Source organism: Streptomyces sp. NPDC102437, assembly GCF_044765565.1.
Lineage (GTDB): Bacteria > Actinomycetota > Actinomycetes > Streptomycetales > Streptomycetaceae > Streptomyces.
The window spans coordinates 56,506-113,352 of record NZ_JBIWKI010000024.1 but is presented as its reverse complement, the minus strand read 5'-3'; the positions used below and the strand labels follow the sequence as shown (position 1 = coordinate 113,352).

General features: G+C 71.8%; 45 protein-coding genes and 2 pseudogenes (2 of these 47 cut by a window edge). 21 read left to right on the top strand and 26 right to left on the bottom strand.

Annotated elements, in window-relative coordinates; all coding sequences use genetic code 11:
* From ACIRJP_RS27710 to ACIRJP_RS27700, 3 genes are all read right to left on the bottom strand, one after another.
* A protein-coding gene (locus ACIRJP_RS27710) for a TetR/AcrR family transcriptional regulator (protein WP_266736152.1) crosses the window boundary here: on the bottom strand, positions 1-540 show its 5' portion. Its footprint begins 84 nt before the window's first position; only the first 540 of its 624 coding nucleotides appear in the window; its start codon is at positions 538-540; the stop codon falls past the left edge of the window.
* 81 nt (positions 541-621) lie between these two features.
* Complete coding sequence (locus tag ACIRJP_RS27705; RefSeq protein WP_266736154.1) at positions 622-912, bottom strand: YiaA/YiaB family inner membrane protein; 291 nt, start codon at positions 910-912, stop codon at positions 622-624.
* Positions 913-1,003: 91 nt separating this feature from the next.
* Complete coding sequence (locus ACIRJP_RS27700; RefSeq protein WP_404179524.1) at positions 1,004-2,155, bottom strand: acyl-CoA dehydrogenase family protein; 1,152 nt, start codon at positions 2,153-2,155, stop codon at positions 1,004-1,006.
* 65 nt (positions 2,156-2,220) lie between these two features.
* Here ACIRJP_RS27700 and ACIRJP_RS27695 point away from each other — a divergent pair, with 65 nt between their 5' ends.
* From ACIRJP_RS27695 to ACIRJP_RS27685, 3 genes are read left to right on the top strand one after another with little or no spacing between them, the layout of a single operon-like run.
* Entirely contained in the window at positions 2,221-2,895 is a 675-nt protein-coding gene (locus tag ACIRJP_RS27695; protein ID WP_404179521.1) for a TetR/AcrR family transcriptional regulator, read from the top strand.
* A gap of 15 nt (positions 2,896-2,910) precedes the next feature.
* The gene (locus ACIRJP_RS27690) at positions 2,911-3,633 is read left to right on the top strand and encodes an ArsR/SmtB family transcription factor (RefSeq protein WP_404179518.1); all 723 of its coding nucleotides are present in this window, start codon (positions 2,911-2,913) and stop codon (positions 3,631-3,633) included.
* 33 nt (positions 3,634-3,666) lie between these two features.
* Positions 3,667-4,644, top strand: a complete 978-nt coding sequence (locus ACIRJP_RS27685; RefSeq protein ID WP_404179515.1) for a DMT family transporter — start codon at positions 3,667-3,669, stop codon at positions 4,642-4,644.
* Between the two features lie 208 nt (positions 4,645-4,852).
* Here ACIRJP_RS27685 and ACIRJP_RS27680 read toward each other — a convergent pair whose 3' ends face one another.
* From ACIRJP_RS27680 to ACIRJP_RS27640, 9 genes and pseudogenes are all read right to left on the bottom strand, one after another.
* Positions 4,853-5,935 (bottom strand): Zn-dependent alcohol dehydrogenase, encoded by a 1,083-nt coding sequence (locus ACIRJP_RS27680; protein WP_404179512.1) that lies wholly within the window; start codon positions 5,933-5,935, stop codon positions 4,853-4,855.
* Positions 5,936-5,995: 60 nt separating this feature from the next.
* Positions 5,996-7,384, bottom strand: a complete 1,389-nt coding sequence (locus tag ACIRJP_RS27675) for an aldehyde dehydrogenase family protein (RefSeq protein ID WP_404179509.1) — start codon at positions 7,382-7,384, stop codon at positions 5,996-5,998.
* An 85-nt stretch (positions 7,385-7,469) separates the two neighbouring features.
* The gene (locus ACIRJP_RS27670) at positions 7,470-9,371 is read right to left on the bottom strand and encodes an ABC transporter ATP-binding protein (RefSeq protein ID WP_404179506.1); all 1,902 of its coding nucleotides are present in this window, start codon (positions 9,369-9,371) and stop codon (positions 7,470-7,472) included.
* A gap of 126 nt (positions 9,372-9,497) precedes the next feature.
* Positions 9,498-10,828: pseudogene (locus ACIRJP_RS27665) on the bottom strand (MFS transporter).
* Positions 10,825-12,282: a CitMHS family transporter gene (locus ACIRJP_RS27660; protein ID WP_404179503.1), complete on the bottom strand. Its 1,458-nt coding sequence runs from the start codon at positions 12,280-12,282 to the stop codon at positions 10,825-10,827. The pseudogene ACIRJP_RS27665 and the gene ACIRJP_RS27660 overlap by 4 nt, the downstream one beginning before the upstream one ends.
* A 405-nt stretch (positions 12,283-12,687) precedes the next feature.
* On the bottom strand, positions 12,688-13,308 hold the full coding sequence (locus ACIRJP_RS27655; RefSeq protein ID WP_404179500.1) for a TetR family transcriptional regulator: 621 nt from the start codon (positions 13,306-13,308) through the stop codon (positions 12,688-12,690).
* 143 nt (positions 13,309-13,451) lie between these two features.
* The gene (locus ACIRJP_RS27650) at positions 13,452-14,735 is read right to left on the bottom strand and encodes a hypothetical protein (RefSeq protein WP_404179497.1); all 1,284 of its coding nucleotides are present in this window, start codon (positions 14,733-14,735) and stop codon (positions 13,452-13,454) included.
* On the bottom strand, positions 14,732-15,535 hold the full coding sequence (locus tag ACIRJP_RS27645; RefSeq protein WP_404179560.1) for a cupredoxin domain-containing protein: 804 nt from the start codon (positions 15,533-15,535) through the stop codon (positions 14,732-14,734). Before ACIRJP_RS27645 ends, ACIRJP_RS27650 begins: the two co-directional genes overlap by 4 nt.
* A gap of 107 nt (positions 15,536-15,642) precedes the next feature.
* Positions 15,643-17,805 carry a right-handed parallel beta-helix repeat-containing protein gene (locus tag ACIRJP_RS27640; RefSeq protein WP_404179494.1) on the bottom strand — a complete coding sequence of 721 codons (2,163 nt, stop codon included), beginning with the start codon at positions 17,803-17,805 and terminating at the stop codon, positions 15,643-15,645.
* A gap of 155 nt (positions 17,806-17,960) precedes the next feature.
* Between ACIRJP_RS27640 and hmgA the strand changes: the two genes are divergently transcribed.
* The 3 genes and pseudogenes from hmgA to ACIRJP_RS27625 all read left to right on the top strand — a co-directional run bounded on the left by hmgA (position 17,961) and on the right by ACIRJP_RS27625 (position 21,436).
* Complete coding sequence (hmgA, locus tag ACIRJP_RS27635; protein ID WP_404179491.1) at positions 17,961-19,289, top strand: homogentisate 1,2-dioxygenase; 1,329 nt, start codon at positions 17,961-17,963, stop codon at positions 19,287-19,289.
* Between the two features lie 48 nt (positions 19,290-19,337).
* Positions 19,338-20,114 (top strand): GntR family transcriptional regulator, encoded by a 777-nt coding sequence (locus ACIRJP_RS27630; RefSeq protein ID WP_404179488.1) that lies wholly within the window; start codon positions 19,338-19,340, stop codon positions 20,112-20,114.
* A gap of 90 nt (positions 20,115-20,204) precedes the next feature.
* Positions 20,205-21,436, top strand: a pseudogene (locus tag ACIRJP_RS27625) (type ISP restriction/modification enzyme).
* Positions 21,437-21,458: 22 nt separating this feature from the next.
* On the opposite strand, the gene ACIRJP_RS27620 reads toward ACIRJP_RS27625, so the two are convergent.
* Entirely contained in the window at positions 21,459-22,166 is a 708-nt protein-coding gene (locus tag ACIRJP_RS27620) for a TetR/AcrR family transcriptional regulator (RefSeq protein WP_404179485.1), read from the bottom strand.
* Between the two features lie 64 nt (positions 22,167-22,230).
* On the opposite strand from ACIRJP_RS27620, the gene ACIRJP_RS27615 reads away from it, so the two are divergent.
* A complete protein-coding gene (locus tag ACIRJP_RS27615) occupies positions 22,231-23,208 on the top strand; it encodes an ATP-binding cassette domain-containing protein (RefSeq protein WP_404179482.1) in 978 nt (325 codons plus the stop codon).
* Positions 23,209-23,279: 71 nt separating this feature from the next.
* Positions 23,280-24,032, top strand: coding sequence for an ABC transporter permease (locus ACIRJP_RS27610; RefSeq protein WP_404179557.1), 753 nt, complete (start codon positions 23,280-23,282; stop codon positions 24,030-24,032).
* A 16-nt stretch (positions 24,033-24,048) separates the two neighbouring features.
* Here the strand turns inward: ACIRJP_RS27610 and ACIRJP_RS27605 are convergent, their stop codons facing one another.
* The 3 genes from ACIRJP_RS27605 to ACIRJP_RS27595 all read right to left on the bottom strand — a co-directional run bounded on the left by ACIRJP_RS27605 (position 24,049) and on the right by ACIRJP_RS27595 (position 26,262).
* A complete protein-coding gene (locus ACIRJP_RS27605) occupies positions 24,049-24,657 on the bottom strand; it encodes a TetR/AcrR family transcriptional regulator (protein WP_404179479.1) in 609 nt (202 codons plus the stop codon).
* 240 nt (positions 24,658-24,897) lie between these two features.
* A complete protein-coding gene (locus ACIRJP_RS27600; RefSeq protein WP_404179476.1) occupies positions 24,898-25,161 on the bottom strand; it encodes a hypothetical protein in 264 nt (87 codons plus the stop codon).
* A gap of 300 nt (positions 25,162-25,461) precedes the next feature.
* Positions 25,462-26,262, bottom strand: coding sequence for an SGNH/GDSL hydrolase family protein (locus tag ACIRJP_RS27595; RefSeq protein ID WP_404179473.1), 801 nt, complete (start codon positions 26,260-26,262; stop codon positions 25,462-25,464).
* 227 nt (positions 26,263-26,489) lie between these two features.
* Here ACIRJP_RS27595 and ACIRJP_RS27590 point away from each other — a divergent pair, with 227 nt between their 5' ends.
* On the top strand, positions 26,490-27,584 hold the full coding sequence (locus ACIRJP_RS27590; RefSeq protein WP_404179470.1) for a DUF5925 domain-containing protein: 1,095 nt from the start codon (positions 26,490-26,492) through the stop codon (positions 27,582-27,584).
* Positions 27,585-27,594: 10 nt separating this feature from the next.
* On the opposite strand, the gene ACIRJP_RS27585 is transcribed toward ACIRJP_RS27590, so the two are convergent.
* A complete protein-coding gene (locus ACIRJP_RS27585; RefSeq protein ID WP_404179467.1) occupies positions 27,595-27,972 on the bottom strand; it encodes a GntR family transcriptional regulator in 378 nt (125 codons plus the stop codon).
* 80 nt (positions 27,973-28,052) lie between these two features.
* Between ACIRJP_RS27585 and ACIRJP_RS27580 the strand changes: the two genes are divergently transcribed.
* Both ACIRJP_RS27580 and ACIRJP_RS27575 read left to right on the top strand, forming a co-directional pair.
* Positions 28,053-28,973, top strand: coding sequence for a GNAT family N-acetyltransferase (locus ACIRJP_RS27580; protein ID WP_404179464.1), 921 nt, complete (start codon positions 28,053-28,055; stop codon positions 28,971-28,973).
* Complete coding sequence (locus tag ACIRJP_RS27575) at positions 28,954-29,448, top strand: DUF402 domain-containing protein (RefSeq protein WP_358940951.1); 495 nt, start codon at positions 28,954-28,956, stop codon at positions 29,446-29,448. Before ACIRJP_RS27580 ends, ACIRJP_RS27575 begins: the two co-directional genes overlap by 20 nt.
* A gap of 96 nt (positions 29,449-29,544) precedes the next feature.
* Here the strand turns inward: ACIRJP_RS27575 and ACIRJP_RS27570 are convergent, their stop codons facing one another.
* Complete coding sequence (locus ACIRJP_RS27570; protein ID WP_404179461.1) at positions 29,545-30,258, bottom strand: TetR/AcrR family transcriptional regulator; 714 nt, start codon at positions 30,256-30,258, stop codon at positions 29,545-29,547.
* 170 nt (positions 30,259-30,428) lie between these two features.
* On the opposite strand from ACIRJP_RS27570, the gene ACIRJP_RS27565 reads away from it, so the two are divergent.
* The 3 genes from ACIRJP_RS27565 to ACIRJP_RS27555 all read left to right on the top strand — a co-directional run bounded on the left by ACIRJP_RS27565 (position 30,429) and on the right by ACIRJP_RS27555 (position 33,760).
* On the top strand, positions 30,429-31,880 hold the full coding sequence (locus ACIRJP_RS27565; protein ID WP_404179555.1) for an APC family permease: 1,452 nt from the start codon (positions 30,429-30,431) through the stop codon (positions 31,878-31,880).
* Positions 31,867-32,253: an amidohydrolase family protein gene (locus ACIRJP_RS27560; RefSeq protein WP_404179458.1), complete on the top strand. Its 387-nt coding sequence runs from the start codon at positions 31,867-31,869 to the stop codon at positions 32,251-32,253. The genes ACIRJP_RS27565 and ACIRJP_RS27560 overlap by 14 nt, the downstream gene beginning before the upstream one ends.
* A 79-nt stretch (positions 32,254-32,332) precedes the next feature.
* Complete coding sequence (locus ACIRJP_RS27555; protein WP_404179455.1) at positions 32,333-33,760, top strand: amidase; 1,428 nt, start codon at positions 32,333-32,335, stop codon at positions 33,758-33,760.
* Positions 33,761-33,794: 34 nt separating this feature from the next.
* Here ACIRJP_RS27555 and ACIRJP_RS27550 read toward each other — a convergent pair whose 3' ends face one another.
* From ACIRJP_RS27550 to ACIRJP_RS27535, 4 genes are all read right to left on the bottom strand, one after another.
* Positions 33,795-35,342, bottom strand: a complete 1,548-nt coding sequence (locus tag ACIRJP_RS27550) for a methyltransferase domain-containing protein (protein WP_404179452.1) — start codon at positions 35,340-35,342, stop codon at positions 33,795-33,797.
* A gap of 129 nt (positions 35,343-35,471) precedes the next feature.
* Entirely contained in the window at positions 35,472-36,365 is an 894-nt protein-coding gene (locus ACIRJP_RS27545; protein WP_404179449.1) for an esterase/lipase family protein, read from the bottom strand.
* Positions 36,366-36,548: 183 nt separating this feature from the next.
* Positions 36,549-37,556, bottom strand: coding sequence for a DNA polymerase thumb domain-containing protein (locus ACIRJP_RS27540; protein WP_404179446.1), 1,008 nt, complete (start codon positions 37,554-37,556; stop codon positions 36,549-36,551).
* The gene (locus ACIRJP_RS27535) at positions 37,553-41,035 is read right to left on the bottom strand and encodes a DNA polymerase III subunit alpha (RefSeq protein WP_404179443.1); all 3,483 of its coding nucleotides are present in this window, start codon (positions 41,033-41,035) and stop codon (positions 37,553-37,555) included. Before ACIRJP_RS27535 ends, ACIRJP_RS27540 begins: the two co-directional genes overlap by 4 nt.
* Positions 41,036-41,223: 188 nt before the next feature.
* Here ACIRJP_RS27535 and ACIRJP_RS27530 point away from each other — a divergent pair, with 188 nt between their 5' ends.
* The 7 genes from ACIRJP_RS27530 (at position 41,224) to ACIRJP_RS27500 (ending at position 48,908) form a co-directional block, all read left to right on the top strand.
* Positions 41,224-42,261, top strand: a complete 1,038-nt coding sequence (locus tag ACIRJP_RS27530; protein WP_404179440.1) for a DUF3533 domain-containing protein — start codon at positions 41,224-41,226, stop codon at positions 42,259-42,261.
* Positions 42,262-42,455: 194 nt separating this feature from the next.
* Positions 42,456-43,862, top strand: coding sequence for a hypothetical protein (locus ACIRJP_RS27525; protein ID WP_404179437.1), 1,407 nt, complete (start codon positions 42,456-42,458; stop codon positions 43,860-43,862).
* A 120-nt stretch (positions 43,863-43,982) separates the two neighbouring features.
* On the top strand, positions 43,983-45,257 hold the full coding sequence (locus ACIRJP_RS27520) for an AAA family ATPase (RefSeq protein WP_404179434.1): 1,275 nt from the start codon (positions 43,983-43,985) through the stop codon (positions 45,255-45,257).
* Positions 45,254-46,498: a VWA-like domain-containing protein gene (locus ACIRJP_RS27515; RefSeq protein WP_404179431.1), complete on the top strand. Its 1,245-nt coding sequence runs from the start codon at positions 45,254-45,256 to the stop codon at positions 46,496-46,498. Before ACIRJP_RS27520 ends, ACIRJP_RS27515 begins: the two co-directional genes overlap by 4 nt.
* Before the next feature lie 112 nt (positions 46,499-46,610).
* Complete coding sequence (locus ACIRJP_RS27510) at positions 46,611-47,123, top strand: hypothetical protein (RefSeq protein WP_404179428.1); 513 nt, start codon at positions 46,611-46,613, stop codon at positions 47,121-47,123.
* A gap of 111 nt (positions 47,124-47,234) precedes the next feature.
* Complete coding sequence (locus ACIRJP_RS27505; protein ID WP_404179425.1) at positions 47,235-47,732, top strand: phospholipase; 498 nt, start codon at positions 47,235-47,237, stop codon at positions 47,730-47,732.
* 300 nt (positions 47,733-48,032) lie between these two features.
* On the top strand, positions 48,033-48,908 hold the full coding sequence (locus ACIRJP_RS27500; protein WP_404179422.1) for an alpha/beta fold hydrolase: 876 nt from the start codon (positions 48,033-48,035) through the stop codon (positions 48,906-48,908).
* A gap of 54 nt (positions 48,909-48,962) precedes the next feature.
* Here ACIRJP_RS27500 and fxsT read toward each other — a convergent pair whose 3' ends face one another.
* The 4 genes from fxsT to fxsA form a co-directional block, all read right to left on the bottom strand.
* Positions 48,963-52,892, bottom strand: a complete 3,930-nt coding sequence (gene fxsT, locus ACIRJP_RS27495; protein WP_404179419.1) for an FxSxx-COOH system tetratricopeptide repeat protein — start codon at positions 52,890-52,892, stop codon at positions 48,963-48,965.
* A complete protein-coding gene (gene fsxC / locus ACIRJP_RS27490) occupies positions 52,876-54,237 on the bottom strand; it encodes an FxsC protein (protein WP_404179417.1) in 1,362 nt (453 codons plus the stop codon). The genes fxsT and fsxC overlap by 17 nt, the downstream gene beginning before the upstream one ends.
* A 204-nt stretch (positions 54,238-54,441) precedes the next feature.
* Positions 54,442-56,688 (bottom strand): radical SAM/SPASM protein FxsBH, inactivated beta-hydroxylase extension form, encoded by a 2,247-nt coding sequence (fxsBH, locus tag ACIRJP_RS27485; protein ID WP_404179414.1) that lies wholly within the window; start codon positions 56,686-56,688, stop codon positions 54,442-54,444.
* A gap of 67 nt (positions 56,689-56,755) precedes the next feature.
* Positions 56,756-56,847, bottom strand: the 3' portion of a protein-coding gene (fxsA, locus tag ACIRJP_RS27480) for an FxSxx-COOH cyclophane-containing RiPP peptide (protein ID WP_404179411.1). The gene runs 76 nt beyond the window's last position; 92 of the gene's 168 nt are visible here — the last part of the coding sequence; its start codon lies off the right edge, out of view; its stop codon occupies positions 56,756-56,758.

The following is a 56,847-nucleotide window of genomic DNA, read 5'->3' as shown; positions in this document are numbered from 1 at the left end:
GAACCAGCGCGCCACGTCGATGCAGAGCGAGAGCACGGCGAGCGTGGTGCCCGGCACGTCGGGGACGTCGAACTCCCCCGCCTGCACGCCCTCACCGATGATCCGGCGCACCACCGCGTCGCTCCTGCGCCGCAGTTCGACGATCTCGGTGCGGTGCTCCTCGCCGAGGGCGTCGAGTTCGTACTGGACCACGCGGGCGGTGGTGTGCCGCTCGGCGTGCCAGCGAACGAAGGACCGTACGGCCTCGGCCAGCCGCTCGGCCGCCGTGCCCCCACTGTCGGCGGCCGCCTCCAGGACGAACAGGGCGCGGTCGTGGCCGATCCGGCTGATCCGGTGGAGCAGTTCTTCCTTCGTCTTGTAGTGGATGTAGAGCGCGGCGGGACTCATCCCCGCCCGGCCCGCGATGTCGCGGGTGGTGGTGGCGTGGTACCCGCGCTCGGCGAAGGCGTCGACGGCGGCGACGAGCAGCCGCCTGGCCGCCTCGGGCGTCACCTCGGCCCACGGCGCGCTGTCGCCGTCGGTCTCCTCCGCCGTGCTCATCGTCACTCGCCCCTCTCATCAGCAGGACGAACACCATACCCCGAACCTGAGCAAGCGCTTAGGGTCCGTCCGGCGGGATCGTCAGAGCTTCTGGAAGGGGTCGTGCTCGGCGAGGATCTTCTCCAGCCGGGCCTGGTCGACCCGGCTTGCGATCCGGCCCTCTTCCTGGCGGTCACGGATGACCTTGGCCAGGGTGAAGCAGGAGGTGACGAGGTAGAGGACGCCGATCGCGAGGAAGCCGCGCACCCAGGCGTCGGCGTCCAGGAAGTAGATGCCGAGGGCCACCGCGCCCATCGCCACCCCGAAGGAGGCGACGGCCTGGCCGTAGAAGGCCGCGGTGCCCTGCTGCTTGACCTGTGCTGTCTCACTCATGACGCCCAGCATCGGCCGACGTGGCGTGCGCCACATCCGCTCGGATACTCAGCCGGGTACTCAGACGTCCGTTCGAGCGGCGGCGCGGGCGTCAGAAGGCGGAGACCCCGGTGAGTGCGCGGCCGATGATCAGCTTCTGGATCTGACTGGTGCCCTCGTACAGCGTCATCACCCGGGCGTCGCGCAGCAGCTTGCCGACCGGGTACTCGTCGATGTAGCCGTAGCCGCCGAAGACCTGGAGCGCGTTGTTGGCGGCGCGGACGGCGGCCTCGGAGGCGAAGAGCTTCGCCTTGGATGCGGCGGTGGCGAAGTCCTCCCCGCGGTCGATGAGGTCCGCCACCCGCCAGGTCAGCAGCCGGGCGGCGTCGACGTCCACGGAGATGTCGCTGATGAGCTCCTGGACGAGCTGGTAGCTCGCGATGGACTTGCCGAACTGCTCGCGCTCGCCCGCGTAGCCCACGGCCGCGTCGAGGGCGGCCTGTGCGATGCCGACACAGCCGGCCGCGACCGACATCCGCCCCTTGGCCAGGGCGGACATGGCGATGGAGAAGCCCTTGCCCTGCGGCCCCATGAGTGCCGAGGCGGGCACCCGGACGTCCTCCAGGACCAGCTCCGCGGTGGCCTGGCCGCGCAGGCCGAGCTTGCCGTGGACGGTGCGGCGACTGAGGCCGGGGGTGTCGGTGGGGACCAGGAAGGCGGATATGCCCTTGTGGCCGGGGGTGTCGTTGGTGCGGGCGAAGAGCAGCACGACATCTGCCCAGGTGCCGTTGGTGATGAACATCTTGCTGCCGTTGATGACGTAGTCCGCACCGTCCCGGAGGGCCTTCGTCGTCAGGTTCCCGGCGTCGGAACCGGTGCCGGGCTCGGTGAGGCCGAAGCAGCCGATCGCCTCGCCCGCGGTGAGCCTCGGCAGCCAGTGCCGCTTCTGCTCCTCGTCGCCCCAGGCGGCGATGGTCTTGGTGACGAGGCCGAGGGAGACGGAGACGATGCCGCGGACCGAGGAATCGCCGCGCCCGAGCTCCTCGGTGACCAGGCAGTAGGCGAGGTGGTCGCCGCCGGAGCCGCCGTACTCCTCCGGGACGGTCAGCCCGAGGAAGCCGACGGAGCCCAGCTTCTTCACGATCGACTTGTCGACGTTCTCGGCGCGGTCCCACGCCACGACGTGCGGGGCGACCTCACGGGCGACGAAGTCCTTGGCGAGCTGCCGGGCAGCTTCCTGCTCCTCGCCGAGCTCCAGGTTCATCCTTCGACTCCCACACTTTAATTAGCACTGCTAGTTTTCTGCTTGCAGGCCCTACTATGTGCCGCATGGCCCGACCGCGCAAGCCCCTCCTCAGCAGAGACCGCATCGTCGAGACGGCGAGCGCACTCGTGGACTCCGAGGGGCTCGACGCCGTCTCCACCCGTCGGCTCGCGGCCGAACTCGGGGTCAGCGGACCCTCGCTCTACAACCACTTCCGCAACAAGGACGAGATCCTGGACGCGGTCGCGGACGCCGTGTCCGCGCAGGTCGACCTGTCGATGTTCGACGAGTCGGACACCCGCGACTGGCGCGCCGCCCTGCACGACTGGGCCGTCTCCTACCGCGCGGCGCTCACCGAGCACCCGCACATCGTTCCGGTGCTGGCCCGGGGGCCGGGCCGCAGGCCGGCCGGACTCCGGGTCGCCGACGCGGTGTTCGGCGCGATGGTCAGGGCCGGCTGGCCGCCCGCCCAGGCCACGTACATCGGGGCCCTGATGCGCTACTTCATCACCGGCTCGGCACTGGGCTCCTTCGCCCGCGGCTTCGTCGACGACGAGACGGCGTACGACCCCGCCGACTACCCGCACCTCGGCCAGGCCCATCTGCTGGCCGAGCGGGGCCGGAAGGTCGACGAGGGGGCCTTCGAGACCGGGCTGCGGGCCCTGGTCGACGGCCTCTCGGCCCAGTACGAACTGCTGGCCCCGGGCGGAACGGTTCGGCCGGCACCGAAGCGTCCCTGACGCATCCTGGTTCCCATGGCACGCATGGCACACCCCGATCCGGCAGCGCCCCGGCTCGCCGCCCTGGCCGCACTCCTCGCCGACGAGACCCGCGCGGCTTTCTGCCTGGCCCTGCTCGACGGCCGCGCCTGGACCGCCGGCGAGCTGGCCCGGTACGCGTCCGTGGCACCGTCGACCGCCAGCGAACACCTCGGCAAGCTCGTCGCGGGCGGGCTGCTGGCCGAAGAGCGGCAGGGCCGCCACCGCTACCTGCGGCTGGCCGACGAACGGATCGCGCACCTCGTCGAGGACCTGGCAGCCCATGTCGTCCCAGGCTCCGCGCCCGCGCGGCCGCGCACCCTGGGTGCGGCCGGCGCGGACAGCGCGATGGCCCGCGGCCGCACCTGCTACGACCACCTCGCGGGCCGGATCGGCATCGCGATCGCCGACGCCATGACCGTACGGGGACTGCTGGCCCAGGACACCGGCTTCGCGCTCACCGGCGAGGGCCTGCTCTGGTTCGACGAGCTGGGCATCGGCCTGGAGACGGGTTCGCGGCGTCCCCTCGTACGGAGCTGTCTGGACTGGACGGAGCGCAGGCCGCATCTGGCCGGCGTGGCGGGCGCCGCGCTGTGCCGCCATGCGCTGGATGCCGGGTGGTGCGTACGGATCGGTTCCGGGCGTGCGGTGAAGGCCACTCCGGCCGGGGAACAGGCGCTGTACGAACACCTCGGCGTCGAGCCGGAAACAATTCGGTAGGGGCCGAACGGTCGCGGCCTTACCGTCAGAGCCATGACAACACCCCCGGCCCCCTCCGCCGCCCCGCACCGCGATTGGCGGGCCACCGCCGCGGCCTGCACCACCGTGCTGCTCTGGGCCTCCGCCTTCGTCTCCATCCGCAGCGCCGGCGAGGCCTACTCGCCCGGTGCGCTGGCCCTCGGCCGGCTGCTGGCCGGCTCGCTGGCGCTCGGCGTGCTCCTGGTGGTGCGGCGCGAGGGGCTGCCTTCGCGGGCCGCCTGGCCGGGGATCATCTGGTCCGGGCTGCTCTGGTTCGGGCTGTACATGGTGGTGCTCAACTGGGGCGAGCAGCAGGTCGACGCGGGCACGGCCGCGATGGTGGTGAACATCGGCCCGCTGCTGATCGCACTGCTCGGTGCCCGGATGCTGGGCGAGGGGCTGCCCGGCAGGCTGCTGGCGGGCATGGCCGTGTCGTTCGCGGGCGCCGCGGTGGTGGGGCTCTCGATGTCGGGGGACGGCGGTGCGTCGGTGCTCGGCGTGGCACTGTGTCTGCTGGCCGCCGTGGCGTACGCGACCGGGGTGGTGCGCCAGAAGCCCGCGCTGCGGCACGGCTCCGCGCTGCAGATCACCGCCTTCGGCTGCCTGGTCGGCACCGTCGCCTGCCTGCCGTTCTCCGGTGCGCTGATCTCCGACGCCACCGACGCACCGCTGTCCGCCACCCTGAACATGGTCTATCTGGGTCTCTTCCCGACCGCGCTGGCCTTCACCACCTGGGCCTACGCGCTCGCCCGGACCACGGCGGGACGGATGGGCGCCACGACGTACGCGGTGCCGGCGCTGGTGGTGCTGATGTCGTGGCTGGTACTGGACGAGGTGCCCGCGCCGCTCACCGTCGGCGGCGGGCTGCTCTGCCTGGCCGGGGTGGCGGTCTCCCGTATGCGTCCGCAGACCGGCCTGACGCGAAAAGATCCCGCACCGCCGGTGGAGGGACGCCGACATGACGCGGAACACCGGGAAGCCGACCGGCGCTGAGCGGACGGAGTCAGCGGAACGCGAAGAAGCAGGGCGCGAAGAAGCGGCAGAGCGGGGACCGGGAAGCCATGCCGGCCGCACTCACCGAGGCGGCCCGGTACGGCGGCTCCGGGCTCGAAGGCTTCCGGGTGGCCGACAGCGGCGACGACGATCCGGTCCTGGTGACGCCCGAGGGCCGGGCCCGGGACGCCTGGCGGGAGAACTACTATCAGAAGACCACCAGGGCCCGGCCGCCCTTGCCCGCGATCATGTTGTCGAACGCCGCCGGGATGCCGTCGAGGGTGATGCGCTCGGTCACCAGGGCGCTCAGGTCGAGGCGGCCCTCCCGGACGTGGGCGGCGAGGACGGGAAGGTCCCGTGCGGGGTCGGAGTTGCCGTAGACGCAGCCGGAGAGGGTGCGGCCCCAGTGGAAGAGCTCCAGGGCGTTGAAGGTGACCTGCTGGTCCTTGCCGCCGATGCCGACGACCGTGGTCCGGCCGCCGCGCCGGGTCGACTCCCAGGCGGTACGGATGGTGGCGGCGCGGCCCACGCACTCGATGGCGGCGTCCACCCCCTGCTTGCCGGTGAGGGCCCGGATCTCACGCGCGGTGTTCTCCGAGGCCACCACGTAGTCGGTGGCGCCGGCCCGGCGGGCCAGCTCCTCCTTCCGCGGGGAGATGTCGACCGCGACGATGCGCGAGGCGCCGGCGATGCGGGCGGCCTGGAGCGCGGCCAGCCCCACACCCCCGGCGCCGAACACCGCGACCGTCTCGCCCTCGCGCAGCTTCGCCGAGTGGTGCACGGCGCCGTATCCGGTGAGGACCGCGCAGCCCAGCAGGGCCGCGTCGGTGAGCGGGATGCCGTCCGGCAGGGGCAGGACGCAGCCGGCGGGAACGACCGTCTCCTCGGCGAACGCGGCGACGTTGAGACCGGGGTGCAGTTCGCTGCCGTCGTCCGCTCGCCTGGCGTGCACGGCGCCCGCACCGTTCAGGGCGTTCGCGCAGAGCCAGACCTCGCCCAGCGCACAGGCGTGACAGCTTCCGCAGGAAGGTGCCCAGTTGAGGACGACGCCGTCGCCGGGTGCCACGTGGCCGACGCCTTCGCCGACCGCGACGACGGTGCCCGCGCCCTCGTGGCCGAGGACGGCGGGGACGGGCACCCGCATGGTGCCGTTGGACAGCGAGAGGTCGGAGTGGCAGACCCCGGCTGCGGCGAGGGCGACCCTCACCTGACCGGGGCCGGGCTCCGGGAGTTCGATGCCGGTGATCTCCAGGGGAGCTGAGACGGCGGGCAGTACGGCGGCGCGGACCACGGACAGGCTCCTTGACGGTGGACGACGGAGGAACGGGGCGGGGCGGGGCGACCGGATCGGTCAGAACTGGAGGGACTTGGTCTGGAGGTACTCAGTGAGCCCGTGGGAGCCGAGTTCGCGGCCGACGCCGGACTGCTTGTAGCCGCCGAACGGGGCGAGCGGGTTGAACCGGCCGCCGTTGATGTCCACCTGCCCGGTGTCCATCCGGCGGGCGAACGCCACCGCCTCGGCCTCGTCGCCCGCCCAGACCGCGCCCGCGAGGCCGTACACGGTGCCGTTGGCGATGCGCAGGGCGTCGTCCTCGTCCTCGTAGCGGATGAGCGAGACGACGGGGCCGAAGATCTCCTCCTGGGCGATGGTCATCTCCGGGGTGACGTCGGCGAACACGGTCGGGCTGACGAAGTAGCCCTGTTCGCGCGGGACTTCGGGCCCGCCCGCGACGAGGCGGGCACCCTCCGCCACCCCCTTCTCGATGTAGCCGCGCACCCGTGCGTGCTGCTTGGCGTTCACGAGGGGGCCGATGCGGTCGCCGTACTTGGCGGCGGCCTCCGCGGCGAGCGCGACCGCCTCGTCGTACTGGGAGGTGTGCACCAGCATCCGGGTCCAGGCACTGCATGTCTGGCCGGAGTTGCCCATGACGTTGGCGACGCCCACGGCGACGGCCCTGGCGAGGTCGGCGCTCGGCAGGATGACGTTGGCGGACTTGCCGCCGAGTTCGAGGGCGACGCGCTTGACGGCCGCGCCCGCCGTGGCGCCGATCTGCTTGCCGACGGCGGTGGAACCGGTGAAGGAGACCAGGTCGACGCCGTCGTGTTCGGCCAACGCCTGTCCGGCGACCGGGCCGAGGCCGGTGACCAGGTTGAACACTCCTGCGGGGACGCCCGCTTCATGAACCGCCTCGGCGAAGAGCTGGGCGGTCAGCGGGGTGTCCTCCGCGGGCTTGAGGACGACCGTGCAGCCCGCCGCGAGCGCGGGGGCGACCTTGGCGACGATCTGGTGCAGCGGGTAGTTCCACGGGGTGATCGCGCCGACGACACCGACCGGCTCGGCGTACACGGTGGAGTTGCCGACCTTCTCCTCGAAGGCGTACGAGGCGGCGAGCTCGGCGTACGAGCCGGCCACCAGGACCGGCACGCCCGCGTGCACCGCCTGCGAGAAGGGCAGCGGCGCGCCGAGCTCGGCGGTCACGGTCGCGGCGATCTCGTCCTTGCGGGCGACGAGCACGTCGCGCAGGGCGGCGATCCGCGCGGCCCGCTCGGCGGGCGCGGTGGCCGCCCAGGCGGGGAGCGCGGCACGGGCGGCCCGTACCGCGGCGTCGACGTCCTCGGCGGTGCCGGCCGGGACATGCGCGATGATCTGCTCGTCCGCCGGATTCACGACCGGGATCGTGTCCCGTCCCCCGGCGGGCCGCCAGGCCCCATCGATGTACATGCCGTCGTGGGCCTTCATCGCTGTTCCTCCCGGTCACCATTGCGGACGGGGTCGTCCGCAACCCAAACTAGCGCTGTTAGTTTTCAGGCGCCAGAGACGCCCGTCACGCCTGGGGCTGCCGGTCGAGTTCCCCGTGCTCAGCACCGGGGTTCTCGAACTGGGTGCGGTACAGCTCCTCGTACCGGCCGCCGGCCGCGAGGAGTTCGTCGTGCGTGCCCCGCTCCACGATCCGCCCGTTCTCCACGACCAGGATGAGGTCGGCCGCCCGTACGGTGGAGAGCCGGTGGGCGATCACGACGGCGGTGCGGCCGGCGAGCGCCTCGGTCAGTGCTTCCTGGACGGCCGCCTCGGAGGTGTTGTCGAGGTGGGCGGTGGCCTCGTCGAGGATGACGACGCGCTGGCGGGCCAGCAGCAGCCGGGCGATGGTGAGGCGCTGGCGTTCGCCGCCGGAGAGCCGGTAGCCGCGTTCGCCGACGACGGTGTCGAGCCCGTCGGGCAGCGAGGCGACGAGTCCGTCCAGGCGTGAGCGGCGCAGCGCGTCCCAGAGGTCCTCCTCGGTGGCTCCGGGGCGGGCGAGCAGCAGGTTGGCGCGGACCGACTCGTGGAAGAGGTGGCCGTCCTGGGTGACCATACCGAGGGTGTCGCGCAGGGTGTCGGAGGTCAGGTCGCGGACGTCGACGCCGCCGATGCGTACCGAACCCTCGTCGGTGTCGTACAGGCGGGGCAGCAGTTGGGCGATGGTCGACTTGCCGGCGCCGGAGGAGCCGACGAGTGCGACGGTCTGGCCGGGTTCGGCGCGGAAGGAGATGCCGCGCAGCACTTCGTCGCCGCCGCGGGTGTCGAGGCTCGCGACGTCCTCCAGCGAGGCGAGCGAGACCTTGTCGGCGGAGGGGTAGCCGAACCGCACCTGGTCGAACTCGACGGACACCGGGCCGTCAGGGACCGCGCGGGCGTCGGGCTTCTGCTCGATGAGCGGCTCGAGGTCGAGGACCTCGAAGACCCGCTCGAAGCTGACGAGCGCACTCATCACCTCGACGCGCGCCCCTGCGAGTGCGGTGAGCGGTGCGTACAGCCGGGTCAGCAGGAGGGCCAGGGCCACGACCGCGCCCGCGTCCAGCTGCCCGCGCAGCGCGTAGAACCCGCCGAGCCCGTAGACCAGGGCGAGGGCCAGCGCGGAGACGAGGGTGAGGGCGGTGATGAACGCGGACTGGGCCATGGCCGTGCGTACACCGATGTCACGCACCCGGCCCGCCCTGACAGCGAATTCGGCGGACTCGTCGGCGGGGCGGCCGAAGAGCTTGATCAGGGTGGCGCCGGGGGCGGAGAAGCGCTCGGTCATCCGGGTGCCCATCGCGGCGTTGTGGGCCGCGGCCTCCCGCTGGAGTCTCGCCATCCGGGAGCCCATCCGGCGCGCCGGCAGGACGAAGACCGGCAGCAGCACCAGTGCGAGCACGGTGATCTGCCAGGAGATGGAGAGCATCACGCCGAGCGTGAGCAGCAGGGTCACGACATTGCTGACGACACCGGACAGGGTGTTGCTGAAGGCCCGCTGGGCGCCGATGACGTCGTTGTTGAGGCGGCTGACGAGCGCGCCGGTGCGGGTCCGGGTGAAGAACGCGACCGGCATGCGCTGCACATGGTCGAAGACGGCGGTGCGCAGATCGAGGATCAGACCCTCACCGAGATTGGCCGAGAGCCAGCGGCTGACCAGGCCGAGCGCGGCCTCCGCCACGGCGATCACGGCGATGAGGAGGGACAGCCGGGTGACGGTGCCCGACTCCTTGCCGGTCACGATGGCGTTGACGACGCGGCCGGCGAGGACGGGGGTGGCGACCGCGAGCAGCGCCGTCGCCACGCTCAGGATCAGGAAGAGGGCGACCCGGCGCCGGTGCGGGCGGGCGAACGCGGCGATGCGCCGCAGGGTGTTCCGGTCGAAGGGGCGTCGGTCCGCTTGCGCGTTCATGACGTTGTGGAGCTGTGTCCACGCCGTGGTTTCCATGCTCATGGGAGGAACGTACGACCTCCAGTGGACTTGAGGTCAACGAATGGGTTCCCCCGCGGCGAGACGTCCGGGGCGGCGGGGGCAGGCGGGGGCCTGCCCGGCGTCGGGCGGAGGGCAGGCGGGGGGAGGTCAGGCGCGGTTCCGGTCGGTGGGGCGCCGCCGGGGCCGCGGTACCGGTACGGCCGGGGCGGCACCGGGCTCCCCGTCCCGCGCCGGGGCGGCACCGGCCTTCCGGGCCCGCCGCCCGCCTCGTACGCCCAGTCCCGCCGCCGCGACCAGGAGGGCGCCGAGCATGACGAACGGTGCCGCGGTGCCCGCCACCCCGGCGATCAGACCGGCGGACGCGGGGGCCGCGACCTGCCCCAGACGGTTTCCGGTCAGCCGGAGGGCGAGCGCGGTGGACCGGGCCTCCGGCGGGGCGGCCTGGACGACGGTGGTCATCGAGAGCGGCTGCCCGACTCCGAGGCAGAAGCCGAGCACGGCGAGCATCACGGCCAGCGCGGCCACGGGTACAGGCAGGGCAATGCCCGCACAGAGGACCCCGGCCAGCAGGCAGGTCGTGGTGAGCAGCGCCGTACGGCCCAGGACCCGGAGCATCGGGGTCATCACCAGGCGGCAGGCGATGGTGGCGGCGGCACGCAGGCTGAGCAGCAGACCGATGGTGGCGGGGGCGATGCCCCGGTGCTCGCCGACGACGGGCAGATACGCGGTGAGGATGTCGGTCGCGGAGAGCACGGCGAGGCTGATGAAGATCCCGGCCGGGACCCCGCGGGCCCGCAGGATGCGGCCGACGGGGACCTTCGCGGCCGGCTCCGCCCGGCGGGCCGCGGGCGCGGACCGGTGCTCGATGCGCCAGAGCGAGCCGAAGGAGACGGCGGCGACGGCCGCCGAGACGAGCAGGGCGAGCGCGCTGGTACGGGCCATGGCCCCGTCCCGTTCGGAGATCAGGTACCCGGCGGCGATCGGGCCGATGAGCTGGCCCAGGGAGGCGCCTATGGTGAAGTGCCCGAAGTTGCGGTCCTGTTCGGCCGGGGTGGACTGGCGGGCGACGATCGACTGGGCACCGATGACGAAGCAGAGATGGCCCAGGCCCATCACCCCGCTCCAGGCCGCCATCGCGGTCAGCGAGTCCGCCCGGCCGCTCAGGGCGCAGCCGCCCGCGATCAGAACGACGCCGAAGGGCAGCAGGGGCGCGCACCGTCCGTGGTCGGTGCGGCGCCCGAGCGGGACGGCGGCGAAGAGCGGGAGGAGCGCGTACACCCCGGTGATCACACCGATGGCGCGCTCTTCCCCAAGCTCTCAACTCCGTTCGAGCAGGGGAGACCCCATCCGCCGAGCGAAAGAGCCCGGTAGGAGACGGCGGGCCGCGCCATCGACACCGCCCCCTGCGCGAAGGCGAAGGCGATGACGAGGCGCAGCAGCCAGCTCCTGCCGGGGTCCTGGGTGGTGCGCACGGTCAGATGATGCCGAACAGGAGGCCGGCGCAGAGGATCACCAGCGAGGTGAGCGCCGCCCACTTGACGGTGAACCTGGTGTGGTCGCCGAACTCGACCTTCGCCATCCCGACGAGCACGTAGACGGCCGGGACGAGCGGGGACGACATGTGCAGGGGCTGACCGACCAGGGAGGCGCGGGCGATCTCCAGCGGGGAGACACCGTGGGCGGCACCCGCCTCGGCGAGCACCGGGACGACACCGAAGTAGAAGCCGTCGTTGGACATGAAGTACGTCAGCGGGATGCTGAGGATGCCGGTGACGATCGCCATGTGCGGGCCCATGCCGGCGGGGATCGCGCCGACGAGCCAGTCGGCCATGTGCTCGACCATGCCCGTGCCGGAGAGGACGCCGGTGAAGACGGCGGCCGCGAAGACCATGCCGGAGACGTTGAGGACGTTGTCGGCGTGGGCGGCGATCCGGGCCCGCTGGTCGGGCATGTGGGGGAAGTTGACCGTGAGGGCGAGGGCCGCGCCGAGCAGGAAGAGCACCGGGATCGGCATCAGTTCCATGATCATCGCGGTGAGCAGGGCGAGGGTGAGGCCCGCGTTGAACCAGTAGAGCTTCGGGCGCAGGGTGGCCCGGTCCGGGTCCAGCCCCTTGAAGTCCTCGTCCCCGTGGGTGTCGGTGTCGAGGTCCCCGTCCGCGTCCGGTCCCGCGTTCTGCGCCGCGTCGCCGCCCGTACCCGTGCCCGTTCCGGCTCCGCCGGAGTCCTTGCGGGGGCGGTCGTTGCCGCTGCCCGCCCCGACCAGCACGGTCTCCGGCTCCATGGCCGTCCCGGTGGCCAGCGCCTCGTCGAGGGTGAGCATGCCGAGCCGCTTGCGCTCGCGCCGGCCGAGCACGACGGCGAGCAGCAGGACGGCGGCCAGTCCGACGCCGAGCGCCGGGATCATCGGGACGAAGATGTCCCCCGCGTCGAGCTTGAGGGCGGTGGCGGCGCGGGCGGTGGGGCCGCCCCAGGGAAGGGTGTTCATCACGCCGTTCGCCGTGGCGGCGACACCGGTCATCACGACCAGGCTCATCTTGAGGCGCTTGTAGAGCGGATACATCGCCGAGACGGTGATCATGAAGGTGGTGGAGCCGTCACCGTCGAGGGAGACGATGGCGGCGAGCACCGCCGTACCCACGACGATCCGCATCGGGTCGGCCTTGCAGAAGCGCAGGATGCCCCGCACGATCGGGTCGAAGAGGCCGACGTCGATCATCACGCCGAAGTAGACGATGGCGAACATCAGCATCGCGGCGGTCGGGGCCAGATTGCCGACGCCTTCGATGACGTAGTCACCGAGCTTCGCGCCCTGCCCGACCGCGACGCAGAACAGCGCGGGGATCAGGACCAGCGCCGCGATCGGCGACATCTTCTTCAGCATGATCAGGACCAGGAAGGTCGCAATCATGGCGAAGCCGAGGATTGTCAGCATGTGGATACCTATCGCTCACCCTTGAACTCCCACCGGACTCGGCGGTGCGGATGACGTTAGGGCGCGACTCAAAGCGTTAACAAGATGTTGACATGCGAGCAATACGAGCAAAACCCCAGGTCAACGTGGGGGTCATGGTTTGGCGGGGGTCATCGTCACCGGAAACCCGTTGAGCACGGCGGTGCCGGAGAGCGGGTCGAGCCGGGTGCCGTCGAGCAGCTGATCGACATTGGCACCGGGGCGGACGGCGGCGACGGAGAGCGGGGTGCCGGGGCGGGCGGCGGCCCCGGGCTGATCGAGCAGGCGTTCCAGCCTCCCCGGGGCGGCGACATCGGTGGCGCGAGTACGTGGGCAGCACGGCGAGCATACCGACCGGTACGCATGGCGGGGAGGCCGCCGTCCCCGTCATTCCAGTACGCGCGCCAGGTAGGCCCGCAGCATGGTGCGGGTCTCGGCGACGATGGCCTGGTCGCCCGACGGATCGGCGCGGAAGGCGAGTTGGAGGAGTGCGTCGGCGGCCTCGACGCAGACCAGGACGGTGCGCGACAGGTCCTCGTCGGAGGTGGTGCCCAGGTACCCGGAGAGGAGTTCGCCGAGCCGGCCCGCGACCCGCTGGTTGGCGTCGTCGGCGGGGTCCTCCTCGGGGTCCGCCGCACCGAAGTCGACGAGGGCGAATCCGGCCACGGAGCGCTTCATCGCCAGGTATTCGTCCAGCACCGCATCGATGGCGCTGCGCCAGTCCGCGGCCGGGATGACGGCCAGGCGGGCGGTGACGCGTTCGGCGTAGCTGTCCAGATTGCGCCGGGCCAGCGCGTCGGTCAGCGCTCGCTTGTTGGAGAAGAACCGGTACACGGAGCCGATGGGAACCCCGGCACGGATGGCCACGGCTCTGGTGGACAACTGCTCGTAGCCGGTCTCGTCGAGGAGTTCGGCGCAGGCGTCGAGTATCCGGGCGAGGCGCTCGGCGCTGCGCTGCTGCACGGGGGCGCGGCGGAGGTTCGTGTTCGTATGGGGCACGGGCTCCATGATGCCGTGGGTCTCCTCTGCGGCGGTGGCCGCCTGTTGCCGGCGTGGTCCCACGCGATGAGCGACATTGGTTCTCACGCGACGAGCGGCGTGATCCTCGTGCGCCGGGCAGCGTGGTCCTCCCGCGCCGGGCAGCGTGGTCCTCACGCGATGAGCAGCGACAGCCCACCGATGGTATAGGTGATCATCAGGAGCAGCAGCGGGAGTTGTCCCGCGACGGCGCGCCCTGACGGGAAGAGGCGTACGGAACGGTCGTGGGCAGCGATGACTCCGAGTACGTGACCGAGGACGATCGCGGCGACCTGGAGCGTGGCGACGCCGCCGGGGCCCAGGGGCGGATCGGACGGGGACGGATTGTCAGCGCCGAATGCCACCATTACCGTGCATGGACCTTCGGTGACGAAGAGTGTGAAGTAGTGGGCGATCAGATAGCCGAGGGCGATCGGGACGAGCGAGTGGGCGAAGGCGGTGAGGGGGTGGCGCAGTTGACCGGAGATCAGCCGTACGGCACCGGCGCAGAGGGCATAGAGGGTGGCGACGAGGGCGACGGCGCCCAGGAGCCCCAGGGTGGCGGTGGTGGTGCGGCCCAGGGGTGAGGTCTGGACGGTGTTGATCCAGGACGGGGCGTCGGAGAAGCCGTCGTAGGCGGTGGAGCCGAGCATGACACAGACGGTGGCGACGAGCCCGGGGGTCTGCGGGGTGGCGTCGAGCCCGTTGAAGGGGGAGCGGAGCACGAGGCGGCGGTCGGCGGGGCGGCGGCCGAGCGGGGAGAGCCGGGCGAGCAGCCCCGAGTAGACCTCGAAGGCGTCCCCCCGGTCGAACCATCCGGCGCCGTGGCGGGCGGCGCCCACGAGGTGGACGGCGGCGTAGAGGGCGAGGAAGAGCAGGAGGGCGGTGGCCGACGCGGGATCGGGGGCGACGAGTTCGAGCCAGGTGAAGGCGAGGAGCCCGGCGGCGGCGGGCCACAGACCGAGCCGTACGGGAAGGGGGCGGCCCGCGACGGGGTCACGGCCCAGAGCACGGCAGACGAGGAGGTGGACGGTGCGCAGCGGGTTGACCGTCCGCCAGACGGGACCGAGGAGGAGCGAGGCCGGGACCAGCCCGACCCAGACGAGTACGTATACGGCGCCGGGGCCCGGGTTGCGGTCCGGGTCGTCCGGGCCGAGGAGGAGTTGGAGCGTGACGTACAGGGCGGCGGCGAGGCCGAGTGACCGCAGGGCGATACGGGTGGGGCGGGCGTCGGCGAGGCGCTGGACGGCGGACGGGAGCGGCCGGCCCGCCCGGTCGCCGCGGAACCGGGAGGCGGACCAGAGCAGGCCGAGCGCGAGGAAGGAGACGAAGAGCGCGGCGAAGGCACCCGCGAAGGCGTAGAAGGGGGACAGCGGAAGGTCGTGCTGGGCGCCGATGCCGTGGGCGAGGACGCTCACCGTACGACGAGTTGGGTCAGGAGCAGGTCTGACTCATGCGTCTCGACCTCGAAGAGCCCGCTGCGGTCGGCGGTGAAGGTCAGGGTGACGGTCCTGCCCGCGGGCAGGACCGCCTCCTTGTCGTAGCCGTGGACGTGGAGGTGGTCGGCGCGGTCGCTGCGCACCCGGAGTTCGACGGTCCGGCCCTTCTTGACCTCGGTCCGGCCGGGGGCGGGGCTGACCTTTCCGTCGGAGACGACGATCTCGACAAGTGTCGTGTCGGGCCGGGGTGTCGCGGAGCCGGCTCCTTCGGGGTCGGTGGCCGCTTTGGAGGGGGTGACCGGGGAGAGTGGGGTGGAGGCCTGGACGGGTGCGGAGTTCACGGCCCAGGCGGTGTGGTCGTCGGCGTAGAGCCGTGCGGTGAGTTCGGTGCCGCCCTTTCCTGCGCCGCGGACGAGGGAGGCGGGGAGGTGGAACCAGGAGCCGTACAGGCGGGCGAGGGGGTGGCCGTCGAGGAACAGCCTGGCGTGGCCGCGCCCGAGCAGTGCGGCGCCGCCCACGCTGTCCGGGGTGAACTTGAAGTTCCGTACGGAGAGGTGGACGTTCCACCCGTCCTCGGAGTCCGGCCGTACGGCGACCGCCACCGACGGGGCGCCCTCGGCGTCGACCTGGCGAAGCCGGCTGCCGGAGCCGTCGTCGGCGGCGAGCAGCTTGCCGACGCCGCCGCCGGCCTGCTCATGGCTGGTGCCGGGTTTGTGATGGGTGGTGGCCCGCCCGCCACAGGCGCTCACCCCGAGGACGAGTGCGCCCGCGGTGAGCAGGGTGACGGCGGCTGCGACCGGCCGGGCGGCCCGGCGCGGCCGAGCGGCCGGGGTCGGCTGGGTGGCAGGGGCCGACCGAGTGGCCCGAAGGGGCCTGGGGGATCGCTTCACGACGCGTCTCCTTCCGGGGCAGGCGCAGGAGCAGGGGCAGAGGCCTGCGCGGAACTCGGGGCCGCACCTTCGGCCGGCGCATCCGACGGACCCGGTGCATCCGACGCGTCCGTGGAGCTCGGGGCATCGGGCGCGTCCGGGGAGCCCGGGGCGTCAGGGGTGCCCTGTTCGCCGTGGCGGGCGGCGGCGACCACGGCCCACAGCACCCAGACCACGCCGAGCAGCCCACGGACCCAGGCCGGGCTGAGCGGAATCCACGGGATCATGAACACGGCCTTGTCCACGGCGTCCAGCAGAGTGAGCGCGCCCAGCACCACCGTGGTCCAGCCCAGCCAGGGCCGCTCCCTGCGGAGCACGAGACCGATCCCGGTCCACCACACCCCGGTCAGCAGCAGCGCCAGCGCGGGCACGTAGGAGGCGGACAGCCCCATCGTCGACCCGGCCACATCGAGCCCGAGGCCGATCGCACCGAGCCCCGTGACCACCGTGGCGAGCCGGCTGCCGCGCAGTCTGCGCCACCACAGCACCCCGCCGACCAGCGCGAGCACCACCGCGACGGTCAGCGCGATCTGCACCTCGATGCGCTCGATGCCCCGCGCCCCGTACCAGTCACAGCCGGCCGGCAGCCGCCGCGCCTGCACGTTGTAGTCGGCACAGACGAGCAGTTGGGCGAGCTTGACCGGTTCGCCGAAGAGCCGGTCGGCGTGTCCGGACACTGCGCCGCGTTCGGAGCCGCAGGCGGGCAGGGCGCGCGGGGAGGAGGGTCCGGCGTCCGACTGCCAGCAGTTGCCCTCGCCCTGGCCGTCCCACCACACATCGGTGCGGTTGTGCCGGGAGTTGCCCGCCTTGTCCACGCCGAGGTGGTTGCCCGCGTACCGGTTGTGGTGCGAGGTGTCGGCCTGCTTGGACAGCGCCTCCTCGCCCCGGATGTAGGCGGGGACGGCGGTCAGGACGAAGGCGGCGCGCTGCTGCCCGTAGATCCAGTTGTTCTCGTACCGGTTCCAGTTGCCGCCCGCGGTGATGATGCCGGAGCCCGGCGGCATGGAGATCTGCGGGCAGACGACGCCCTCCTCGTAGCCGCGGTCCACGGGCGGTTCGGCGCAGGTGCCGTCGGCGACGTAGCGGTAGTAGTCGGCGTTGTTGTCGTGGATCAGGTTGCGTTCGAAGCGGGCGTGGTTCTGCGGCAGTCCGGGGTGGCCGGGGAAGGCGCTGTCCATCGAGGCGCCGCCCATGTTGTGGTCGAACTCGTTGTCGTGGACGTAGACGGAGTCGCCCGCGGTGCCGGAGTAGCCGACCATGTTGTGGTGGCTGCGGCAGCCGGTGATCTCGATGGAGTAGCGCGGCACGTCGTAGCCGTAGCCGTCGTTGATGTTCGACGCGCTGCCCGGGTAGATGCCGGAGTCGCCGTTGCCGTACGACTCGCAGTTCTTGTACAGCCCGTGGTCGCTGGCGAAGGTCAGGAAGCCGTACTCGTCGTTCCATCGGGTGAGGACGGAGTCGATGACGAAGCCGTCCTGGGCCAGGACGTACAGAGAGTTGAAGGTGGTGCGCTGGGCGGTGAAGTTACGGAAGTAGATGCCGTCGGAGCCGTCCGCGCGGATCGCGTTGAGCTTCTGGTACTTGGCGTCGATGACCACGTCCGTGCGCTCGGCGCCGGTGCCCTCGATCTGGAGGCCCTTCTTGCCGAGGATGGCCACCAGGTTCTGGTTGTGCGGGCACCGCGCCTGCTGGGCGTACGACAGGATCTGGTAGCCGAGCTGGGACTTGCGCGCCTTCAGCCGGGCGCATTCCCCGGTCGGCTTGGGCAGCGAGGGCTCCTCCTCGTACAGGCCGGGCAGGACGGCGATGTTCATGCCGGGCCGGTCCACCGCGTCGACGGCCTGCTGCAGATGGCGGTAGCCGGACTTGCGGCACCGTTCGAAGAGCTTCAGGTTCCGCTCCCGCAGCGCGTCCGGGAAGCCGGACACCCGGCGCTCGAAGTCCGCCCGGTCGGTCTTGCAGACCAGCAGATCGGGCTCGCCGGTGCGGTACACGGGGACGCTTCCGGTGCCGTCGGGCAGGGTGACCGGACGTTCCTCGTGCGCCTGGGCGGCCGGGGCCGCGAGGAGGGCGGCGGCGAGCACCGCCAGGATCACCAGAAGTCTTCGTGTCCACGACATGTGCGCGAGAGTAGAGCATTGTTCAACTTTTGGAACCCCCCTGTGCATCACGCATTTGGACCCCCGGGAACCCGGGTGCCTCACGAATGCCGTTGACTCACCCCGCTTCGATTCCTACGGTTACCCATAGGATTTCTTCGGCACCGGGAGCGCACATGAGCGGCATCGAGCAGGCGAGGAAGACGGCGGAGGCGCTGGAGCATTCCGCCGGTTTCGGCAATCAGCACAGCTCGGAGGCGATGGCGGGGGCACTGCCCCACGGCCGCAACTCCCCCCAGCGGGCGCCGCTCGGGCTCTACGCGGAGCAGCTGAGCGGCTCGGCCTTCACCGAACCCCGCGCCCACAACCGGCGTTCCTGGCTCTACCGGATCCGCCCGTCGGCCGCGCATCCCCCGTTCGTCCGCATCGACAACGGGGCGATCCGGACCGCCCCGTTCACCGAATCCGTGCCCGACCCCAACCGGCTGCGCTGGGACCCGCTCCCCGAGCCCGCGGCCGGGACGGACTTCCTGACGGGCCTGTGGACCCTGGGCGGCAACGGCGACGCGGCCCAGCGCACCGGCATGGCCGTGCATCTCTACCACGCCGATTCGTCCATGACGGACCGGGTGTTCAGCGACTCGGACGGCGAGCTGCTGATCGTCCCCGAGCGCGGCGGCCTGCTGCTCCGTACCGAACTCGGCCTGCTGCGCGTCGAACCGGGGCACGTCGCACTGATCCCGCGCGGCGTCCGCTTCCGCGTGGAGCTGCTCGACGCCACCGCCCGCGGCTATGTCTGCGAGAACTACGGCCAGCCGTTCGCCCTCCCCGACCTCGGCCCGATCGGCGCCAACGGCCTGGCGAACGCCCGGGACTTCCTCGCCCCGGTCGCCTCGTTCGAGGACGACGACCGCCAGGTGGAGGTGATCAACAAGTTCTGCGGGAACCTCTGGTCGGCGACCTACGACCACTCGCCCCTCGATGTGGTCGCCTGGCACGGCAACCACACCCCGTACGTCTACGACCTGCGCCGGTTCAATGTGATCGGCTCGATCAGCTACGACCACCCCGATCCGTCGATCTTCACGGTGCTGACGTCACCGTCCGACACCCCCGGTCTGGCCGGGGTCGACTTCGTCGTCTTCGCTCCGCGCTGGCTGGTCGGCGAGGACACCTTCCGGCCGCCGTACTTCCACCGCAATGTGATGAGCGAGTACATGGGCCTGATCGAAGGCGCGTACGACGCGAAGACTGCGGGCAAGGGAGGCTTCGTCCCGGGCGGCGGCTCGCTCCACAACATGATGTCGGCGCACGGCCCGGACCGGGAGACCTTCGACCGGGCCAGCGAGGCGGAGCTGAAGCCGCAGAAGATCGACGACGGCCTCGCATTCATGTTCGAGACCCGCTGGCCGGTGACTGCGACCGAGCAGGCGGCGACCGCCGGACACCTTCAGCACGGCTACGACGACGTGTGGCAGGGTCTGAGCCGCAACTTCAGGCCGTAGACGACGCCACCGCTCCCCGACCGGCCCGGTCCGAACGAAAGGCCCCAGGTGCCTCAGACGCCCAAGATCCCCCCGGGGCCGGCCTTCGCCCCCGACTCGCTGGTGCTCAACCGCAAGCTGCCGCTGTGGTACCAGGTCTCGCAGTCCCTGCGCGCCTCGATACTGGGCCGCGCCAAGGACGCCTCGGCGCGGCTGCCGACCGAGGAACAGCTCGCCGCGCACTACGGCGTCAGCGTCCTGACGATGCGCCAGGCGCTCAAGGAGCTGGAGACGGAAGGGCTGATCAGCAGGCACCGGCGGCGCGGCACCTTCATCGAGCCGCGTGCCCGCCGGGTGTCGCCGGTCCGGCTGCTGGGCTCGATCGACGCGATCGTGGCCCAGCAGTCGGGCGAGCGGACCTCGGTGCTCGGCCACGGCCCGGTCCCCGTGCCGGGAGAGCTCGCCGAGTACTTCCCCGACTGCGCCGAGCTGGTCAGCTACCGCCGGCTGCGCCGAGACGGGGACAGCGACGAACCCACCAACTGGGCGGAGAACGTGGTGCGTCCGGAGGTCGCGGCCCGTCTGGACGTCGCCGATCTCGAACGATGGCCGATGACCAAGGTGCTGCGCGACCGGATCGGCGTCCGCATCGCGCGCATCACCGACACAGTCGAGGCACGCCTGGCCGACCCGGCCACCGCCGAACTCCTCCAGGTCCCGCTGCTGAGCCCGATCCTGTTCTACACGGGCGTGACGTACGACGAGAGCGGCCAGGTGGTCGACGTGGCGCAGATCCGCTACCGGGGCGACCGGTTCTCCTTCTCGGTCACTGTGGAGGCGCACTGAACCGGCCGAGCGGTCCCTGAGACCTGCCGCACAGGCGCGGTTACGATGCCCGGGAAGGCGGGCGGACGTGGCGACGGGGAGGACGACACGGTGGCGGCACGGGCGGCGGGCGGCTCCGGTGATGCCCGGGAAACGGAGGCCCCGCTCCTCGACGACCTGATGCCCTGGTCCGTGCGGCCGCTGCGCACCGGCCGCCCCTGGGTGATCGCCCCCGACGCCGCCTCGCTCAGGGCGCGCTGGGAACGGCTGGTGCGGGCCCCGGCCGGCGAACGCGAGCGGCTGTTCCGGGCGACCCGCTCCCGTACCCCGCGTACCCCGGTGGCGGCGCTGCCCGGACAGGCCACCGGAACCGGCCGGTTCGCCCGCGAGGAAGGGCCGTGCCCGGAGCCGGTACGGATCGCGCACGGCCCGTTCGACGAGCAGTGGCTGCTCCCCGACCACCGGCTGATCGACGCCGCCCGCCCCGAGTTGTGGCGGGTCGCCGACGGGCACCAGCTCTTCGCCGTGGAGCACGGGTACGTGCCCCAGGACACCGGCCCCGCCCTGTCGGTGACGGCGCTGCTGCCGGACGGCCACTCCGCCGCGGGCCGGCCCGGCCGGATCCGGCCGCTGTTCCGGCGTCCCGAGGGCCACGAGCCCAATCTGGCCCCCGGGCTCCTGAACCTGCTGCGCGCCCGCCACGGGGACTCGGTGACCGCCCGTTCGGTGCTGGCCTGGGTGCTCGCGGCGGCCCGCCGCTCCCCCGCCGGATGCGTGGTGCCGCTGCCCGCCGACACCACGCGCTGGTCCGCCGGGGTGGAGCTGGGCCAGGAACTGCTGCGGCTGCACCTGCGAGGGGCCCGCGGCGCGGAGCGGCCACGACTGCCGGGCGGGCGACGGCCCTATGTGCGGGCCGCCGTTCCGCCCGTACCGGACGGGCTGGCGTACGAGGCGGACAGCGAGACGCTCACGGTGGGGGCGGGCCGCATCTCGCCCGTGCCGCCGCCCGGGGCCTGGGAGTTCCGGGTGGGCGGGGTCCGGATGCTGGAGCTCTGGTTCGAGCGGCGGTCGGCGGCCGGTGCGCAGGGCCTGGACGGCCTGGAGGCGGTCCGGCCGCACGCCTGGCCCCAGGAGTGGACCTCCCAGCTGCTGGAGCTGATCACCCTGCTCGCCCTGCTCGACGGACTCCGCCCACGGCAGGAGGGCCTCGCCGACGGCCCGTCGATCACGGCCGCCGAGCTCCGGGCGGCGGGCGTCCTGCCCGTTGCGGCCACGGCCCGGCGGCCCGCCTCGGTGCTCGGTCATCAGGAGGAGGGCCGGACGGGCAGTTCGCACTGCTGTGACGGGATGCCCCGGACCCGGCCGCTACCGGTCGAAGGAGTCCAGCACCCGGTGAAGCGCCCGGTCGAAGACCCCCTCCAGGTCGATCGGCCCGGGGTCCTCGGCGAACCCGGCCGCCATCCGGGGATACTTCCCGGTCGCGATCTGGCTGATCAGATAGCCGGTGCGTACGGCGTGCTCCTGCTCCTCGGACCAGGGCAGCGACCGGCTGCGTTCCGCCGTGGCGATCTCGTTGGCCACATAGGTGGTGACCACGCCGTTGACCATGGCGACGAGTTCCATCTTCTCGCCGAACCGCGCGTCGACCCCGTCCAGACAGCTGAGCGAGTACTCCAGGTACCGCAGGGTGTTCGGGCTGAAGCCGTACACGGGTGACATCAGCCGGGGCACCCAGGTGTGGCGGTGCATCATCGCGCGGGCCTGGTGGGCGAGCGCAACGAGGTCGGCGCGCCAGTCGCCGGACGGCTCGGGGAACTCGTACCCCCCGCTGACCGCGTCGAGCATCAGCTCGTACAGGTCCTCCTTGCGCGGCACGTAGTTGTAGAGCGACATCGTGCCGCAGCCGAGCTCCGCCGCGACCTTGCGCATCGACACCGCGTCGAGGCCCTCCGCATCGGCGATACGGACGGCGGCCGCCGCGATGTCCGCACGGCTGAACGCGGGCTTGGGGCCCCGGCCCGCACGCTCGGGGCGCGCCCAGATCACTTCGGGTACAGCGGGTCGCCCCACCATCGGTCATCACCTCGCCCACCATCGTAGTTACGTACACCGTACGTAGTGCGGTACGGTGGGCCGCATGACAACTACGTACGCTGTACTTAGTGAAGGTCTGGAAAAGCGCTACGGCGATGTCCACGCGCTGCGCGGGCTCGATCTCGCTGTCGCCGAGGGCACCGTCTGCGGGGTGCTGGGGCCGAACGGGGCGGGCAAGACCACCGCCGTCCGGGTGCTCACCACGCTGACGGCGCCGGACGGCGGCAGCGCCCTGGTCGCGGGCCACGACGTGGTGCGCGAGGCGGGCGCGGTGCGCGCGGCGATCGGGGTCACCGGGCAGGCCGCCTCGGTCGACGGCGAGCTGTCCGGCCGGCAGAACCTGCGGCTCTTCGCGAAGCTGCAACGGTTCCGCGGCGAGGCGGCACGCACCCGCGCCGACGAGCTCCTGGAGCGCTTCGAGCTGACCGAGGCGGCCGACCGCCCGGCCCGCACCTACTCGGGCGGCATGCGCCGCCGCCTCGACCTCGCCGCCAGCCTGCTGACCCGCCCGCGGGTGCTCTTCCTGGACGAGCCGACCACCGGCCTCGACCCGCACAGCCGCAACCAGATCTGGGCGGCGGTGCGGGAGCTGGCCGGCCGGGGCACCACCGTCCTGCTCACCACGCAGTATCTGGAGGAGGCCGATCAGCTGGCCGACGACATCGTGCTGATCGACCGGGGCCGGGCCGCCCACCGCGGCACCCCCGCCGAGCTGAAGTCCCGGATCGGCAGTTACGCCGAAGTGGTCGTCGCCCATGAGTCGGCACTGGTCCCGGCGGCCGGTGTGCTCGACCAGCTCACCGGCGCCGAACCCGTGCTCGACCACGAGCACCGCACCGTGGGCGCCGTCGCGACCGACGCCACGCTCACCCTCCCCCGTATCGTCCGCGAACTCGACGCCGCGGGCGTACCGCTGGTCGACGCGAGCCTGCGCCCGCCGACGCTCGACGAGGTCTTCCTCCGCCTGACCGACCGCGGCGACGGCCGCACCTCCCCACCCCTGAAGGAGACGGCAGCATGAGCAGCACGACACTGGTCCACGAGCGGCCCGCCGCGCCCACCACCAGCAGCCCAGTGGCCGACGGCCTGGCCATGCTGGGCCGCCATCTGCAGCGGATCAAGGCGGCGCCGGGCGTGGTGATCCTGACCCAGGCCATGCCGATCACCATGCTGCTGTTCTTCGGGTACGTGTTCGGCAGCGCGCTGGCCATGCCCGGCCAGGAGTACCGCGCGTTCCTGGTGCCGGGCCTGATGGCGGCGACGGCGGCCAACGGCATCATGGTCGGGATGTTCCAGTCCTCGCAGGACTGTCACCGCGGAGTGATGGACCGGTTCCGTACGCTGCCGATGAGCCGGCCCGCCGTTCCGTTCGGCCAGACCGCCGCCGACCTGCTGACCACGGCCGTCGGCATGGTCCCGCTGATCCTGGTCGGGCTCGCGGTCGGCTGGCGGATCGAGGGCGGGCCGCTCGCCGCCCTGGGCGCCTTCGGGCTGCTGCTGCTCCTGCGGTTCGCCACGTCGTGGCTGGGCTGCTGGCTGGGCCTGCTGATCCGCAACGAGGAGATCGCCGGTCAGCTGGGCAGTGCCACGTTCATCCTGCCGCTGCTGTCGAGCGCGTACATCCCGACCGACAATCTGCCGGGCTGGCTGCGGACGGTCGCGGAGTGGAACCCGATCAGCGCCATGGCCTCGGCCGTCCGCGACCTGTTCGGCAACGCGTCCCCGGCCGCCGACGCGGCCTGGCCGGTCGCCCACCCGGTGGCCGGAACGCTCGCCTGGTCGGTGGTGCTCCTCGTGGTGTTCGTCCCGCTGTCCGTACGGCTTTACGCGCGCGGCGGCGAGTGACCCTCGCCCGCCCCGTTCACCGGGGCAGCGCACAGGGCCGGTCCAGGGCGCCGAGCAGACTGATGAAGCTCGACTCCAGGAAGGCCCCGAGCTCCGCCGGCGCATCGGGACCACCGCGCGGCCAGCTGGTCACGGCCTCCTCCGCGAACGCCGTCCAGGCGCGGGCGGCGACGGCCAGCCTCGGCGAGTCCGGCATCCCGAGCCGCCGCTGCCCCTCCGCCACCCGCCGGGCGAGGGTGCCCCTGGTGGAGTCGACGATGTCCTCCACCGCGGGGTGACTGCCTGCGGCACCGCGGACCAGGGCGAGATATACCCTGCGGTGCTCCAGTACGTACCGCACGAAACCGGCGATGAACGATCGCAGCCAGGGAACGGGCCCCAGCGAGGGGTCCGGTTCCGTGGCTGCGACGAAGTCGTCGCACTCCTGCTGCACCACGGCGCGGTAGAAGTCGCGCTTGGAGTCGAAATAGTGGAAGAGCAGCCCCCGCGAGATGCCGGCCCGTCGCGCCACGTCGTCCGTGGAGAGTTCGTCCAGTGACCGGTCGGTGAGCATGGCCAGGCCGATGGCGACCAGCTGGGCCCGTCGTTCGTCGGGGCTCAGGCGCGCAGCTCGCTTTCCGGACATATATACAGTCTAGAAGTGCTTCGCCGCCGAAGTATTTTTCGGAACTCCGGCCGTCACCCTCCGATGCCCCGCGAACACACCGAAGCGCTGCCGTGGGCCCTGGGGATGACAGGAGGGCGGACAGCAGCGCAGCGCCGGGACGGTGTGGCCACCGCGGCCCCGAGCGGGGGGCCGGGCGACGGACCCTGGCCGGGGAGCCCGGGCGGTGGACCGGTCGAGCGGTCGTGACGGGCCGTCGGGTCAGCGGCGGCTGCCGAAGAGCGAACGCCTCAGCCTTCGCAGCGGCGCGAAGAGGGAGACCCGCGCACTCTTGCTCCGACGGTGATGGGCGGCATCGCGCGAGGTGAGCTCGCGCATCAGCATGGTCGCCTCCGCAGCCTCGCGCTGTGACACGGCAGGGCCGCCGAGCACCGCGAGATGGCGATCGAGGCGCGAACTCGTCGCACCGCTCCCGCATGTGATGGCAGGCACACGCGGCCTGCTCCGCATCGCTATCTGTTCCATGTCACTCCCCACCCGTACGAGGGCACCCGGCCCGGGCAGGTTAACCCTATCGCCCCGCGGTGACACTCGTGTATCCCGGTCGCAGGATTGCGCACACACATACGGAGGTGGACACCCTGCTCATGAATCCGCCTGATTTCAGGGCGAGTTGGACAGAACGGAAACGGACGAAGACGCTCCGGCCACGGCCCCGCCCATGGACTGCGGACCGCCCCGCGCCAAGCCGGACGGAGGCCCCTGCGAACAGAGGCCTCCTGCCCGTCGGACGACCGAACGGGCCCGGCACACGCACTGGTGGTATCAGGCCCCCGAGTTGAAGGCGGGCAGGTAGCCGCCCGACTGTCCGGCGGCGGTGGGGTGGTAGGACTCAACGATGTTGAGCCAGTTGACACTGTGCAGCCAGGCACTGCCGGAGCAGATCTCGTGACCGGTGAAGTTCCCCGCGACATCGGCGAAGGCGAATCCGTGGTCGGCCGCGCGCTTGGCGGTCGTCGAGTTGAGGAGGTCGGCCGCGCTGTTGATCGCGGTGCGCACCTTGTCGCTCAGGCCGACGGCGCAGCTGCCGCCGATCTTGTAGAAGCGCGGGTAGCCGAGGACGACGACACGGGCGGACGGCGCCTTGGTGTGGATCGCCGTGTACACCGAGTCGAGGTTGCCGGGCAGGGTGGTCTCGACATAGCTGCGGGCCGTGGCTATCCGGTTGAGGCAGGTGGCCTCCGAATTGAGCACACAGGTCGTCATGACATCGGCGAAGCCCGCGTCGTTGCCGCCTATGGAGATCGAGACCAGGTCGGTCGAGGAGTTCAGCGGGCCGAGCTGATTGGCCTTCACATCACCCGTACGAGCACCCGAGCAGGCGGCGAAGGAGAAAGAGGCGGGCGAGTTGGCGGCTGCCCAGAGTGCGGGGTACGCCTTGGCGCTGCGCTTGCAGTCGCCACTGGCGCTGTCGTAACTGCCGGATCCGACACCCGAGGAGTACGAGTCGCCGAGGGCGACGTAGTCGACGGCCGTGGCGGCGTTGGCGGTGGCCGCCCCGGTAAGGGCGAGTACGGCACCGAGCAGGAGCGAGGACGAGAGTGCCGCGAGTCTGGACAGTTTCATGGAACCTCCCTAGGACCGACCGGTGGGATCTCCGCGCGGTCTGCCGAGACCGTGGTAGCAGTACCGGCACCCCCACCGGAAGTGTGCATGCCAACTTTCCCCACATGCCTTGAGCTTCTCTATGCGCGCCCTTGACCGCCCGTCATGCCCGGTGCTCTGCCGGAAAAAGGGAGGAAGACAGTGAAACCCGGGTGCGCCGGGTACCCCCGTGCCGGATCATGGGCGCCATGTCCGCCAACCCTGAGTCCGCTCTGCCGATCCGGCTCACCGTCGACGACAGCGATTCCCCGTCCGACGTGGTCGACGCCCTGTTCCTCGGCCGTTTCGCGACGGGCGAGCAGCCGTACTCGCACAGCTCCTCACTGGAACGCGTCAAGGCCGGGGCCACGTTGCTGCCCCCGGCCGCCAAGGTGCTGCGTGCCGCCCATGACGACGACCGCAGCGCCACGCTCGCCGAGGGCGACGGCTGGACGCTGCTCGTCTCGCGGTGGAGCCGCGGCGCCGACGTCACGGTCACCGCGACCAGCCCGGAGCTGGCGCGGCAGATCCTCGAACGGGCGACGGACGGCGCCGTGGACGAGCCGGAACCCCAGCCCGAGAACGTGACGATGGGCTTCTGGTACGTCTCCCCGCGCCGCGGCCCGTACCGCACCACCCGGCGGATCGCGGCCGGCACCTGGGACGAGGTCCGCGGCAACTACACGGCACCGGTGGCCGATGCCATGGACCGGCTGATGAAGGTCACGCCCGACGACATCGCGGGCCGGCTGCTCCTGCTGCACGGCCCGCCCGGCACCGGCAAGACGTCCGCGCTGCGCACGCTCGCGCGCTCGTGGCGGGACTGGTGCCAGGTCGACTGCGTGCTCGACCCGGAGCGGCTCTTCAACGACGTCGGCTATCTGATGGACATCGCGATCGGCGAGGACGAGGGCACGGCCAAGGGCCGGTGGCGGCTGCTGCTGCTGGAGGACTGCGACGAGCTGATCCGTGGCGAGGCCAAGCACACCGCGGGCCAGGCGCTGTCCCGGCTGCTGAACCTCACCGACGGGCTGCTCGGGCAGGGCCGCAACGTGCTGGTGGGCGTCACCACCAACGAGGACCTGGAGCGGCTCCATCCGGCCGTGGTCAGGCCCGGCCGATGCCTCGCCAGGATCGAGGTGGGGGCGCTGACACGCAAGGAGGCGGTGTCCTGGCTGGGCACGGAGGAAGGGCTCGGCCGCGAGGGCGCGACACTCGCCGAGCTGTACGCGCTGCGGCGCGGAAGCGCTCCCGCGTCGGTGCCGAAGCAGGACTCCGGGGCTGACGCGGGCCTGTACCTCTGAGCCCGCCGGCTCACTGTGTCCCGTACGCCGCCCGCACCGCGTCCCGCGCCAGGGACAGCGCCTCGGCCCGGGACAGGCCCAGCCGCCGCGCCTGCTCCGCGTACTCCCGCGCCGCGGCGGCCGCATGACGGTCCGCCGCGTCACCGGCGGCGGCGATGAACGTGCCGTTTCGGCCACGGGTCTCGATCACCCCGTCGGCCTCCAGTGCTCGGTACGCCTTCGCGACGGTGTTGGCGGCGAGGCCGAGTTCCTCGGCGAAGCCGCGTACGGTCGGCAGTCTGAAACCGACGGGCAGTGCGCCGGAGCGGGCCAGTTCGGAGATCTGCGTGCGCAGTTGCTCGTACGGGGCGGTACCGGCGTCCGGATCAAGAGCGATCTTCAGGGTCACGCCCCGATTCTCCCCCACGTCCGCCGCACCGCCGGAAATTCAGGGGCGGCCGGTGGCGGACCGCGCGTAACGTCCGGCCCATGACTGTCATCGTTCGCGACTTCCTCCCGGCCGACGCCGAAGGCTGGGTACGGGTCCGGCGCGCCGCTCTGCCCTACATGGTGACGACACCCGAATCCGTCGTCTTCGAGCTGGCCTCCGCCCACCCCGACAAGCGCTCCCGGCTGCTGGTCGCCGAGGCGGACGGGGAGCTCATCGGCACCGCGCAGGTCGGCATCGTGCACGACAGCCCCGAACCCGGCCAGGGGTTCTGCAACACGTACACGCGTCCGGACCGCACCGGGCGCGGGGCCGGTTCGCTGCTGGTGCGCACGGCCGAGGAGCATCTGGCCCAAGAGGGCGCGAGGGCCGTCTACACCTGGGTGCTCGACGCCCCGTCGAACCGGGCCTTCGCCGAGAAGCGCGGCTACGCGCCGAGCCGTCCGGCGCACTTCCTCCATCTCGATCTGGCAGGCGGACCGCTGCCGCCCCGTCAGGAGCTCCCGCCGGGCGTCGAGCTGCGTACCGCCGCGGACTTCGCGGACGACCCGCGCCCGCTCTTCGAGCTGGACGCCGAGACCACCGCCGACGAGCCGAGCGACACCCCGGCCCAGCTGTCCGACTACGAGGACTGGCTGAACAACATCTGGCGTGCCCCCGGGCTCGACCGCGAGCTCACCTCGGTCGCGGTGGTGGACGGGGAACCGGCGGCGTTCAGCGCCGCGCAGACCGACGGCCTGACCCGGTACATGTCCGGGATGACCGGCACCCGCCGGGCGTACCGCGGCCGGGGCCTGGCCAAGCTCGCCAAGAACGACTCGCTGCACCGGGCGCGCGCCGCCGGCTACACGGACGCGTACACCGGCAACGACGCGGACAACGGCCCGATGCTGGCGGTCAATCGATGGTTCGGCTACGAGATCTGTGCCACGGAGGTGCGCCATGTCCGCAAGCTCGGCTGAGTCCGCTCTGACGGTCGCCCTGGTGAAGGCCGGGCGGACCAAGATCCGCTACCCGGCGGACGTGGTCCACGACGACGGAGTACGGGTCACGGTGCGTGCGCCGTGGGCGGCGCCGGGGGTCCGCGACTTCGGCTTCGTGCGGTTCGAGCCCGGCGATGTCTTCACCGAGCACTACTGGCGCGACCGCTGGTTCGCCGTGAAGGAGGTCCGCAGCGGCACGGGCGGGCTCAAGGGCTGGTACTGCGACATCACCCGCCCCGCGGTGCTGCGGGACGGGGAACTGCTGGTCGAGGACCTGGACCTGGACCTGTGGGTGTCGGCGGACGGCTCGTCCGTACTGCGGCTGGACGAGGACGAGTTCGAGGAGAGCGGTCTCGCCGGACGCGATCCGGCGGCGGCCGACGCGGCGCTGCGGGCGCTGGACGAGCTGGAGCACCTGGCCCGCACGGAGGGTCTCGCGCCGTTGCTGGGCTGACGCCCGCAGCCGCCGTCCGTCCGCCGGGCTGCGATGTCGCGAGGAGCGGGGCGGAGCGGACTGCCCCGGTCCGCTCCGCCCGCGTCCGGTCCCGGCTCAGCCGCCCGCCGTCGGTCCGGGCAGCCTGGCCGCGGCGGCGTCGAGGAGCAGCTCCAGCGCGAACGGATAGCCGCTGAGCGTCATGTCGTCGGCCAGCAGCCTCACGGTGGCGGCGATATGGGGGTGCGTGTCCGCGTCCAGGCGGCCGTAGCGGTGCTGCCACACCTGGAGATCGGCCGCCTGCGCGGAGGCCGGCAGGGCGAGCGCGGCCGAGTCCAGGGCCGCGAAGGCGAGCGCCTGGTCCACGAAGGCGTGGTAGATCCGTACGGCTTCCCGGTCGGGGAAGCCCGCCGACCGGAGTATGCCGAGGACCGCCTCCACGGCCCGCGTCTCGTTGTTCCGCCCCGTCGTCCGGTGCGCCGCCAGCAGGGCGGCCTGCGGGTGTGCCTGGTACGAGGCATGGACGCGCAGGCCCAGTTCGCACAGGTCGCTGCGCCATTCACCGGTGGGCCGCCACCCCTGCTGGGCACGTCCGATGAGCTCGTCGGCGACCGCCAGCAGCAGATCGTCGGTGCTGTGGAAGTACCGGTAGAGCGCGCTGGGGTCGGCGCCCAGCGCGGCACCCAGCCGCCGGACCGTCAGAGCGTCCGCACCATGCTGGCCCACCAGCCTCAGAGCCGTCTCCACGATGACCTGTTCGGACAGCACCGTGCCCTGTTTCGTCGGCCTTCTGCGCCGCCGCCGCGACTCCGGCACCACACGCTCATTCATGGCGCGAGCTTATGACAACAGCATTGACGTGTTAAGGGGGCAACGGTTTCATGGCCTGCCATCCGGGTCATCCGGCCACCTGCCCCTGAACAGGGCGACGACCGTTGGTGGTATCAGTGAAGAACGCAAGCCCCACGCCGGCCGGCGGCGACCAGACCCCACAGGTCGCGATGCGCAAGTCCATAGGCGTCGTCGACGGCATGGTCCTCGCCGCGTCGAGCACTGCGGCCACCAGCAGTATCGGCATCGGGCTCGGCCTGATGGCGGCCGTCGTCGGCCTGCACCTGCCCGCGATCATGCTGCTGGCCTTCCTGCCCGTGCTCGGCATAGCCGGCGGATACGGCCGGCTCAACCGCGTCGAACCGAACGCGGGCAGCAGTTACCAGTGGGTCGGCCGCATATTCAGTCCCTGGCTGGGCTTCCTGACCGGCTGGGTCAACGTCGTGGGCACCATCGTGTTCATGGCCTACACCACCACGGTCACCGGCTCGGCGGTCATCCAGCTGCTGGGCCAGGCCACTGTCCACAGCGTCGGGGGCCTGACCCTCGATCCGGACTCCACCTTCCAGTCCACCCTGCTCGGCATGGCCGTCCTGGTCGCTGCCGCGCTGGTCGCAGTGCGCGGACTCGACCTCGCCGCGCGTCTGCAGAAGTACCTGCTGGTCTTCGAGTACGGCGTGCTGCTCGCGTTCTGCGGCTACGGCCTGTTCGCCGGTGACCAGCCCTTCTCGCTCCAGTGGTTCAACCCCTTCGACATCCCCTCGGCCGCCGCCCTCGCCCAGGGCATGGTGCTCGCGGTCTTCTGCTACTGGGGCTTCGAATCGGTCTTCAGTGTCGGCGAAGAGGTCAGCGACCCGCGGGACGCCTCCCGCGGCGGGTTCATCGCGCTGACCGTCATGCTGCTCCTCTTCCTGCTCGCCGGCACCGCCTTCCAGCGGGTCCTGCCGCTGGACGAACTGGCCGGCAACGGCGCGCAGGGACTCGCCTACTTCGGCACCAAGCTCGCCGAGCAGCCACTGGCCGCCCTGCCGCTCATCGCCCTCATGTTCTCCGCGGTGGCGTCGCTCCAGGCTTCCGTCATCCCCACCGCCCGAGGGCTGTACGCGATGGGCCGCGACGGCGTTCTCGGCCCCGTCTGGACGCGGCTGCACCCCAAACACCGGACCCCCGCCGCCGGCACCCTGCTGATCACCGCGATCGCCCTGGCCCTCGCCACGCTGGCCCTGGTCATCCCCACCGTCAACGATCTGATCTTCGCCTCCGTCAACGCGATCGGCATCGTCGTCGCCCTCTACTACGCCCTCACCGCCGCGGCCGCCGCGGTGCGCTTCCGTCACCTGCTGCGCACCTCACCGCTGGAGGCCCTGCGTGCCGTCGTCGGTCCGGTGCTGGGCGCGCTCGCGCTGCTCGCCACCGGCGGCTACCTCGCCTGGACCTTCTACCGCTCCACCGATCACTTCGAGGTCTCCGCCGACAACGGATGGTTCGCGCTGCTCGTCCCGTTCCTGATGATCGGCTCCGGACTGCTGGCCGCCGCGTGGGCCCGCTGGCGCCGTCGGTCGCCCTACTTCGTCGCCGCCCGCGTCCCCTCCGTCGCCGACGAGGCCGGTGCCGCCGTGTGACGCGCGCTGCCCGGCAGTACCCCTTCGGTTCCCTGCTGAGGGCCGGTGCCACGCCCGCGGCGGGCGGCGACCGGTCCGTGAGCAGCCCCGACCCGCTCGCCGGAATCCACGTCGCCGTCAACCGGATGCAGCCCGGGGCGACCGACGGCCGGGCTTCCTGTCCGAACAGCGGCTCGACCTCACCGCCGCCGCGTACACCGCCGGCTCGGCCCACGTCAACGGCACGGACGACGCCGCAACGCTGCGGCCGGGCCACCTGGCCGACCTGGTGGTCCTTGACCGGGACCTCTTCGCCGAGCCGGCCGAGGAGATCCACACCGCCCGGGTCCCGCAGACCCACGTGGGGGGATCGCGGGTGTACTCCGCCTCCTGACGGCCGCGCAGCGGCTTTTCCCGCGAGCGCCCCATGGGCGGCTCCCACACCTCTCCGCCTCATCGCAAAGGACCCTCGCGTGACCGACCTCACCGACCTCGCCCATCTGTCCGCCACCGAAGCCCTGCGCCGCTTCCGTGACCGCTCTCTCTCACCGGTCGAGCTGATGTCCGCGGTCATCGCGCGTGCGGAGGCCGTCGAGCCGAAGATCAACGCCCTGGCCGAGCAGACCTTCGAGGAGGCGCTCGCCGCCGCCCGCGAGGCCGAGGCCCGCTACGGAGGCAGGGGCGAGGCACCCCGCCCGCTGGAGGGCCTGGCCGTCGCGACGAAGGAGGAGCAGCCCATCGCGGGACGCCTCAGCACGGACGGCTCGCTGGCGTTCCGGGAGGAGGTCGCCGAGCAGACGCACCCGGTGATCGAGCGGGTCCAGGCCGCCGGCGGCATCGTGCACGCCCGGACCACGACCCCGGAGTTCAGCTGCGCGGGGTATACCCAGTCACGGCTGTGGGGCGTCACCCGGAACCCGTGGAACACGGAGTTCACTCCGGGCGGCTCCTCGGGCGGTGCGGGCGCCGCGCTCGCGGCGGGCGAGACGACACTCGCGACCGGCTCCGACATCGGCGGCTCGATCCGCATCCCCGCTTCGAACACGGGCACCGTCGGCTTCAAGCCGCCCTACGGGCGCGTGCCGTCGATGCCGCCCTTCAACCTCGACACGTACTGCCACGACGGCCCGATGGCGCGTACCGTCGCCGACTGCGCCTTGCTGGAGAACGTCATCGCGGGGCCCCATCCGCTGGACGCCGTCTCGCTGCGGCCCGGAGTCGTCCTGCCAGAGCGGTTCGAGAGCGTCGAGGGCCTGCGGGTGGCGCTCTCGGTCACCCTCGGGGACTGGCCGGTCGATCCCGAGGTCGAGGCCAACACCCGCGCGGTCGCGGAGGCGTTGCGCGCGGCCGGTGCCGTCGTCGAGGAGGTGGAGGTCCCCATCATGCGGGCGGACGTGATGCGGGCCGCAATGATCCATTTCGGCTCGATCTTCGGCCCGTACATCGCGTCGGTCGCCGCCGACCACGGTGAACTGCTCACCACTTACGCGCTCGACTTCGCCCGGCGGGCCGCCGAGGCCGTCCGCGAGCCCGGCAGTTTCCTCCGGGGCCTCGAGCTCGAAGCCGGGGTGCAGACGACGCTCGGTGTGCTGCTGGACCGCTACGACGTCCTGCTGTGCCCGACGACCGCCCTCCCGGCGCTCGCTGCGGACGACGACCACCTCTCGACCAAGGTCGTGATCAACGGCGTCGAACTGGACTTCTACCTGGAATCCGCGATGACCACGCCCTTCAACATAGCCAGCCGCTGCCCGGTGCTGAGCGTGCCGTCCGGCTTCGCCTCGAACGGCGTACCGACGGGCGTGCAGGTCGTCGGACGCACCTATGACGACAGCACGGTGTTCCGCGTCGCGCAGGCCATCGAGTCCGCCCGGCCCTGGAGCCGCATCCCGGTCCTCTGACGGGGCGTCGGCCGACCGGCGCCCGAACCGCCGCTCAGTCCCGGCGCCGTTCCCACACATCGGTGTACGGCGCCGGTTCCTCCGGTGCCGGGCGGGGCTGCCGGACTCCGGCGACCAGCTCCACCTCGTACCCGGCGGCGTCCTCCAGGTAGGCGGCGGTGTGCTCCTCGCCGCCCGCGTGCGGGTAGCGGTCCGCGAAGAGCGGCCGCCAGCCGTACTCCGGGGCCCTTTCCACCAGTGCGTCGAGGGTGGCCCGGTCGCGGACGTGGAACGCGAGGTGGTTGAGCCCGGGGCGGTGCCGGTCGTGCGGGCCCGGGGTCAGATCGGATGACTGCTCGACCACGACATAGCTGTCGCCGCGCCGCCAGCTGCGGCCGTGTTCCCAGCGCTGGTACGGGACATGACCCAGCTCGCCCAGGAGCCAGCCCCACCCCCGCTCGGCCACCGCCAGATCGGGCACCCACAGCTCGATGTGGTGCACCCCGCCGGTGCCGGACCGGGCGGCGGGCAGCGGAACGGCGCGGCGGACGCCGTCCGGCTCGTAAGCCACGGTGTCGCCGTCCTCGTGCCAGTGGATCAGGAAGCGCTCCCCCGACCGGTAACCCTCGATCCCGGCCCGGCAGTAGGCGACGGCATCGTCCGGGAGTGCGTCCAGCGGGAACCAGGCCAGCTCGGAGCACTTGTCCGGTTCGCGGTTGTACGGCGGGCGGTAGGGGTCGTGCTCCGCCTCGAAGAACCACCCCGTCCTGGGAGCGCCGCCGGGGCCCCGGTGCTGCATGACCAGGGCGACCCGCAGCTCGTCCGGGTCCAGTTCGACACCGATCTCCTCGGCCGCCTCGCGGATCATCGCCTCGCGGACGTCCTCGCCGTCCTCGACGTGTCCGGACGGGGCGTTGAACAGCCCGTCCGCGTATCCCGTGCCGGCCCGGCGGGCGAGCAGGACCTCGGGGCCCCGGCGGAGGATCAGGTGGACGTCGACGACCTCGGTGTGCCGGTGCGGCGGTTCGGCGCGGGCCACCAGGGCGTAGCGCTCGTCGTCGACCCGCTTGCCCCACAGGTCGGGATCGCCGGAGAGCCGCTCGTGGTGCACGCGTTCGGTGAACTCCGAGAGCAGGCCGGTCAATTGTCCGGCACAGAGGCCGACACCGTTCCGTACGCCCTCGATCAGGACCAGCCGGCCACCGGGCCGCAGCAGGGTGAACCAGTGGCGCAGGGCCGCCGCCGGGTCGGGCAGCAGCCACACCACATGCCTGACCATGATCACGTCGAACCGCTGATTGCCGACCGGTGGCCGGGCCGCGTCCCCGAGCAGGACCGCGGTCCCCGTCCCGGTCAGCTTGGCCCGGGCCTGCTCCACCATGCGCGGGGAGCGGTCGACGGCGGTGACCCGGTGGCCCTGCCCGGCAACGAGCAGCGCCAGGCTTCCGGTGCCGCACCCCAGGTCGAGGACCTCGGAGCGCCCGTCGGGCAGCCAGCTCTCCAACCGCTGCGCCCAGGCGTGCCGGACCACCGGGTCGAGCAGCCCGTGGTCGGGTTCCTCGTCGAAGGAGTCGGCTGCGGAGTCCCAGTCGATCGTCGTCATGAGTAGATCGTGCCAGTCGCCGCCGACAGCGGTACGGAGGATGCACCGACCGGGACCCGCACGGACTCCGCGGTACGAGGGGTCCGTGCGGCCCCCGCCCCCTCGTACCGCGGCTCGCGCCCCCGACCGCTACCCGACGGCCGAGGCGCAGGTGGTACGGGTGGCGTGCGCCGGGTCCAGGGCGTTCGCCACCTCGTGGTAGGCGACCCGGTCGACGGTGCCGATCGCCACGTGCTCGGAGAGGTCGACCGGGCACAGGTCCTGGAGCAGGACGTTGCGCACGTCCGCCCCGTCCAGGAACTGCGTGCGGTACGGGGTCACGACCTCGTCGTACCTGGTCGCGATGACGGTGTAGTGCACTCCGGGCACGGTGTCGGGGAGCGAGTTGAGCTTGGTGATGAACGGGGAGCCCGCCACCTGGTCGGCGAGGCCCGGGGTGTTGGCGTTCAGCAGGTCCTCGGCTCCCGGGAAGTACGGCAGCAGCTTCGTCAGACCGAGCAGGGTGGTGCCGTGGTTGTCGGGCGCGAGCCCGATCATGGCGTTCACCTTGGCGGCCCCGCCGAGGAACTTCAGGTAGTAGTTCGGCATCATGCCGCCCTGCGAGTGGCCCACCAGGTCGGCCTTGTCCGCGCCGGTGGCGGCGAGCACCGTGTCGACGAACGAGGAGAGCTGGCCGGCCGACTTGTCGACCGGGCCGAGTCCGTTGAAGAGCGGCACGCCGGGCAGCTGCCCGTAGTCGAGCGAGTAGACGCAGTAGCCCCGGTTGACCAGGTAGGGGGCGAGGACCAGCCAGTTGTCGATCGAGTTCCCGAAGGTTCCGTGGACCAGGACGACGGGGCGGGGATGGGCCGCGGACGGCTTGCAGGAATACTCGTTCCAGCCGCGGGAGGTGGCTGTGGCGGCGGTGGGGGTGGCCGCGGCGGCAGCGGCGGTGGGGGTGGCGGCTGCGGCGACGGCGAGGAGCAGTGCGGCAAGAGCTCTTCGCGCGCGTGGGGTGCGCGACGCACGTGTCCAGGGCAGCATCGTGTGATCTCCTTGCGGATCAAGGGAGTTGCGATGTCTTTACACCCTGCGGCCCGGACCACAGATCTGACTGCTGATTCATCCGTGTTTCCCGGGCCAAATTACGCGTCAGTAGGGCGGCCCGGGAAGTTACGCGTCGGTAAAAAGTGATGATCCATCAGTCGGACAGGCCCGAAGGAGTGATCAGGAAGCGAGCCGCCCCGGCATCACGGCCCGCGGGCCGAACCTGGCCCGCAGCCGGTCCGCCACCGCCTCGATCCGGCGGGCCCGCTCGTCCACCGGGTCGAACGACAGCTGGTGCGCGGCCCGCTCGCTCTCCATCAGCCCCTCCGCGCGCAGCGCGATCCCCCGCACCCGGGCCCGCTGCAGGGCGAACGAGTCATGGATCCGGTACGCGAGTGCGGTGAGCGCCGCGGAGTGGGCGGTGGGTTCCTGGAGCGTACGGCTGCGGGTCAGCGTCGAGTACCCGGTCCGGTCGGCGTAGCGCACGGAGACCGCGAGGCCGCGGCAGACCTGCCCCTCCCCGCGCATCCTGGCCCCCAGCTCCTCGGTGAGCGACATGAGTGCGCGGCGCTGCTGTTCCCGGTCCAGTTCGTCGCGGGGGAAGGACCGTTCGGCGGCGATCGACCGGGCCGCGGCGCCCGGCACGACCGCCGTGCGGTCGATGCCGCGCGCCCGCTCCCACAGTTCGCGTCCGGTCCGTACGCCGGTGATCCGCTGGAGGGTGCCGAGCGGGGCCGTCGCGATCCGGCCGACGGAGTCGAGCCCGTACTCGCACAGGGTGCGGGCCGTTGCCGCGCCGACGCCGTCCAGTGCCGCGGCCGGCCGGTCCGCGAGGAACTGCGCTCCCCCGCCCCCGGGCACCACGAAGGTCGTCCCGGGCGCGGCCCGCCGGGCCGCCGCCCTGGCCAGCATCGGGTTCTCCGCCGCCCCGACGGCGCAGTCCACGCCGTGCAGGGCGAGCGCGCGGATCCGGATCACCGAGGCCAGCCCCCGCACGTCCAGCCCGAAGTAGCGCAGCGCGCCGCGCACATCGGCGAGCGCCCCGTCGGGCGGGGCCGCCTCGACCACCGGGGTGAACGCGCCGAGCAGGGCGAGCAGCCCCTCGTAACCGGCGCTGTCCGGGAGGCCGCCGCCGACCTTGCGGAACCGCAGGTACAGGATGCCCGGGACCTCGGGTGCGGTGCTCATCCCGCGCTCCCCGGGCTCTGGTGGTACAGCTTCCTGCCGGTGGCGATGCCTTCGCCGGGCGGCTGGAGGTCGGACCAGGGGTTCATCTCGTATCCGGTGGGCAGCTGGATGCGGCGGCCGTCGCCGGCGGGACCGGCTTTCTCGGCCTCCTCGACCTGGGGTTCCTCCGCCAGCCGGTCCGCGACCGCGTCGAGTCCGCCGGTACGCCGCAGCTCGGCCAGTTCCGCCAGGTTCCAGGCGGCCGAGCCGACCACGCTCAGGCTCCGCGGTCCGCGTCGCTGCACCACTCCGCGTACCAGCAGCAGCCAGGAGTGGAAGAGGGTGTGCGCGCAGGCGGCGTGGCTGTCGTCGAAGAAGGCCAGGTCGACCAGGCCCGTGCCGTCGTCCAGGGTGGTGAAGACGACCCGGCGGCCGGAGCGGACCGGCGGGGTCTGGGTGGCCGCCTTGGCGCCCGCGACCAGCACGGTGTCCCCGTGCCGTGTCTCGCGCAGCCGGTTGGCGAGGACCACGCCGAGCTCCTTCAGGAAGACATGGTGATCGTCCATCAGGTGGCGGGAGACGTCCATGCTCAGGACGCCCAGCTCGGCGCTGAGCCGTTCCGTCTCGTCGAGGTCGGGCAGGCCGATGGAGCCGGTCCGGTGTCCGCCGTCGAGCGGCAGCTGCCCGCCCGGTCCGCCGCCGGAGCCCGTGCCACGCTGGGCGCGGTGCAGTTCGGACAGGTGCAGCAGCAGATCGCGCCGGTTGGCGCCGAACGCGTCCAACGCGCCCACCCGGGCCAGCCGTTCGGCGGCCGGCCTGCCCGGCCTGGCGCGCTGCCAGAAGTCGAGCAGCGAGGTGTAGGGCTGTCCGGCCTCGATCCGGGCGACCTCGGCCGCGCCGATGCCGTGGACGTCCGAGAGCGCGAGCCGCACCCCCCAGACGCCCTTTCCACCCGCACAGTCGGACACCAGTTCGATTCGATGGGTGGCCGCCGACCGGTTCACGTCCAGTCCCAGCACCGGCACCCCGCGCCGCCGCGCGTCCGCGAGCAGCAGCCGCTTCGGGTACATCCCGGGGTCATGGGTGAGCAGCCCGGCGTAGAAGGCGGCCGGGTGGTGCGCCTTGAGCCAGGCCGACTGGTACGTCGGCACGGCGAAGGCGACCGCGTGCGCCTTGCAGAAGCCGTAGCTGCCGAACGCCTCGATGATCTCCCAGGTCCGGGCGATCGCTTCGGCTCCGTACTTCCTCTCCGCCGCCCGCTGCGCGAACCACACCTTGATCCGGTCCTGCGATCCGGGGTCGGAGAGTCCGCGCCGCACCCGGTCGGCCTCGCCCCGGCCGCAGCCGGTCATGATGTCGACCATCTCGATGATCTGCTCGTGGAAGACGACCACTCCGTACGTCTCGCGCAGCGGTCCTTCCAGATCGGGGTGCGGGTAGCGCACGGGGGCCCGGCCGTGCCGGGCCTCGATGAACGGCCGCACCATGTCGGCGGCGACCGGCCCGGGGCGGAACAGCGAGATGTCGACCACCAGGTCGTGGAAGCCGGCCGGCTGGAGCCTGCCGACCAGGTCGCGCTGGCCCGGCGACTCGATCTGGAAGCAGCCCAGTGTCTCGGCGCTCCTGATCAACCGGTATGTCTCCGGGTCGTCCGGCTCCACCGCGTCCAGGTCCACGGTCTGCCCCGAGGCCCGCCCGATCTCCGCGACCGCGTGCGCCATCGCCGACTGCATCCGCACACCCAGCACATCGAGCTTGAGCAGCCCCAGCTCCTCCACGTCCTCCTTGTCGAACTGCACCATCGGAAAGCCGTCGCCGCTGGTGGGCACGGTGGGCACCCGGCGCAGCAGCGTGGCGTCCGACAGGAGCACCCCGCACGGGTGCATGGCGATGCCGCGCGGCAGTGCGTCCAGCGCCTCCACCAGCTCCCAGAGCCGTCCGTACCGGCCCTTCTCCCGTGCCACTTCGCGCAGTTCGGGCAGTTCCTCCATGGCCGCGCGGGCGTCGCGGGCCCGGATGTGCGGGAAGGCCTTGGCGAGCCGGTCGGTCTCGGCCGGGTCCATGGAGAGCGCGGCACCCACGTCACGGATGGCGTGGCGCACCCGGTAGGTCTCGGGCATGGCGACGGTCGCGACCCGTTCGGTGCCGAAGCGTCCGATGATCGCGCGGTAGACGTCGAGCCTGCGGGCGGACTCCACGTCGATGTCGATGTCGGGCAGCACGAAGCGGCGCCTGGACAGGAAGCGCTCCATCAGCAGCCCGTGCTCGACCGGGTCGGCGTGCGCGATCCCGAGGAGATGGTTGACCAGGGATCCCGCCCCGGAGCCCCGGGCGGCGACCCGTACCTTCATCTCCCGTACGTCGTCCACCACTTGAGCGACCGTCAGGAAGTAGGAGGCGAAGTTGTGGTGGGCGATGATGTCCAGCTCCTGGTGCATCCGCTCCCAGTAGTCGCGCCTTCGGTCGTATCCGCGCAGCACCATGCCGGCGGCGGCGCGGGAGGCCAGTACCCGCTGGGCGGTGCGCCGCCCGGCGCCGACGAGCTCCGGTTCGGGGAAGTGGACGGCGCCGAGACCGAGGTCGCCCTCGGGGTCGACGACGCAGGCGTCGGCGGTGCGCCGGGTCTCCGCGAGCAGCCGCGCCCCGGCGCCCTTGCCGAGGCCGGCGGCCGTGGCGATCCGTTCGGCGGTGTCCGCCATCGCGCGGGCGTCCTTCAGCCAGCGTTCCCCGCTGTCGAGCGGGGCCCGGCGGGGGTCGACGGGGACCAGCCGGCGGGCCGCGTCGAGCACATCGGCGACCGGGCCCTGCCCGGCGTCGGCGTACCGGACCGCGTTGGTCAGCACCGCCCGCACCCCCCGCTCGGCGGCGAGGCCGACGGTACGGGCGGCGAGCCGCAGCGAACCGGGGCCGGTGCCTTCCCGCCCGTGGTGGACGGCTTCGAGGCGCAGGTTGTCGCCGTAGATCTCGCGCCAGTCGGCGAGCAGCGCGGCGGCCCGGTCCGGGCGGCCGGCGGCCAGCGCCCTGCCGACGTCGGAGGCGGGGCCGAGCAGCACGGTGAGCCCTTCGGCGGGCAGCTCGGCCCGGCCGACCAGGGGCTGTCCGGCGCCGTCGGGCGCGGGGGCGTGGGCGGCGGTGACGAGGCGGCACAGCTCCGCCCAGCCCCGGGCGCCGTCCCGGGCGAGGAAGGTGACCCGGGGTGCGGATTCGTCGATGAAGGCGCCGCCGCGGACCGGGGTCCGCAGCCGCTGCGCGGGCCCGCCCGTTCTCGTATGCTCCGCCGTCGCGGATCCCACCGCGAGCTCCACCCCGAAGAGCGGCCGTATCCCGGCCTTCTCGCAGGCCCTGGCGAAGCGGACCGTGCCCGCGAGGGTGTCGCGGTCGGTCAGCGCCAGCGCGTCCATCCCCCGCTGGGCGGCGCGCTCCGCCAGCCGCTCCGGGTGCGATGCCCCGTACCGCAGGGAGAACCCGGAAACGGTATGCAGATGCGTGAACCCTGGCATCTGCACCTCCTGGACCGATCCGTACTCACCACCCCCTTGTCTCCACCATAGACCAAGTTTCGAACGTTCGTGCGATAGCAGGAATGCGGAACCTCCCTTGTCCCGTACCGGCGGCCCACGGGGGGTCCGATCAGCCATTCGGCCCTGCCCCGCCTGCACGAGCAACCGGCGCCCCGGAGCGTGGGGGCATGACTTTCGTCGACGAGGTGAAGAACGCCGTCACTCCACGGGCCGCACTGCTCGTCATCGGTGTGCTCGGACTGCAGTTGCTGTTCATCGCGTCCTACGTCGGGGCGCTGCACAAGCCGAAGCCGACGGACGTGCCCTTCGGCCTCGTCGCACCCCGGCAGATCTCCGCGCAGCTCCTCACCGAGCTGAAGAATCTCCCCGGCGGCCCCCTGGACCCCCGCACGCTCGCCGACGCGGCCACCGCCCGCGAGCAGATCCTCGACCGCAGGATCGACGGCGCCCTGATCGTCAGCCCCGAGGGCACGACCGACACCGTGCTGGTCGCCTCCGGCGGCGGCACCTCGCTGGCCACCACCCTGACGAAGATCATCACGGAGGTCGACCGGACCCAGCAGCGCACGGTACGGACCGTGGACCTGGCCCCCGCCTCCGACCAGGACTTCAACGGGATCTCGTCGTTCTACCTGGTCGTCGGCTGGTGCGTCGGCGGCTACCTCTGCGCCTCGATCCTGGCGATCAGCGCGGGCGCCAAACCCGCCAACCGACAGCGCGCGGTGATCCGGACCGGTGTCATGGCGCTGTACTCGATCGTGGGCGGGATCGGCGGCGCGGTCATCATCGGCCCGATCCTCGGCGCCCTGCCCGGAAGCTTCTGGGGCCTGTCGGGCCTGGGCGCGCTGACCGTCTTCGCGGTCGGCATGATCACCCTCGCCCTCCAGGCCGTCACCGGCATCGTCGGCATCGGTCTGGCCGTCCTGATCGTGGTGATCGCGGGCAACCCGAGCGCCGGCGGCGCCTACCCGCTGCCGATGCTCCCGGACTTCTGGCGGGCGATCGGCCCCGCGCTGCCGCCCGGGGCGGGCACCTGGGTGGCCCGCTCGATCGCCTACTTCAGGGGCAACGCGATCACCGGCTCCCTGCTGGTGCTGTCCGCGTGGGCGGCGGTGGGCACAGCCGTCACGCTCCTGGTCGCCGCGCGCCGCAGCCCGGAGGAACTCAGCGGCGAGCGGCCACCGTTCGGTTCGAATCCCGCCTGACCTTCGCACGCCGCGCCCGCCGACCGGCCGGCGCGGCCCTTCGTGCGGGAAGGGCCGCGGCCCCCGCCCAGCCGTACAGAGGGAGGGCGGCCGAATACACCTCGCGTTCGGGGAGACGGCGAGCTACGCTGCCCCGCGATGACAACTCACTCTGCCAACAGATTGGGGGCCCCGTCCGCGCAAGGTGAGTGCTGATGCTCACTCAAGACGCGAACAGGGATTCCCGCCTGTCCTTCTGGCTGCGCGTACGAGAGTTCGCCGTGCCGCCCTCCATGATCGAGACCGCGACCGCCCGCCGTCATGTCGGCGACTGGGCGGGGGCATGCGCCGCCGCGGGTGTCGATGTCGATCTCAGCCCACGCTCCGTGGCACGCACCCATGGGCGAGAACTCGCGTCCCGGATCCGGGACGATCTGCGCCATCTGGCCCCTGACCTGTTGCGCTGGTACCTCCCGAGGATCGCTCCGCGCGGGCTGCTGCGCCCGGGGCTGACGGTCACTCTGGCCCGGTACGACACCGAGGGGCCCGGCGGCGTACGCCCGGTGCGTCTGGTGGTCCGGACCCCGCCCGCCTGGGCGGATGCCGGTCAGCGGATAGGGCTCGCGCTGTGGGACGGACCGGAGTCCGGCACCGAGGCCCGCCGCCATCCGCACCACCGCCCGAACCCCCGGTTCCGCCTCGACCTGCACCGCCATCTCTGGGATGCGCGCAGAGCCGACGAGCTGCGGATCCGGTCCGGGGCCGACGGGCCGCCCGCCGGCCGCCGAGTCGCGGTGCCTCCCGAGGTGCTGGAGCTGGTGCCGCCCGCCCGTCGCTGCGCCACCGACCGGTGGGCGGACGAGGCGGGGATCCTGCTCCGGGCCGAGGGGCGGTCCGCCGGGACCGTCGCCGTGCGGTTCGGGGCCCGGCACCGGCTGCTCCTGGACCTGGTGCCCGAGGGGGACGGCCCCGGGCCGTCCGCACTGCGGATCGCGGCCGCCACCACGGCCACGGGCGGTGGTGCCTTCGCGCTGCCGGTGCTGCCGGACGCGGCGACCTGGGTGCTGCCCGACCTCGATCTGATCCGTACCGGGTCGATCGAGGCAGGGCGGCTCCATCCGCTGGTCCTCGCGGCGCTGGCGCCGGACCGCCCGCCGCCCGGTCCGGCACCGGCCCCGGACCGGGCGGCACAGCCACGCCTCGTGGAATGCCGGGGAGACCTGCACCGGATCGGCCTGGTCGACGGGGTGCTGGCCCCGCTGGACCACGACCCGGCCGAGATCCGCCGGGAGGAGCTGCTGGTCGCACTGACCGGCACTCCGCTGCCCTGTCTCCAGGCCATCGACGAGGCGCACCGCCGTCCGGACTGCCTCGCCGGTGTGCGCGAACGCCTTGACCACGGCGACATCGCCGGTGCGCTGGCCGTCGTCGAGGGTCTGCTGGGCCCCGGTGCGCTGCTGCGCAGCGGCGAACTGCGGGACGAGCTGGAGGAGGCCGCGCGGCGGCGGATCACGTACGGGCTGTTCCGAGCGGGCCTGGTCGAAGGGCCCGACCGCCTCCACCCGTACCGCCGCCGGTCCCGTGACCGCCGCTCGCACCCGCGCCACGCGGTCCGTCGCTGACACACGGTCCGTCACCGGCCCGCAGTTCGCATGCCGTCCGCGGTCGGCAGCAGGCCGGCACCGACCGGAATTCCCCACTTCTCCCGTACGCCCCACCACGAGCCCACAGGTGATTCAGACATGCTCACACGCACCCCTTTCGTCACGTCCGTCCCTTCCTCCGGCCAGGACCGCGTCTCCCAGCTCGACATCGCCGGTGAGCTGACGGCCCTGCTGCGCGACACCACCACCGAACCCCGTCCCGACATCCAGCTGGAGGCCCTGACCCTGGCCGTGGCCGCCGATCTGCCCGTACTCCTGTGGGGCGAGCCCGGCATCGGCAAGACCGCCGCGCTCACCCAGCTCGCCGTGTCCCTGGATCTTCCGCTGACCACGGTCATCGCCAGCGTCCATGAGCCGTCCGACTTCTCGGGGCTGCCCATCGTGGGGGACGACCCCGCTGAGCAGGGCGTGCCGATGGCGCCGCCGGACTGGGCGGTGCGGCTGGTGCGGGCAGGCCGGGGGCTGCTGTTCCTGGACGAGCTGTCCACCGCGCCGCCGGCCGTGCAGGCCGCCCTGCTCCGTCTCGTGCTGGAGCGGCGGATCGGCGCCCTGCAACTGCCGCCCGGGGTACGGATCGTGGCCGCGGCCAATCCGCGTTCCTCGGCGGCCGACGGCTGGGAGCTCAGCCCGCCGCTGGCCAACCGGTTCGTGCATCTGCAGTGGACCCACGACCACGAGGTGGTGGTGCGCGGCCTCGGCGGGACCTGGCCCCGGGCGACACTGCCCAGGCTCGATGCCGAACGGCTGCCGGAGGCCGTGGACTTCGCCCGCCGCGCGGTGTGCGGGCTCCTCGCCGCCCGCCCGGCGCTCGTGCACCGGCTGCCCAGCGGTGAGACTCGCCGGGGCGGTCCGTGGCCGTCGCCCCGGAGCTGGGACATGACCCTGTGTCTGATCGCGTTCGCGACCGCGGCCGGCTCCTCCAGGGACGTGCTCTCCCTGCTGGTCCGGGGCACCGTGGGCGACGGTCCGGGGCTGGAGCTGCTGGCGAGCCTGGACCGGATGGATCTGCCGGACCCCGAGACGCTGCTCGCCGACCCGGCGGGCGCCGTCCTGCCCGAGCGGGGGGACCTGCGTCAGGCGGTGCTCGACGGCGTGGTGGCGGCGGTCCGCAATCGTCCGGAAAAGCTCCGCTGGGACGCGGCATGGGAGCTCCTGGTCCGGGCGTTGGAGACCGGCGCCCCGGACGTGGTGGTCGTCCCGGCTACCACACTCGCCTCGCTGCGCCGGGCGGACTGGGACGTTCCGGCATCGATCGAGCAGCTCGCCGGAGCGGTGTCCCTGTCCCGGCGGGCGGACCGGGCGGCGACCCGGGCCGCGGACCGGGTCGCCGCGGCGGCGAAGGCCGGCCGATGACACCCGACGCGCCGGGGGCGCTGGACCTCGACAAGCTCTTCGCCGCCCGGCTGCAGGCCGTCCGGGCCCGCCCCTACCTGGCGACGGCATTGTTCGCCCTGCGCGTCGTGGAGTCGCGGCGGGTACCGACGATGGCCGTCGACCGGCACTGGCGGTGCTACGTCTCACCCGGCTTCGTGGACCGGACCCCGGAGGAGGAACTGGCCGGGGTGTGGGTGCACGAGGTGTCGCACCTGCTGCGCGACCACCACGGGCGCGGCGACCGGGTCGCACGGCGGCAGGGGCTGACCGGTCCCGCCGAACGGCTGCGGATGAACATCGCCGCCGACTGCGAGATCAACGACAACGTGTTCGGCGAGGGGCTGGTCCGGCCGGAGGGCGCTGTCTGTCCGGCCTCCCTGGGGCTCCCCGAGGGGCAGCTCATGGAGGACTACCTGCGTCAGTTCAGGCTCGGGCCGCATACGCAGGACCTGGCCTGGCTGGACTGCGGCAGTGGCGCCGACGGGCTGGAGCGGGAGTGGGACCTGGGGCCGGACGGTGCGCACGGCCTGAGCGAGCAGGAACGGGACGCGGTCCGGTTCCGGGTGGCGCAGGGCATCACCGGCCGTCCGGGGAACGCCTCGAAGGGGTGGCAGCGGTGGGCCGAGGAGGCGTTCCACCCGCCGCAGCCGTGGCGGGAGCTGCTGGGTGCGGCGGTCCGTTCGGCCGCCTCCGGGTCCGGCGCGGGCGAGGACTACACGTACGGCCGCCCCTCGCGGCGCTCGGCCGGTGTGCCCGGTGCCGTTCTGCCGAGCCTGCGGCGCAGACCGCCCCGGGTCTGTGTGGTCATCGACACGTCCGCTTCGGTCAGCGACACCGAACTGGGCAGCGCGCTCCTGGAGGTAGCCGCGATCTCCCGCGCGGTCGGCGGCCGTCGCGACCTGATCACCGTCCTCCCGTGCGACGCGGCGGCAAGGGTCGCGCACCCGTTGTGCCGCGCCGAGGGAATCCCGCTGGTGGGCGGCGGGGGTACGGATCTGCGCTCGGGCTTCGCCAGGGCCCTGCGGACGCAGCCGAGGCCCGATGTCGTCGTGGTCCTGACGGACGGCCAGACCCCCTGGCCGAGTGCCCAGCCGGCGTGCCGGACGGTGGTGGGCCTGTTCCCCCGGCTGCGGGACGAGGACGATCCGTACTACGTCCCGGGCTCCCCGCCCGAGTGGGCACGCACGGTGGTCATCGGGGCGGTTCCCACGGCGCGGTAGGGCTCGGGGCGTTCGCCGTCACCCCTTCGTCCGGCCCGGTGCACCACCCCGGGTACTGTCCGCTTGTTCGAATCAGGCCCCGTAGCCCGGGGCTGCACGTGGGAGAGTCGTCATGAGCGGAGCAGGACCGGCGGAGCGTATGTGGAAGCCGAACAACGAGGAGGGCGGGGCGCTCGCGGGCCGGTGGTGGCAGTGGGCCCTGTCCGCGCCCGACGACCGGAGCCCGGTCAGGGACACGACGGGTGAGCACGCCGCCTGGAACCAGCCGGAGGACCTCTGGTTCCTGGCCGGCACCTACGGCGGGCAGGTGGTGCGGCGCTGCGCGATCCCCTCGGACCGGCCGGTCTTCTTCCCCGTCCTCAACATGCAGCACCCCCGGTCGTACTCGAGGATTCCCCAGCGCATGACGGCCACGGAGGCCACGGCCTCGCTCAACAGCGTCCCGCTGCCCTTGCAGGAGTTCACCGCGCCGTTCCGGACCGGGCTGACCCAGCGTTACGCCTGGGGCATCTGGGGCGGCTTCGAACCACTGACCGCCGGTCAGTACGTGCTGGAGATCAAGGCCGCCGCCACGAACGGCTTCTGGGTCGACACGACCTACCACCTGGAGTCGAAGGCGCCCTGATCCACCGGACAGCCCTACGTGTCGGGGGCGCATGGCATCATGCTGAACGATCTCGTGAGACCACGAGGAGCACGTTCAGCACAACTCCCTTTCATTCTGCGGAGGTTGCTCATGCGTCGCCGATTCACCGTCCCGCTCGCCACGGCCGCTCTGTCGCTCCCCCTCGTCCTGCTCCCTGCCGCGTCCGCCGCGGCCGCTCCTGCCGACAAACCCCAGGTCCTCAGCTCCTGGACCCAGACGGGCCTGGCCAGCTACAACGCCTGGAACTCCGCCCGCAACAACCAGGGCGCCTGGTCCGCGTACGGCTTCGACTGGTCGACGGACTACTGCAGCAGCTCGCCCGACAATCCGTTCGGCTTCCCCTTCCAGACCGCCTGCGCCCGCCACGACTTCGGCTACCGCAACTACAAGGCGGCCGGCGCCTTCGACGCCAACAAGTCGCGCATCGACTCCGCGTTCTACTCGGACCTCAAGCGCGTATGCGCCGCCTACTCCGGAGCGAAGCTCACCGCGTGCAACAGCACCGCATGGACCTACTACCACGCCGTGGACATCTTCGGCGTGGCACCGGCGAAGGCGGGCGCCGAAGGACTGACCAGAGCCGCCTGACTCCTTCTGAACGTGACGACGGGCTCGTCCGCATCGCCTCGATCGATGCGGACGAGCCCGTTGTCGTGCGGCAGGCTCAAAACAGGGCGTCCTCGGTGCCCTCACCGAAGCCCGGACCGCATCGCCGCCGATGGCCTCGATCCCACCCGCAACAGCTGAGCCCTACCCCTCCCCGCACCATCTGCCGTCCTTCATCGGGTTTTCAACTCCCGGGCTCGGTAAGAGCTCTGATGAGTCATCATCGAATCGGGCGGGAAAAGACGGGCACGCGGTGCCCGCACATTACCGAGGAGGCGCCAAGTGCGTAGTCGGGTGCGCGCGGTGGACGGGCGGCATCTGGTGGTGGAGCGACTCGGGGATCCTCGTGGCAGACCGGTCTTCCTGCTGCACGGGATGCCCGGCAGCAGGCTCGGTCCGGCTCCGCGCGGCATGGTCCTGTACCAGCGCAAGACCCAGCTCATCACCTACGACCGGCCGGGCTACGGCGAGTCCGACCGGCTGCCGGGCCGCTGTGTCGCCGATGCCGTTCAGGACGTACGGGCCATCGCCGACCATCTCGGACTCGAACGGTTCGCCGTGGTGGGCCGTTCCGGTGGTGCCCCGCATGCCTTGGCCTGCGCGGCGCTGATGCCCGAGCGGGTGACCCGTACCGCCGCACTGGTCGCGCTGGCCCCCCGGGAGGCCGACGGTCTCGACTGGTTCGACGGGATGGCCGCCTCCAACGTGCTGGCGTACTCCACGGCGACGGCCGATCCGGACGGGCTCGCGGAGTCGTTCATCTCCCGGTCCGCGGTGATCAGGAAGAACCCGGTCCAGCTCATCGACGATCTGCGCCGGGAGCTGACCGACTCCGACCGGATGGTGGTCAACGACGCCGGGGTCCGCACCATGCTGCTGCGCAACTACCGTGAGGGGTTGCGCACTTCGGCCTGGGGCTGGATCGACGACGCGCTCGCGTTCAGCAATCCGTGGGGGTTCGACCCTGCGGACATCACGAGCCCCGTACTGCTGTGGCACGGCGAGAAGGACGTGTTCTCCCCGGTGGGCCACTCGCGCTGGCTGGCCGAACGCATTCCGAACGCCACCGTCGTGGTGGAACCGGCGGCAGCGCACTTCGACGCGCTGCACGCGCTGCCCGAGATCCTCAACTGGCTGCTGGACCCGCCCGTCGGATGACGGGCAGGGCCGGTGTTCCGGGAGCGGCCGGCGACGGCCGGACGCTCCCGGGGCTCACACCGCCGTCGGTTCCAGTTCGCGCTCGAACCGGTCGTCGTCCCGGGCGATCCGGGTCATCGGATGGTCGTCACCGAGCTGGCGGGCCAGTTCCTCGACCGTCTCGGTCCTCAGCCGCAGCGCCTCGTCCTTGCGCCCCATCGCGTCGAGCGTGACCGCCATGTTCGACGTCATGGCCAGGGTCTCCGGGTGATGCGCCCCCAGTACCCTCCTGAGCTGCCCGGACACCTTCTCCTCGGTCTCCAGCACCAGATCGAGATCGCCCCGCTCCGCCGTCGCGTTCGCCAGGTTCATCACGCAGAACAGGGTGTTGGGGTGCTCCGGCCCGTACACCTCCCGCATCGAGGCGACCACTCTGGTCAGTACCCGCACAGACTCCTCGGACGCGCCGGATCCCGACTGGTAGACGCCGAGGTTGTTCAGCGCGGCCAGGGTGTACGGGTGCTTCTCCCCCGGCACCTTCATGTACTGGTCGACGACCTCCTGTGCGGTGTCCCTGGCCTCGTTCGCCTCGCCGGCCGCGAACAGGTCGGCCGCCATGTTGAGATCGCAGGCCAGCGACTCCGGGTTGGCGGAGGTGTACTTGGCCCGGTACCTGGACCGGGTGGCCACCGTGAGCCTGCGGGCGTCCTCCAGTCTGCCCGCTCGGCGCAGCGACACCGCGAGGCTCTTCGCCGCACTCAGCGTGCCCGGGAAGGCCCTGCCGAGCGTGGCCTTGTAGCTGTCGTACGTACGGCTGAGGATGCCGACCGAGTCCTCGTACCGTCCGACGTCCCGCAGGTCACGGGCCAGGTTCATGGCCGAGGAGAGGCTGTAGGGGTGTTCCGCGCCGAGCACCTCGACACGCCGGTCGAAGACATCCTGGTCGATCTCGCGGGCCTTGGCGTACTGGCCGATGGACCGCAGGGTGAACGCCAGGTTGTTGGCCGCGGCCAGCGTCCTCGGGTGCGACTCGTGGAAGATCTGGTTGAACCCGTCGGTGGCCTCGGTCGCCAGCTCGATCGCCCTGGTGTACTCCCCGAGCGTGCCGAGGTCGGTCGCCAGGCTGCTGGTGCTCATGTACGTGTGCGGGTGCTCCGGGCCCAGGACCTCCCGCTGTGTCTCCAGGGTGATCTCGTCGAGCTCCCTGGCCTCCACGTAACGGCCGCGCGAGCGGTAGATGTTGGAGAGGTGGAAGCAGAGGTAGAGGTACTGGATGTCCCGCTCCCCCAGCGTCTGACGCCAGATCTCGCGCAGCTCCTCGCAGACCGTCGTCGCGGTCCGGAAGTCACCGCGCTTCCAGAGGTAGCGGACCCGGTCGATCAGCAGCCTGCGGGCCTCGGGCTCCTTGCAGTTTCGCGCGTCGGACGGGCCGAGGTGTGGCCAGATGGTGGCGAACTGCGGCCAGGTCGAGGGGTTGTCGATCGGCTCGTCGTCGTCGGGCCGGGCGCCTGCCAGGATGCGGTGGACGGCGTGCCGGGCGTCCTGCTGCTCCTCCTCGGTGAGCTGCGCCCGGATGACGGCCTGGACGAGCCGGTGCACCTGGATGGAGTTGGAGACCTGGTCGACCTTGGCGAGGGCGAACCGGCCGATCTCCCGGATGACCCGGCCCAGCACCAGCTTCTCCTGGAGCGAGGCGTCGTACGGCTTCAGCGCCTCGATCATCTCCTTGCTGTACAGGAGGTTCCCCGAGATGGGCTCGGGTGCGAAGAAGGCGCAGAGCTGGAGCAGCCGGACCGCGGCGGGCGAGCGCTCCTTGAGCCGCTGGATGGAGATGTTCCAGGTCGCGGCGACCGGCTCCGGGTAACCGGCCGGCTGGTTGAGCGCCAGGACCTCGGGCGCCTGCTGGGCCAGCTGTTCGAGATAGGTGTCGATCGGGGTGGCGGTCTCCGCGATCCAGGCCGCCGCCTGCTCCACGGCCAGCGGCAGGTCACCGACGGCGGTGGCCACCTGGGCGGCGTCCTCGTCGCTCAGCCCCGGGGCCCGGCGCTGGAGGTGCTCGATGGACTCCTCGCGCAGGAAGACGTCGACCGGCAGCGCGTCGCCGTGCTGGGACCAGGCCTGGTTGCGCGAGGTGACCAGGATGTGGCCCGAGCCGCCCTGCGGGAAGTAGCGGCGGAGCCTTTCGGGGTCGTCGGCGTTGTCGAAGACCAGCAGCCAGCGGTCCGAGGGCACACCCCGGCGCAGCAGGTCCACGGCCTCCTGGGAGGCGGCCGCCATGTCGTCGCCGCCCTGGGCGCCGAGCCGGACCGCGAGCTCGGCGAGCGCGGCCACCACGTCGTCGGTCTGCTCGGAAGATATCCACCAGACCAGGTCGTAGTCGGCCATGAAGCGGTGCACGTACTCCAGGGCGACCTGGGTCTTGCCGACGCCGCCGAGCCCGTACAGGGTCTGCGGCTGCGGCAGCACCACGGCCATGCCGCCGCCGAGCTGGTCGCGCATCCGTTCCAGGACCAGGGAGCGGCCGGTGAAGCCGGGGTTGCGCGGAGGGGCGTTCCAGATCCTGGGGACGGTGCCCGGGAAGCGCGGTCCGGGCGACACCGCGTCGGTGAGCTGTACGGGCCGGTCCAGGGCGCGCAGCAGGGCGGCCGTGGCGTGTACCTCGTCGAGCCGGAAGAGGTCGACGGGGTTGCGGTCGATGTAGGGCGCGGAGAGCCGCACGTCACCGACCCTGAGCGGCAGCAGATGGCGCCGGCCGCCGCCGGGGTCCTCCGCGACGGCCCGGTCCCAGAGGTTCACCGCGCGCTGGGACTTGAGGTAGGCGCTGGAGAGCAGCACCACGGTACGGGCGGCGCTCTCGACGGGCGCCTGCTCCGCGTTCTCCCGCTGGGCGGACACGTCGCGCGGCACGACGCGGAACCCGGCCCGGGTGAGCACGGACTCGATCCAGTCGGCCCACATCCGGTTCTCCGCCACATAGCTGAGGAAGAGATCGGCCGGCAGCGCCGGCCTGCGCCGGGTGAACGCGTCCCGGATGCGCAGCCGCACCTCTTCGCCGACCGGTGGCATCGAGGTGATCTGCTGGTCGGTGATGACGGAGGTGAGCCGCTCGAAGGCGGAGAGCAGGGAGTTGGTGAGACCGGCCTCGTCGCCGAAGGTGGCGAGGGTCTCCTCGTAGGCGTAGTAGGGGCGGTACGGGATCTCCACCGCGCCCCAGTAGGCGGTGAGTTCGTCCCCGGACAGGTCGCGCGGCAGCCGGTCGAACTTCAGCCGGGCCAGCGCCCGTCCGGCATCCGCCTTCTCCTTCTCGCCCTCGTCGATGCGCATCGGGACGGGGAAGATGGAGATGGGGCGGCCTGTGTAGCGCTCGGAGATCTGCCGGGCGACGGAGGCGGCACCGTCGATGGACTGGTCGCTGAGCGTGAAGCAGTCGACGAGGACGTCGGGGAGGTGGACGGTGCAGATGTCGGCGATGTCGCTGAGGCCGGTCCGGCTGTCGATGAGGACGTAGTCGTAGTTGGCCTTCATGTCGTCGCGCAGGGCGTCGAAGAAATGGCCGCCGCCGAGCCGGTCGTAGAAGTTGTCCCAGTCGAAGGTGGAGACGGTCGCGGAGTACTCGCGGTTCTGCCGTCCCGCGGAGACGAAGTCGAGCGTGCCGCCCTGCGGGAACTCCCAGCCGAGCGCTTCGGGAGCCAGGGAGACGGCGTGCGGCTGGATACGGGCGTAGTCGCGGTGCCAGTCGTCGGCACGCTGGACGGGGCTGGTCGCGGCCCACGCGTATTCGGTGATCAGATCGATGACGCCGGTGGTGGCACCGAGTGTCGACGGGTCGAGGAACGGGTGGAAGAACCGGTGGAGCCCAGGTGCCTCCAGGTCCCAGTCGACGGCCAGTACCCGTTTCCCGTTGGCGGCGAGTATCCAGGCCGTGTTGGCCAGGGCCATGGTGCGGCCGGTGCCGCCCTTGTACGAGTAGAAGGTGACGATGCGCCCGTCACGACTGGCCGTCATCCGTGTCCTCCGCATCCGTCGCAGGGTCGTGTGTCTCGGGGATGTAGTTCGTCTGTGCCATCGGCCCCATCAGCCGGGTCCGTTCGGTGTGTCCGCCTCCGGTGGCGGGTGGGTACACCGCCGCATGTCTCAGGTACTGCTGGGCCGCCACCTCGACGACCTGCGGCAGGATCTGCCCGAACGCCTCCATGCTGGGGACGCCCTTGGCGGCGGCCCGGCAGTAGGCCCGTCCCTGGCGCATCTTGGTCGGCATGGTCTGTTCGAGCTTCTCGGTCAGTTCGGCCTCGGCAGCCATGCTCTCGTGGTCCTCCCGGTTCCACGGCACGATCATCGTCACCCAGGGGCGGTTCTCGGCGTCGAAGGCGGCGAGCCGCCGGCAACGGTCCTCGTCCTGCAGTGCCCAGCGGTCGACTAGCAGGATCTCCGGCCTGCTGGGCGGCTGCTTGCCCTCTCCGTGCCCGGTCTCCTCGTCGAAGGAGGAGATGGTCGCCTGGTAGTTGAGGGAGCGCACCAGGTCCTCGGCGACGTAGGCCAGCGGCCGGGCGGCGGCCGGGTGGTAGGGGTTCCAGTCCTGCGGGCTGTCTCCGTAGTAGTCGGCACTGCGTCCGGCGGGCAGGTCGTGCCGGGTGGCGGCGGCGATGGTGACCTGCATCGGACGGGGGCCGCCCACCGAACTGTTGGGAGGGCCGAAGGCACTGGGCGCCAGCCGGTAGTCGACGGGGCGGCCGGTGCCGATCCTTATCGTGTCGGCGACGTTGACGATGCGCTTGGCGAGTTCGTACACCGCGCGCTCGTACTCCTCGGCGAAGAGCCGGAGCTTGATCAGTCCGTAGAGTCCGTCGCTGACGTAACGGTCTCCGAAATCGCGGTGGTTGAACTGTAATCGCTCGGCGGGGCCGGGGAGTTGGCTCGGGGGCACCGGGACCCAGAGGGCCGGGACGATCGCCTCGGCCCGCTGGTTGGAGCGGGCGCGGTGGTGGATGGCGCGCTGAGCGAAGGCGTACCACTCCTTCCCGCACATCTCGCTCGCGAAATAACGCGGCGAGAACAGCGGAACGAACACCCGGCAGGTGGCGAGCACCTCACCGAGCCGTTCCGACCAGCCCTCGCCGGAGCGTATCTCGCGGTCGATGAACCCCGCGGGCGCGCCCGCGGGCAGATCCGTCATGGCCAGTACATGGTCACAGAGATCCTTGAAGAGGCGTTCGACCCACATATCCGGGTCGGTTCCATGGCCGTAGCCCGGTGTATGGGCATAACTCAAGAAGAAGTACGGCCGATGGTCCGCCGCTCGCTGCTGCGTTGTTGCGTGCACACGACCCCCGTCCTGTGTGAGCACCCGCATCCGGGGACTGAAGTGAATGCGAGCGAATTCATCATTCCGGAGCGGACGTTGCTCCACCCCCATGGCGTTCGGTCATTCAACGCCGGTTTTCAGTCATACGTTCCCGGGTTCCGCCGAACATTTCCTTGATCGAATTCGGTCTGCGGCTGTTCCTCCCAGTTGTCCCGTGTGTTCCGGCCCTCCCGCCCAACCGGAATTCGACCCTCAGATCTCTTTTCGCATCAGATCCAGCAGTCGCTTTCCGCTGACGGTGAGCTCGGCGGCCCCCTCCAGCGTGTCGAGGGCCTGCGGCACACCCTCCAGACAGCGTGGCTCGAATGCGCCCAACGCCATCCGTTCATAGGTCTCGGCCAGCAACCGGGAAAACGGAACTGGTTCTTCCTGCCAGGGAATCCGATGTTCCCAGGCGCCGTCCGCCGCGTATAGATCCGTGACATCGACCAGCGCCCGCAATTCGGCCCGCCGCGCTCCGCGCAGCAGCGCGAGCGCCAACTCCTCGGCACTGCCGTCCGCGACGATGCCCAGCGCGCCGTAACCGTGCCGCCCCACGGCGGGTTCGGCCGCGGCGGAACCGGTGAGCGGCGTGAGGGTGGTGAGACGCCCCGCCATCTCCGCGGCCCGCAGCGGCGCCTTCGCCACGATCAGCGTCCAGGCTTCACCGATCCTGGCCACCAGCTCCGCGGCGGCCCGGTCGTCGAGCGGGGCCGAAGCCGGTGTGGCGAAGCAGTCGCGGTACGGGTCGAGGTCGTCGATCGTCAGGCCGAGCGCCGGGCCGGAAGCGGCACCGGGCACCGAGAGCCGGCGCACCGGCCGCCAGCCGGGACCGGCCGCCGACAGCACGACCCGCCGCTCGGCCGGGTCGCCCTCGTCCCGCCGGACCAGGAAGCCGTCCTCGACGGCACGCACCAGCGCCGTGCCGTTCTCCCCCGCTTGCCCGATCCGCAACTCGCCGAGACCCGGAAGGACCAGCCTGCCGTCCGCATAGCGCACGGCGACAGAGATGTCGAGACCGGCCCGGACGGCGGCGGCAGCGAGAAGGGCCGGCAGCCGCAGCGCGTGCTCAACCGCCCCCGGCCGTTCGTCGTGGAGCGCCTCCAGGGCACGGAGCAGCCAGGTGCGGGTGTACGGGTGGGCCAGCACCTCGTCCAGGCCGCGGGCCCCCTCCTCGGAGGCCTCGATGGCGGCGGCCAGCTCCCAGGCCCGGACCCACCGCTCGCCGCCGTGCTCCTCGACGTCGGCGTTCAGCCGGGCCAGCAGCATGCGGGTGAGCTCTCGCTGGGAGGCGGCCAGCTCGACCGGGTCGGCGAGCTCGGGCGCGACGAGGGAGGCCGCCGTGCGCGCCTCGATGCCGCGCACCAGGGCGGCCAGGTCCTCGCAGTACACGGACGGGTTGTCGAACTCGCCGGACGGCCCGGTGGAGCGGTACCGGTGGGTGTAGAGCCCGCCGCCGCACGAGCGCACGACGGGACAGCGGCGGCAGGTCTCGCTGACACCGGCCAGCCCGAGCTGCCGGGCCCGCACGCCGGGGTGGGCCGCCACCTCGTCCAAGGTGTGGGTGAAGACGTCGAAGCCGGTGGCCGCGGCGCCCTCGTAGGCGCTCTTGAGCGAGTCGACCTGCTCCAGCTGGCCGTCGGTCTCGACGACGACCAGGTCGGTCGGAGCGAGCCCCAGGGACTCGGTGAGGCTGGGGCCGCCGCTCAGCGTGGACAGCACCGAGGAGAAGAGCCGCACCGGCACCGGACGCCCCTGCTCCTGCCAGCGGTCGAAGACCGCGAGGAGCCATTCGGCATAGGCGGTGGGCGAACCGTCCGGGCGCGGCGGCGGATCGTCCCAGGTGGCGTGCGGGAGCAGGAAGTCGATGAGCGGCGGATCGAGCTCGGTGAGCGCGTCGAGGACCGCGATCGGGTCGTTCTCGATGTCGACGGTGCACAGGAGCCCGAGATCGAGGTGGCGGTAGCGCTCCTGCCGGAGCAGTTCCACGGCCTTGAGGACCAGGGGATGGCTGCTGCGCCCGTCCGCGTAGCGGCGGTGCCTGTCGTTCGCGGCCCGGTCGCCGTCGAGGGAGATGCCGACCCTGACATTGAACTCGTCGAAGAGGTCGAGATACCGCGGACTGAGCTGGAGTCCGTTGGTGTGGATGCGGAGGTCGAGTTCCGCGACGCCGTCGAAGGCGGAGGTGAGCACTTCGCAGACTCGCCGCAATCGGGCGGGCCCCGCCAGTAGAGGCTCCCCTCCGTGCAGGATCACTGACACGGAGGGCAGTGCATGTGCCTTGGCATGCTCGGCCAAGCGCTGAGCAGTCCGGAAAATGACATCATCAGAGATTGTCCTGGGCCGGGTTCGCCAGCTCTGATCTGCATGTTCATAGACATAGCAATGGTCACAAGCGAGATCACACCTGCTGTGAACCTTGAGAACGACTTCGCGGAAAGGGACCAGGGGTCCTGTCATTCCACCAGTCTAGCCAGCCCGAAGGGGTGGTCGGAGCTTCGGTTCACGAGGTGTTGGGCGGGTTGTTTCAGAGTGCCGAGTTGAAGGTCGATGCCTGGGTGGGGCGACCGGCCGACACGGCGTGCACGCGGCCGAGCTTCCGGGCAGCAGCAGTGCCGC

Coding starts and splice junctions, on each gene's coding strand:
- ACIRJP_RS27565 (WP_404179555.1), top strand. CDS start 30,429: ATGCGCAAGTCCATAGGCGTCGTCGACGGCATGGTCCTCGCCGCGTCG.
- ACIRJP_RS27520 (WP_404179434.1), top strand. CDS start 43,983: ATGCTCACACGCACCCCTTTCGTCACGTCCGTCCCTTCCTCCGGCCAG.
- ACIRJP_RS27685 (WP_404179515.1), top strand. CDS start 3,667: ATGACAACACCCCCGGCCCCCTCCGCCGCCCCGCACCGCGATTGGCGG.
- hmgA (WP_404179491.1), top strand. CDS start 17,961: ATGAGCGGCATCGAGCAGGCGAGGAAGACGGCGGAGGCGCTGGAGCAT.
- ACIRJP_RS27600 (WP_404179476.1), bottom strand. CDS start 25,161: ATGGAACAGATAGCGATGCGGAGCAGGCCGCGTGTGCCTGCCATCACA.
- ACIRJP_RS27575 (WP_358940951.1), top strand. CDS start 28,954: ATGTCCGCAAGCTCGGCTGAGTCCGCTCTGACGGTCGCCCTGGTGAAG.
- ACIRJP_RS27705 (WP_266736154.1), bottom strand. CDS start 912: ATGAGTGAGACAGCACAGGTCAAGCAGCAGGGCACCGCGGCCTTCTAC.
- ACIRJP_RS27580 (WP_404179464.1), top strand. CDS start 28,053: ATGACTGTCATCGTTCGCGACTTCCTCCCGGCCGACGCCGAAGGCTGG.
- ACIRJP_RS27545 (WP_404179449.1), bottom strand. CDS start 36,365: ATGCTGCCCTGGACACGTGCGTCGCGCACCCCACGCGCGCGAAGAGCT.
- ACIRJP_RS27670 (WP_404179506.1), bottom strand. CDS start 9,371: ATGAGCATGGAAACCACGGCGTGGACACAGCTCCACAACGTCATGAAC.
- ACIRJP_RS27540 (WP_404179446.1), bottom strand. CDS start 37,556: ATGAGCACCGCACCCGAGGTCCCGGGCATCCTGTACCTGCGGTTCCGC.
- ACIRJP_RS27525 (WP_404179437.1), top strand. CDS start 42,456: ATGCTCACTCAAGACGCGAACAGGGATTCCCGCCTGTCCTTCTGGCTG.
- ACIRJP_RS27605 (WP_404179479.1), bottom strand. CDS start 24,657: ATGTCCGGAAAGCGAGCTGCGCGCCTGAGCCCCGACGAACGACGGGCC.
- fxsT (WP_404179419.1), bottom strand. CDS start 52,892: ATGACGGCCAGTCGTGACGGGCGCATCGTCACCTTCTACTCGTACAAG.
- ACIRJP_RS27535 (WP_404179443.1), bottom strand. CDS start 41,035: ATGCCAGGGTTCACGCATCTGCATACCGTTTCCGGGTTCTCCCTGCGG.
- ACIRJP_RS27620 (WP_404179485.1), bottom strand. CDS start 22,166: ATGGTGGGGCGACCCGCTGTACCCGAAGTGATCTGGGCGCGCCCCGAG.
- ACIRJP_RS27515 (WP_404179431.1), top strand. CDS start 45,254: ATGACACCCGACGCGCCGGGGGCGCTGGACCTCGACAAGCTCTTCGCC.
- fsxC (WP_404179417.1), bottom strand. CDS start 54,237: ATGCGGGTGCTCACACAGGACGGGGGTCGTGTGCACGCAACAACGCAG.
- ACIRJP_RS27655 (WP_404179500.1), bottom strand. CDS start 13,308: ATGGAGCCCGTGCCCCATACGAACACGAACCTCCGCCGCGCCCCCGTG.
- ACIRJP_RS27700 (WP_404179524.1), bottom strand. CDS start 2,155: ATGAACCTGGAGCTCGGCGAGGAGCAGGAAGCTGCCCGGCAGCTCGCC.
- fxsBH (WP_404179414.1), bottom strand. CDS start 56,688: ATGACAGGACCCCTGGTCCCTTTCCGCGAAGTCGTTCTCAAGGTTCAC.
- ACIRJP_RS27510 (WP_404179428.1), top strand. CDS start 46,611: ATGAGCGGAGCAGGACCGGCGGAGCGTATGTGGAAGCCGAACAACGAG.
- ACIRJP_RS27690 (WP_404179518.1), top strand. CDS start 2,911: ATGGCACGCATGGCACACCCCGATCCGGCAGCGCCCCGGCTCGCCGCC.
- ACIRJP_RS27530 (WP_404179440.1), top strand. CDS start 41,224: ATGACTTTCGTCGACGAGGTGAAGAACGCCGTCACTCCACGGGCCGCA.
- ACIRJP_RS27675 (WP_404179509.1), bottom strand. CDS start 7,384: ATGAAGGCCCACGACGGCATGTACATCGATGGGGCCTGGCGGCCCGCC.
- ACIRJP_RS27550 (WP_404179452.1), bottom strand. CDS start 35,342: ATGACGACGATCGACTGGGACTCCGCAGCCGACTCCTTCGACGAGGAA.
- ACIRJP_RS27595 (WP_404179473.1), bottom strand. CDS start 26,262: ATGAAACTGTCCAGACTCGCGGCACTCTCGTCCTCGCTCCTGCTCGGT.
- ACIRJP_RS27505 (WP_404179425.1), top strand. CDS start 47,235: ATGCGTCGCCGATTCACCGTCCCGCTCGCCACGGCCGCTCTGTCGCTC.
- ACIRJP_RS27660 (WP_404179503.1), bottom strand. CDS start 12,282: ATGCTGACAATCCTCGGCTTCGCCATGATTGCGACCTTCCTGGTCCTG.
- ACIRJP_RS27570 (WP_404179461.1), bottom strand. CDS start 30,258: ATGAATGAGCGTGTGGTGCCGGAGTCGCGGCGGCGGCGCAGAAGGCCG.
- ACIRJP_RS27695 (WP_404179521.1), top strand. CDS start 2,221: ATGGCCCGACCGCGCAAGCCCCTCCTCAGCAGAGACCGCATCGTCGAG.
- ACIRJP_RS27590 (WP_404179470.1), top strand. CDS start 26,490: ATGTCCGCCAACCCTGAGTCCGCTCTGCCGATCCGGCTCACCGTCGAC.
- ACIRJP_RS27615 (WP_404179482.1), top strand. CDS start 22,231: ATGACAACTACGTACGCTGTACTTAGTGAAGGTCTGGAAAAGCGCTAC.
- ACIRJP_RS27640 (WP_404179494.1), bottom strand. CDS start 17,805: ATGTCGTGGACACGAAGACTTCTGGTGATCCTGGCGGTGCTCGCCGCC.
- ACIRJP_RS27610 (WP_404179557.1), top strand. CDS start 23,280: ATGCTGGGCCGCCATCTGCAGCGGATCAAGGCGGCGCCGGGCGTGGTG.